Genomic DNA, 57,187 nt, shown 5'->3' with positions numbered 1-57,187 from the left:
CTGGCCGCCGGTGGCCGACGCGAAGTGCAGGGTGCACCGCGCGCAGTCGCCGAACGGCTTGAGCCAGGCGGGCCCGCCGTGGTGGCGCAGGAAGGCGTACACGTCGCGGCTCTCCTCGCGCAGGGCCCGGGCCGTCGGCCGGGCGCTCTCGGGCGCGGTCAGCCAGCGCGCCACGGCCGGCTCGAAGCGGATCAGGTCGCTCTTGCCCACGACGACCGCGGCCGCCGCGTTCACGTACGGCCGGCCGTCGCGCGGCACCCGGTCCAGTACAGTGCCGAACGAGCGGTCGCCGAGGTCGTCGGTGCGCTGTTTGGTGCGTTCGCGCACCGCGTCCAGGTACGGCAGCGGCAGCGCGCGCAGCGGGTCGACGACGAAGAGGAACGCGTTGACGGCGGCGAGGAACCGGGTCACCCGGCCGGTGCGTTCCAGGTCCTCGCCCGACAGGTCGAAGAAGACCACCGGCCGGGGCCGGGCCGCGCCGCCTCCGCTGACCAGCAGCCCGTCGGCGAACTCCGCGAAGTCCGTCTGCTCGGTGTGCGCCAGCGTCTCGCCGGCCCGCAGCTTGAGGACCCGTTCGTTGAGGTAGGCGCGGTGCGACTCGGTGTGCAGCGGGGTGACCTTGAGGCCGTGGGCGTCCAGCGCGCCGCGCTCCACCTCGCCGATCATCGAGGCGAGCAGGTGTGTCTTGCCGGCGCGGGAGCTGCCGACCAGGGCCACGGTCAGGGGCTCGCCGTTGGTGAGGTAGGGGGCGGGAAGGTAGTGCTCGCGCAGGTCCGCCGAGTTGTCGCACTTCTGGAACGCCTCGCGCAGGATGTCCTCGTAGCGCAGCTTGTTGTCGTCCTTCCTCGGGAGGACGACGGGGGTGAACTCAAAGTGGGTGTGCTCGTTGCGTTCGTACAGCTGGTCCGGCCTGAAGGGAATCCGGTCGAGGCAGTACGGGCACACCACTTCCCGGGCGTCGGACTGCGGGGATCGCGTGCTCACCGGCGCCCTCCCGTGCCCGTACGGCCGGTGCCGAACAGGGCGCGAAGCCCGCGGCCCGGGCCCCGGCCGCCTGTCTCCGGCTCCGTCTCGCGGTCGCCGCCCAACCCCAGCTCCGCTCTCTTGCGCGCCAGTTCCTCGTCGAAGACGCGGCGGCCCGGCTCCAGGGGGTCGGCCGGCAGCGGGCGGCCCTGGAGCGGGTCCTGCCGGTTGAGCATCCGCAGCACCTCCACGGGGTGACCGCGCTCCCTGGCCCGGGGCGCGAAGGCGCCGGCCAGCACGCCGAGCGAGGGCAGCCGCGCCAGGTCGCGCGGCGCTCCGTCCGGCTCCCCTTCGCGGCCGGTGACCAGGTGATACATCATCTGGGCCACGCTCCACAGGTCGTCACGCGGGTCCGCCGTGCCGTGCCCGGCGCGCTGCTCCGGTGAGGCCCAGGGGGCCTCGCCCAGCGCCTCGCGGGGGTGCCCGGCGCGGGTGGCCAGACAGGGCTCGGGCAGCCGGACATGGCGGCCGTCCCACCGTACGGAGTGCGGGGTCAGCCCGCGGTGCACGACGCCCACGGCTTCCAACAGCCGTACGGCCAGCACCAGTTCGCTGCGGATGCGCTCCTGCTCCTTGACCGTGGCCCGGCCCGCGAGCACCGCCAGGGGGCGGCCGCGCGCGGGTTCGTAGAAGACGAACGGCTCCCGTACGTCCAGGTGGTAGCCGCCGAGCCGGGCGAACAGCTGATGGTACGGGGCGTCGCCGAACGCCCGGCGCACGGCGAGGCCGACGCCCACCTCCGCCTCCAGCCGGTCGCGGGCCCGGTGGTCGCCGCGCACGGTGTGCGCGAGGCGGTACTGCATCACCCGCCAGTCCTCGCCCAGCGTCATCGGCCTGGTGCGCAGCCCGTGCCGCTGCTGTCCGGGCGGCAGGTCGCCCCAGTAGGCCGCCAGCAGCCGGGCGGGCACCCCCTCGTCCGTGAAGAAGGCCAGTTCCGCGCGGTCACGGGCCGGACGGCGGCCGCTCCGTGCGGCGGCCGGCCCGGGCACCTCGTCCGCGGGCGCGGTGCCGTCGTCCGGCCCGTGGCCAGAGGTCCGCACCGCGTCCTGCCGGTCCGTCCACTCGTCCATGACGTCCCCTCATTCGTTCGCGTTCGCGTTCGCGGGCAGGTCCGGCCCGGTGGTGTCGCCGCCGCGCAGCCGGACCGTGCGCACCGAGCCGGTACGCAGCGGCAGCAGCCGGAAGACGCCCGCGTACCGGCCGGCCGGGGTCCACACCATGTCGTCGGCGCCCGTGGGTTCCTCGGTCTGCCGGGTCACCTCGGGGGCGAAGCACACCCCGCGGCCCGCGTACCGGTCGCGGGAGAGCAGCCGGCGGTGCTCGGCCGCGCAGAGCGGCACCGTGCCGGTGCCGTCGCCGTGTTCGTGGAGTATCCGGGTGACCCGGTCGGGTGCCAGGCCGAGCAGGACGGCCGGGTCCGGCCGGGACGCGGGGTCCCGGGCGAACGCCGGGGCGGCGGCGACGCCGTCCCGGGCCAGCCGCGCGGTCTCGTCGTCGATCAGTGCCCGCACCTCCCGGTCGAGGGGCAGGGCGGCGGCCGCGCCGGGGTCCCGCTCGATGGCGCCCCAGTACGGGTCCAGGAGACCGGCGATGCCGTCGGCGAGGTCGCCGACGAGGGTGGCGACCAGTTCGGGTCCGCCGTCGCCCGCTTCACGTTCCAGCCAGGGCACGGGGACGTCGCCGGACGGCGGTGCGGCCGGGGCGGCGGGAGCGGCCACGGCGTCGCTCTCCGGCGGCCGGGGCGGCGGCACCGTGTCGGCGAGCGGGTCGCGCCAGGAGGTGTCACGGCCGGTGGCCGGGCCGCCGCCGGGCTCCGGTTCCCCGTCCCAGTCGTCCCAGTCGTCCCACCCCTGGGCCGTGGAGTCGTCGTACCGGGGGCCGGCGCTCTCGAAGGAGTCGTACGGGGCCGGCGCCGTGGCGCTCCGCTCGTACGGCGTGCCGAACCAGTCGTCGTCCAGCAGGTCGTCGGCCGGCGGGCTCGCGTCCCGTGTCCGGGCCGCCGGGCCGCCGTCGCGGTCCGGCACGCGTACGGGGTCCCGGCCCTCCGCCGCGGCGGCCGCGCGGCGGATCATCCCGGCCACCGCCCGCGCGCCGTCGGCGCAGTACAGGCGGGCGTCCGCGAGCAGCCAGTCGTGGGTGACGGCGTCGGCCAGCAGCCCGTCGAGGGAGTCCAGGACGTCCCGCCCCTCGGAGCCGCCGCCCGCCGCCCACCACGCGTCCAATGCCTCGGTCCAGCGGCGCACCGCCAGCAGCGGCAGCACGATCAGCGCCACCAGCAGGGTGCTCAGCCCGAGCCACGCGGGCACCGCGAGCACCTGGCCCAGGGTGATCCCGGCGGCCGCGCCGAGCATCCCGGCGCCCGCCTGCGCCAAGGCGCCCGACTGTCCGCCGCCGTCGAGGTGCCCGTCCCCGGTACGCCCGGGGCGGCGGGCCAGGGCGAGCGTGGTCAGCCCGGCGGCGGCCAGCGCAGCCAGCGGCCCCGACGCCCAGCCGGGGCCCGGCCACAGACCGGCCGCGGCGGCGACGGCGCAGGCGCCCGCCAGTTCCGTGACGGCCGCGCCGCGCACCTCGAACGGCCGGGGCCCGGCCATCCGTCCCGGCAGGTCCGGCGGGCACAGCTCGTCGAGCCGGCCGAGGCGGGCCGCGCTGCCGGTGGGGGTGGCCAGGTCGGCCACCGCGCCGAGCCGGGCCGCCGTCGAGCGCAGCGGCAGCCGCTGCGCCAGCAGGTCCTGCGTGAAGTCGCGCAGGCCCGGGCCGATCCGTTCGCGGTCGGCCTCCGGTACGCGGGGCAGGTCGATGCCGCGCTCGTACAGCCGTCGGCGCTGTTCCGGGGGAGGCCGACGCCGTCCCCGTCGCGGAGGGTCTCGGCGACGGTCTCGCGGTACGCGGTCAGTTCCGCGGCGGCCGCGTCGAGGCTCTCGGCGAGGTCCGCGTCCCCGGCCGCGCCGCGCAGCAGGCCGCCCGCGCCGCGCTGCCGCCCGTACGCGTCCTCGGCCCTCAGCAGCGCCGACTCGCAGGACCGGTGGCGCTCGTCGGCCTCGCCGCCCGGCCGCCGCCAGTCCTTGCCGCGCACGGGCTCGGTCGTCGCGGCGCCGACCAGCGGCGCCAGGACGGCGGGCACCCCGCCCGCCTCGGTGACCGCGATCCGGCCGCCGGGGTCGTCCTGCCCGACCAGGCCGGCCAGCGCCTGCCGCCAGACCCGGTCGCGGGCCGTGTGCGAAAGGTCGTGCTCCAGGACGCGCAGGGCGGGTACGGCCACGCCGTCGGGCAGGCCCGAGACCGCGTTCAGGACGGCGTCGAACACCGCGGGGGCGGCGAGGAGTTCGAGGAGCGGGCGCAGGGCGCCCTCGTCCTCGTCCGGGGCGGGGGCGGCCGCCGTGCCGCAGTGCGGGTCGAGGATCCACAGCACGCCGACGGCGGGCGGGCGCAGCGGGGAGGGCCGGTCCAGGGCCCAGGGCGTCGGCGCGGGTGGCACCGCGACGCCGTCACCCGGTTCCGCGGGCGGGGCGCCGACCGCGACGCACAGCGCGTGGCCGGTGCCGTAGGCGAGGACCTGTTCGTAGACGCGCTGGTGGCGGGCGAGTCCGGTGGCGGTGTCCACGAGCAGGAAGCGTTCGGCCTCCTGGGCGGGGGCACCGCCGCCCAGCGCGGTGCGGACGGCGCGGTGCAGGCCGTCCGCACCGTCCAGGCCGGCGTGGTCGCCCCGCAGGTCGAGGGTGACGACCGGGGTGGCGGTGCGGGCGCTCACAGCAGGTCCTCCTCCCTCGGCTCGTCGTCCCACGGGTCGGCCCACAGGTCGTGCCCGGCCGCGTCCTCCGGGCGGTACGCGCCGCCGGGCTTCGGTTGCGGCCCGTGCGGGTCCTTCGACCGCGGCTCGCGCAGATCCTTCGTACGCGGGTCGTGCGGGTCGTGCGGGTCGTGCGACTGCGACCCGTGCGGATCCTTCGCATGCGGCTCGTGCTGGTCCTCCGCCCGACGGGGCGGCGGCTCGTGCGGGTCCGGTTCGTACGGCCGGGTCCGCCGCGTACGCGTGTCGCCGGCCGGATCGCGGCCGTTGGCCTGGTGCAGGCGCGACGCGGCGGTGCCGGACTCCCGCAGCTGGTCCTGCGCCTGGGCCAGGGCGCGCAGCGAGGGCCGGTTGGCCCGCAGGCTCCTGGGGAAGCGCAGGTCCAGGGCGCCGTCCAGGGTCGTGGTCCAGAAGTGGAGCAGCGGCTCGATCCAGTCCTGCTCGTCCTCGCTCAGGTCGTGGGCGCGCTGCCGCAGCCGGGCCGCCTCCGCCGGGGCCACCCGGCGCAGGAAAGTCCAGAACAGCCGGTCCGGCTCCCGCGGTGTGGTGCTCAGCCCTTCCGGCAGGGACTCCATCAGCACCGAGCAGAAGTCCTTGACCGCCGATCCGGCGTCCAGCAGCGCCCACCGCTCGTACGCCCGCAGCAGGTCGGACCAGCTGGAGACGTCCCGGTCGTACGGCTGGAGGGCGAGGGTCATGGTGGCCGAGTCGCCGCCGCGCAGCCGGAAGCAGACGGACTCCGGGGAGAGCGGGTCGCCGGTCACCTCGACGCGCCCGTTCCACATGGCGCTCAGCATGCGTTGCAGCACCCGCTGCCGGTCGCTCTCCGTGCTGGCGAGCCAGGAGTCGCGGTAGCCGGTGCGCTGCCGCCACTGGAGGTGGTCCTCGCGGCCCTCGCGGTCCCTGGCCCGGCCCCACAGCCGCAGCACCTGCCGTACCTCGGAGATGTCGGTCAGGCTCATCTCGCTGCGGAACAGCACGACGGTGATCGACTCGGTGACCACGGCGCGGAATTCGGGCGGCAGCCGGTTCTCGTCGCGCGGCAGCAGCAGCGACTGCTCCAGGAAGCGGTCCACGCTGCCCTTGGCCTTGGTCTGCGGGCGGACGATGAGGGTCTTGAGCTTGCCGGTGCCGTCCGGGGTGAACCCGGCCGGCAGCAGCCCGGCCAGCTGGGAGCGGAACTGCTCCAGCCACTTCTCGTCGACCGCGTCGGCGGCCTCCTCGTCCCCGGAGGCCGCCGCGAGGAGGTCGCCGAGGGACGGCAGCAGCGGCCGCTCGTGGTGCACGCCGGCCTCGCCGAACAGCTTCTTGATCCGGCCCTCCAGGACCTGCTTGACCTCCTTGACGACGGCGCGCGGCGAGCGCTGGACGGCTTCCAGGGCGCGTTCCCAGTGCCGCGGTTCGACGATGCGGACGAGCAGGGTGGCCTCGTCCTGGCTGTCCGGGAGGCCCTCGCGCTGGAGGAGGCGGGTCAGGACGTCGTCGTAGAACGCGTCAAGGGAGTTCTGCGGCGGCAGGAGGTACGACACGCCCGTACGGTCCTCGCGGTACAGCTCCCGGCGCCGCTCGCGGAACAGGCCGTTCTCCCCTCCTCGTGGTCGCGGAAGGCCCGTACCAGCGCGGCGAGTTCCTTCATGGTCCGGTCGGCGATCGGCCGCCAGCGGGACTCCTGCGCCTTCCACCGCTCGTGCCACGTCCGGTTGGTCGCCCAGCGGTACCAGGCGTCCTGCTCCTGGATGGCGTTCTCCACCTCGGGGTCGCCCCAGCGCGCGGGCACCACGCCGCCCATCCGGCGGCCGATGCGCGGCACCTGCGGCGCGTCGGTGCCCACTCCTTCGGGGCGCTCGGGACGGTTGCGCCGGTTGTCGAGCATCCCCGAGAAGCCCTCCCGGGCCACCCGGTCGCGGTCGCCGGGGTTGCCGGTGAACACCCGCTCCAGCCGGAACGGGTCGTGCTCCTTGAGCAGGTGGAGCAATCCGCGGTGCGGGTTGAAGCGCTCCGCGCTCTCCACCGTGCGGCGGGCGAGGTCCTTGTCGAGCGCGCGCAGCTGGTGCTCCATGTTGGCGCGCCGGTCGTTCAGCTCCTGGCTGATCGCCCGCACGCCCTTGGGCACCTGCTCGGGCGCCCGCACCGGCCGCGGCTCCCGGATCCACACGTCCTCGATGCCGGACTCCTTGAACGCCTCGACGACGAGGGCGCGGTGGTCCTCGCCGCCCTGGCGGGCGCGCTCCAGCAGACCGCGGACGGCGCAGGCCAGCATCCGGGCGGCGACGATCTCGGCGAGTTCGTCGACGGGGACGGTCATGGAGGCCGCGAGGCTGGTGGACATGCCCTGGAGGCCGATACCGGTGGCGGCGGCCGCCGACCGGCTGGCCCCGCGGTTGACGAAGCTGGCGGCGAAGGACTGGTAGGCGTCGTCGGCGCGTCCGCGGCCGTTCTCCTCGCCCAGGTCGGTGCCGATCAGCGAGGTCACCATGGCGGTGATGGAGCGGCGCAGGTCGTCGGAGCGCATACCGGCGGTACGGCTGAAGAGGAACGCCGTCTGGACGGTGGAGGTGCGCAGGCTGACCGGCACCATGTCGGGGTACTTCACGCTCAGCGAGCCGCGCTGCTCCACGTCGCCGAGGTCGGCGGTGGCGTCCGCCGCGTTCTGGTCGTCGACCAGGTGCGAGAGGTCCACCAGGGCGCGCGCCGCGTTGAGTTCGGCCTCCCGGCCGCCGCCGGCCTCCGGCGGGAACGCGGACGGCATCACGACCAGCGGGTAGATCTTCGCGCCGGGCAGGTTCACCGAGTGGAAGGCGTGCCCGAGCAGGTGCAGGAAGTCGTAGAAGATGCCGGCGCCGGTGCCGCCCGCGACGGAGAACGCCACGAACACGTCGTAGCCGCGGATCTGACCGCCGCCCAGCTCCTGGAGGTCGCCCGCCGACTTGCTGAGCGCGTCGATCGCCGCGCGCAGCGGGCCGAGCACCTGATCGGGGCCGTTGCGCAGGGTGGCGAACAGCGCGGCCCGGCCGACGGTGGGCAGCTGGCCCGCGCCGGTGTGCAGCGGGGAGACCCGGGGCTCGTCGACCCGTGGCGGCAGCCAGCCCACGGTCTCCTCGTGCTGCGCGATGCGCAGCATCCGGGTCATCTCGGGTGAGTTGTCGTAGGTGGGCAGCAGGTTGTGCACGGCCCGGGAGGTACGGGCGAACGCCGCCGACTCCGGGCCGCGGGCGCTCAGGTGCGGCAGGCGGTCCAGTTCGGCCTCGCTGAAGTCCGCGTAGACGAACTGCAGGCAGTCCGGCAGCTGGAAGGGGACCCGTTGCTTGCCGCGGCCGACCAGGTCGGTACCGTCCGGGCCGCACAGTTCGCGGCGCAGGTTCCGCTCCAGTTCGGCGCCGATGCGGGCGCCGGTGCCGCCCAGCCCCACGAACAGCATGGGCTGGTAGATCTTCATGTCGTCGCTCCCCTCGTCCGCCCGTCGTGGGCGGCCTGTGCTGCGAGATGTGGTGCCGCCGGTGGTCCGGGCGGCCGGCCGCCCGGGCCTCGGCGCCGTGGCGCGGGCGCCTCAGAACGCGGAGTCATATCCGGACGATCCGCTCGCCCCGCCTGAACCACCTGAACCGCCCGAGCCGCCCGGACCGCCCGGACCGCTCGTCCCGGCCGGTCTGCCGGTGCCGTTGGCCGGGGCGCCGCGCCGGCCCCGCCCGTTCACTCCGCCGGATGCCGCGGCGCCGCCCCGGCCGACGCGCCCGCCGAACAGACCGGCCGTGCCGCGGGAGCCGGCCGCCGTGCCCGGACGGCGGCCCGGGCCCGTACGCGTCCGGCCCGCGGAGTCCCGGTCCGCCCGGCTTCCGCCGCGAACGGCCAGCTCCAGGTCGTGTTCGAGCCGGGCGGGTGCGCCGCGCGACACGGTCTGCTCCTTTCCGCCGGGCCCGCGCAGCCGCAGCCCGTCGCCCTTGCGCCGGAGCCGGTACACCCGCGCCGCGCGCTTGTTGCGGAGCTGGAGGCCGGGGCGGTCCGAGGAAGGGTCCTCCACCGCGAACCAGAACTTCTTCGTACGGGGAGTCCGCACCTCCAGTTCGTCCAGCGCCGCTCCTCCGCGGCACAGTTCGAGGACCAGGCCCTGCAACGAGCCACGGACACCGCCGTACCAGACACGGATCGCGACGACGGCGGCGAGGGCGAGCAGCAGCCCGGCGCCCCCGATGACCGCCCACCACCACCGGTCCCACCAGGTGGGCGCCGGGGTGACGGTGACGGTCAGGAAGGCGGCGCCGACCTCGCGGCCGCCGTCGGTCCGGTCGGTGACGGTGATCCGGCCGCCGGCGTCCCCCGCGGGCGCGCCCGCGCCGAAGGACACGGTGAACGGCACCGGCTCCTGCGCGCCGGGCGCGACGCTGACGGTGGCCGGGCTGATGCGCAGCGCCGCCGCCGTGGACTGGTCGGCCAGACCGAGGCGCAGGGTGTGCGGACGGCTGTCGTTGTTCCGCGCGACCAGCTTGCCGGCGACCGAACCGCCCGGGTGCACGCCGTGGCCCTCCAGCGTCACACCGGCCGTCACGAGCGCGGCGCCCGAGGACACCCGGGTGTCGTAGGGCCGCCGGTCCCCGACGACGCCGGGCGCCGCGATCGCGCCGGTCAGCCGCAGCGCGCCGGTGGCCGACTCCGGCACCTTCACCGACGCCCCGTACAGGACGTCGCCCGCCCGGTCGTCCGGACCCTCGCCGTCGTCGCGCAGCGGGACGTCCACCGGCTCGAAGCCGTCACCGGACAGCTGGGCGGCGGCCCGTACCCCGGCCAGCTGCCCCGGATCGGTGATCACCACGCCGCGCCGGGTCTGCAGGCGCATCCGTACGACGACGTCCTCGCCGGGTCTCGGCGCCGACGGCTCCAGGGTGACCGACGAGCGCAGCACGCCCTGCCAGATGGCCCGTACGGTGGCGGGCTGGTCCCGGTGGCCCGGCGGCGCTGACAGCCGGACGCGCCAGGTGCCCGGCAGCGGGTCCTTGACCCGCAGCGCCTCGACCGGCCCGTCCTGGCCGCTGACTTCGAAGCGGGAACCGTCGGACTCCCCTGGAGGGGCACCTTGCGGCCTTTGGGGTCGTAGTAGGTGGCCGTCACCCGCGGGTCGCGCTTGGTGACGGTGATCGATCCGTCGGTCGCGATGGGCGGGATGTCCACCGCCAGCTCGCCCGGCGGCTTGCTGCTGGTGCCCTCCTCCACGCGGGCGCAGCGGGCGGCGGCGAACGCGCCCTGGAGCGCCTTGTCCACGTCCGCGGCGCCGTCGACGACCTCCGGCCGCGGGCGGGAACCGGGCACGTCGGCGCAGCCGTTGCGGTAGCCGCCGTCGGCCATCTGCTGGAGGGCCTTCTCGTCGATGCCCTTGCCGAAGCCCAGCGGCCAGATCTGCACCTGCTCGCGGCGCGCCCGGTCGAGGACCTCGCGCAGCCGCTTCTCGCCCTCCTGCTTCCGGGCGGCGGGGTCGGCCCCGTAGGCGGGACTGTCCTCGACGTTCAGCCTGCCGTCGGTGAGCAGGAAGACGACCTTGGGCGTGCCCTCCTGGCTGGTCTCCTTCAGCCGGGTCAGGGCCTGGGTGAGGGCGGCCGGGAAGTCCGTCCCGGGCCCGAGGCCGGCGCCCTCGCGGTCGGTGAGCCGGCGGGCGCAGTCGCTGATGCGCTGCCGTCCGGCGGCGTCGACGACGGTGGGCGGGCACACTTCCCGTACGGGCTGCTGCCCTTCCTTCTCCGCGCTGCCGAAGCCGATGACGCTCGCCCGGGACCGGTCGGAGATCTCGCCCTGGCCGATCAGCGCGGCCGCTTCGGCCTCGCGGGCCAGCGCCTCCTCGCCGATGCTCGCCGAGGCGTCCACGACGACGGAGAAGTCGACGGGCATGGGGCCCACGGACGGTGCGGTGGGCGCGGCCCACGCGGGCGGCGGCCCGAGCGGCACGGTCGCGCAGAGCGCGGTGAGGGCGGCGACGATGGCGCGGCGCGCGCCGCGCCGTGTCCGCGCGGCCGCCGGTACGGTCCGGTGCGGCACGTTCACCACAGCCCTCCGGTCAGGGCGCAGCAGCCGCCGGCCGCCAGGCAGCCGACACCCCAGCGCAGCCAGCGGTACTTGGCGCCGAGGATGCGGCCGAGCGCGCAGGCCTGCTCGACGGCCCACTGCCCGGGGTCCCGGCCCGCGAGGGCCACCCGGGGCAGCAAGGCCTCGGCGGTGGCACCGCCGGTCAGCTGCGGGAAGAAGGTCAGATGCCCGTCCGCCGCGGTGCGGGTGCGGGGCAGCACCGCCACCACGAACATGGCTATGCCCAGCGCCCACAGCGCGGCTCCGGCGAGCAGCAGGGCGGCGCGGGCGGCGGGCAGCGCCGGGAGCTGCCCGTCGCGGCCGAAGAGCAGGACCAGTGCCGCGGTCGCGCCGGTCATCATGACGGACGCCTTGGTGTCGGCCCGGTTGATCTCTTCGCGCACGACCTTGAGCAGGCGTTCGGCGACGAAGTCGCTGCCGGTGCTGGTGCCGGAAGCCGGGTCGGTGGCTGGGGTGGTGCGGGGGCAGGGGCAGGTCCGGGGGCAGGGGCAGGGGCCGGTGCCACGGGCGGGCGTCGGTGGGGGTACGGGTGCGGGCGGAGCGCTGGTGGCCATCACTTTCCCCAATCCAGGCCTTCGCCGCGGCCGCGGCGCGGCGCTGGGCGTTCCCGGTCGTCGCGGTGGTCGTCGTACCGGTCGTCCCGGCGCGCGTCCCGGTGGTCGTCGTACCGGTCGTCGTACCGCTCTCCGTACCGGTCGTCGGGGAAGTCCCCGGGCCGGCCGGTGCGGTAGTCGTCGCGCTCGGCGGCCGACTGGACGCGGTCGGGCTCGTAGACGCGGCCGCGGTCGTCCTTCTCGTACAGCTCGTCGTCGTGCGGCTCGTCGCGGCGGCCGGCGTACCGGTCGTCGGCGTACCCGTCCCCGTCCGGACGGCCGCGCCGCCCCGGCTCGTGATCGTCGTACGCCGTCTCCCGGCCGGGTCCGGAAATACGGTCGCGCTCCGATGCGTCATCCAGCGCGGAACCCCGGCCCAAGTCCCGTCCTACGTCCCGACCGGAGTCCCGTCCCGAGTCCGCTGCGAAGTCCGGCTCGGCCTCCGGATCGGGCTCGTGCGCCCAGTCCATCCGCTGCCGTCCGCGGACCCGTTCCTGTTCGCCGCGAGGCTCTCCGCGGGCCTCGCCGCTCTCCAGCGCACGCCGCCGCGGCGGCTGCTCCAGGAAGGTGTCGGCCGCCCGCCCCACCACACCGCGCGTCGTCGACCGCAGGAGGTCGATGGCGGCCAGGGTCTGGTCGTTGAGGTCGTGGCGCTCGATCAGGCCGCCGTCGACGAAGCGGAACACCGTCTCGATCGACAGGGCCCGCTCCTCCCGGCGCTCCCGGCGGAACGCCTGCTGGATGTCCCACGCGTGCGCGGCGTCGCGTGCCATGAAGTACGCGAGCTGTCCCTCGTCGCCACCGCTGAGCATGTCCTGCAGCTCGGTGGCCCTCATCCGGATCAATTCCTGTTCCTGCCGTTCCTTCCTCAGTGCCTCCACGTGCTGCCGTCGCGCGAGGTCGCCCTCGTGGTCGATCTCGGTGCGCTGCCGCTCCGCGCTGATCCCGCGTTCACTCAGGTCGATCCGCACGAACACCTCGGTCTCCAGGCCGAGTTCGTGACCCAGGCGGAGGTCCGCCAGTTCGTTCTCCACCGCCCGGTCGGCCCGTTCCGCCTCGCTGATGCGGTAGCGCCTGGTCACTCCGCGCAGCCCCCGGAGGAGGACCGGCGAGAGGTACTGGGCGAGGTCCCAGACATTGGCGCGGACCGCCGCGTACGCGTCCACGACGCGCCAGCGCACCTGCACCTCCGCGCGGAAGGACTCCGCGTCACCGGCCGCGGGGAGTTCGGTGCGGAACTCGGTCAGATGCCGGCCGACCCGCACCTCCATCACCTTGAACGCCCCGCGGAACAGCGGCCGGTTGACGTCCTCGCGGTGGTCCGGCCACACCACGCTGTGGCCGCCGTTCTCGTACATGAGCACCGCGGCCACCTGCACACTGGGCCGCCGAAACCGGCCGGACGACTCGTACTCCTGCACCAGTGGCCCCGGCACCGCCCCTCCGGGCCCCTGGCCGTGTCCCCCGGGCGCGTCGGGGCCCGGGCCCTGCCCGTGGCCGTGCTGCGCGCCGTTCCGGCCGTCTTGCGTCATCGTCGTCCCTCTCCTTCCAGCACCGCCCGCATCCGCGCGGCCGCCCGGGGGCGAGCGGTTCGTCACCGTCCCGCTCCAGCCGGGCGACCAGCAGCAGCAACCGGTCCCGGTCGCGCCGCCCCTCCACCAGCCGCGGCAGGAACCCGCACAGCACGTCGAGTTGCCGCGGGTCCTTGGCCGCCCGCCGCATCCAGCCGCCCATCTCCTCCTGCGCCGCGGCACCCGCCCGTGCCGTGTTCAGCGTGTCGTGCACCAGGTCCGCCAGCCACGGCGCCCGGCCGGGGTGGGCCGCGACCAGGGCCGCCGCCAGCGGCCAGGAGCCGTACGCCTCCTGTACGGGGCTGTCGCCCTGGAGCCCCCACAGGTGGGAGGTCCGGGTGGACAGCGCGCGCAGCACCACCATCAGCGCGAGGTTCTGCCGGTTCTGGCGCGGGTCGCCGAGCCAGCGGGCCAGCCGCCGCAGCACCACGTCCGGCTCGGGCCCGGCCAGCAGCCGCGCCACGCTGTACGAGGCGGCGTCGGCCGGCTTGCCGCCGTCCTCCCGGCAGCCGATGCGGGCCAGTTCGTCCAGGGACTCGGCGACCGAGCCCGCCGCCATGCCGTAGCCGTGCGCGAACGCCGCGGTCTCGCGGGCGGACCGGTCGTCACCGCGCGCCCATACGCGCAGCAGGCCGCGTACGGCGGGCCGCACCTGCGGGTCGCGGGCCGTCTCGGCCAGTGCGGTGGCCGCGGCCATCTGCTGCACCGGGCTGTCGGCGCGGGCGAGCGGCAGCAGCACCTCGGAGAAGCCGTACAGGTAGTCCCGGGCGCACAGGATGCCCGCGGCGACGGCCGCGCGCACCCACACCTGGGGGCGCTGGTCGTCGCAGAGGGACCGCAGCCAGCGGGTCAGCGGGCCGCGGACGTTGTGGTAGCCGTCCCACGCCTCGTACAGGACGGCGACGGCCAGCTTGCGCCCCTGGAAGCGCATCGCCCGTACGGGAATGGTGGCGTCGCCCAGGTCCTCGACGGCCTGCTCGGGTACGGCGCGCGCGGCGGCCAGCCGGGCCTCGGTCTTCGCGGTGAACAGCGGGCGGCCCGGCGCGTACTGGGGGTCGAGGGTGACGGCCAGCTCCCAGGCGAGCAGTTCGGCCGCTTCGGTCACCAGGCTCTCGGCGGAGCCGTTGAAGGCCGCGAGCGAGAGCCGCAGGGCCGCGGCGCGCAGGGCGGGCAGTGCCTCGGGCAGCTTGCCGGGGCGGTCGGCCCCGGCGAGCCATTCCCGCGCCTGGCGCGGGGCGAACGTGGCGCACTGGGCGAGCAGTTGGGCGTCGTCGGCCTCGCCCCTGGCGTGCGCCGCGAGGTGGCCGGCGAACCGCGCCGCCTCGCCCGGCCGCAGGGCGTCCAGGCCCAGTGCCTGTTTGACGTCGGGGCGCTCGGCGACGTCCAGGGCCAGGCGGCACAGCCCCGGATCGACGTCGGAGAGCTGGTCCTTCACGTGCTGCTTCAGTACGTCGTCGGCGGGCGGGGGCGTGCACTGCGCGCCGTAGCGGCCGCGCACCAGGCGGTCGGCGAAGTCACCGGCGCCCACGACCAGGACGCCGTACGCCCCGCGCTCGCCGAGCAGCGCGCTGAGCCGGTCCAGGTGCAGGTCGGAAAGCCGCGGTCCGGCGCCGTTCCCCGGCCCGTCGGCGCCGTCCCGGCCGCTGCCCCCGGAGGCGGCCGGAACCACACCGGCGTCCTCGGCGGGCAGTTCGAGCAGGTAACCGCGGCCGGTCTCGAACTTCTCCCGGCCGACGCTGTCGAGCGCGGTGGCGGGGTCCAGGCGGGACACCCCGGTGGCGACGTCCCGGAGGAGGGCGAGCCCCGTGGAGGTACGGCCGGTGCCGGGCTCCCCGCAGAGCGCCAGCAGGTGGGTGCGCAGCAGCCGGGTCTCCATCGCGTCGTACCCGGGGGCGTGCGGTAGACCCGCTCCAGGCGCTCCAGTTCCTCGGCCGGCACCGGCCCGTCGACGAACGCGTCGTCGGTGCCGATCCGGACGTGCGTCTGGTAGAAGGTGTTGCCGTCAAAGACCTGGCTGTCGCCCTCGATGTGCAGGCTGGTGCGGGCCTCACGGGCGGTACGGGCACCGCCCGCCTCGCCCGCGCCGCCCAGCGGGCTGCCCTTGGGGGCGTCCAGGCGCAGCTTCTCCTCGGGCTGCCCGGACGGCCCGTCGCCGTCGGGCGCCTTGCCGTCCCTGGCCGTCCGCGCGTCGTCGTCCCGGCCGCCCGGCCTGCCGTCGGGCTGCGGCGGGGGCTGCTCGCCGGCGGGCGGGGCCCCCTCGTCCACATCGGTCACCTGTCGCCGCCTTCCGGTGCGGATCCGGTGCGCGGGGCGTCGGCGGCGGGCGGTTCGGGGGCGGGCGTACGGGCCGGGGCCTGGGCGGGGGCCTTGTTGATGCCGACGAAGTCCCCGTTGGGCCGGATGGTGTTGTTCCGGAAGGTCTGCTGGTCGCCGCCCACGTACTCGAAGTTGTACTTGTGCGCGTACGGGGCGGGTGCCGGGGCCGTACCGGCGGCTGCCCCCTCCCCCGCCGGGCCGGAAGCGGGCGGCGGGGCCGTACCCCCATGCCCCGCCCCGCCGCCCTGCTCCGGCGGCGGGTCCTGGACCGCGCGCACCCCCGTCGCGCGCGGCCGGTCCCGCGCCGGCACCGCCGGCACCGCCGGCACCGCCGGTGACGGCGGTGCCTCGTGCGACGTCTGCGCCGGAAGGGGCGGGAACGGCAGCCGGGGAACGTGGAACCACGCCTCGACGTCCGTCTCCTTCTCCGACACCCGCGCCCGGCGGTAGTGCTCGGGCTCGATACAGGTGCCGCCTTCCGCCACGACGTCGTGGTAGAGCGAGTCGGACACGACGAACAGCAGCGGCGACCGTTCGGCCAGCCGCATGACGTCGCGGGCGGTCTCGCTGTCGCACAGCCGGCAGGCGAGGTCCACGGCCCGCCCGGCCAGCCCCTTGGCGTCCTGGGCGACCGGGCCCGCGTGCATGGCCACGCGCATCCGCAGCGGCTCCAGCCGCCCCTCGTTGACCTGGCGCAGCTTCTGGTAGACGCCTTCGAGCCAGGGCCCCACCAGGTGCGCGGCCGGTACGTCGGGGGCGAGCGCGACCAGTACGCCGTCGCCGCGGTCCTCGATGTGGCAGGCCCCCTCGGTGACCCCGGCGGCGGTGAACCCGGCCTCGAAGACCTCGTACATCGCCTCGCGCATCCGCAGCTTCGCCCGCCAGCCGAGCAGTCCGGATCCGCAGACGTCTCCGTTGACGACGAGTCGGTGCAAGGCTTCCGTGCTCACTGGACCTCCTGGTTCGTGCCGACATGAAGCAGCATGGCCGGGGCGGTAAGGCGGGGCTGTAGCCGTTTACACAGCCGGCGGGGATTGCTCGGGACGTATGGGGACGGGGCCCGACGGCGTGCGACCGCCGACCGCGCGCCCCTCGGCGAGCAGCCGCAGCAGCGCGAGGTCGAGCACGGCCAGCCGCCGGGGGCCGGTCTCCACGACGCCCTGCTCACGCAGCAGGCGCAGTGCCTTGGCCACCGCTTCGCGGGTGGAACCGACGGCCGCCGCCAGGTCGTGCTGCGGCAGCGGCAGGTCGACGTCCACGCCGCCCGACCCGGGGGTTCCGGTGCGCTCGGCCAGTTCCGTCAGCCGCGCGGCGAGCCGTTGCAGCACCTTCTCCGAGGCCAGGGACCGCCGCTCGCCGTCCGAGCTGCGCAGCCGGGAACTGAACTGCCGCATGATCAGTACGGTCGCCACGGGCCGCGCCGCCAGATAGCCGCGGAACCGGTCGCCGGGGACGACGATCCCGTCCACCGGGCCGAGCGCGGTGACGGTGGCGCTGCGCGGGCGGTGGTCGACGGCGGCCTGATCGCCGACGACCTCGCCGCTGCCGCGCAGCGCGAGGATGAGCCGTACGCCGCGCTCCGTCTCCAGGGAGACGCTGGCCCAGCCGTTGACGATCGCCACCACGAAGGTGGTGGTGTCGTTCTCCCTGAGGACGACCTCGCCCGGCGCGTAGCTACGGCCCCGGCCGAGCGCGAGCAGCGCCCGCCGGTCCTGCGCCGGCAACGCCGTCAAGAAGGGCCTGCCGTCCTCGAAGAGACTCATCCGCCTCCTCCCCCGCTGGTCTCGCTCACCCCGGCCCCGGCGCCCGTCGGCACGGCGGACGCTCCGCCTCTGTGCACCTGGTCGCCCCAGGGCCCCGGCCCGGTTCCTCAGCCTGGCGGAGAAATGGGCTCGTCTCTGATCTCTTTCGTTACAGGCGGGGTTCTTGCGCACATTGATCGAGCTGCGCTCGGTTGAGTTACAGAAGGTTAGGGTCGTGATCGGGCCCCGTCAACGCTTTCTCATCCTCAACTGCCTTCCCGCACAGGGGATTTGACCTCCCCGAACACCTGTACCTCGCCCGGCCCGGATAAGATCATGGCCCGCCACCCCTTGCGAACCGTGACCGCCACTTGACGCGCCACACACCGGACCGTCACTCTCCGACTGCGCACGGCGCTCCGGGGAGAGCGCTCACCGCGGAGGGCGGCCACACGACGCACGGCCGACTCGGCGAGGTGGCGCCCGCACCGGTCCGGGACCAGGTCCGGGCAGCCGGATCCGCCTCGGGCCCATGACAGCCACGTGACCGGCCGCATGGCCGATCACGTGGTCAACCCCCTCTGGCCACAAGGAGCGAACCGGTACCGGCTCTGATTGCAAGGAGCGAACCGGTACCGGCTACAGCCGCGGATCCACCGGCTCCGACTCCAGCGCCAGGACCGCGAAGACCGCCTCGTGCACCCGCCACAGCGGCTCGCCGTCGGCCAGGCGGTCCAGCGCCTCCAGGCCGAGGGCGTACTCGCGCAGCGCGAGGGAGCGTTTGTGGCCCAGGTGGCGTACGCGCAGCCGGTCCAGGTTCTCCGGGCGGGTGTACTCCGGTCCGTAGATGATCCGCAGGTACTCCCGGCCGCGGCACTTGACGCCCGGCTGCACCAGCCGCCCGTCGCCCTTGCGCACCAGCGCGCCCAGCGGCTTGACCACCATGCCCTCACCGCCCGCGGCGGTCAGGTCGAGCCACCACCGGACTCCCGCCGCGACCGACGCCTCGTCCTCCGTGTCGACGACCAGACGGCCGGTACGACGCAACAGTCCCGTTCCGTCGTGCTCGACGAGCCGGTCCAGCCACGCCAGCTGCTCGACGTGCGGTACGGCGGCCAGGCTGCGGCCCGGCGCGGCCAGGATCTGGAACGGTGCCAGCCGTACGCCGTCCAGGCCGTCGACGGGCCAGCAGTAGCGCCGGTATGCCTCGGTGAACGCGGCCGCGTCCACCGCCCGTTCGCGCTGCCGTGCCAGCAGGTCCGGCACCTCCACGCCCCGCGCGGCGGCCGCCTCCAGCGCGTCCAGCGCCCCGGGGAACGCGGCGCCGGACGCCGCGCCGACCGCCGCGTACTGACCGCGCAGCAGCCCGGACGCCTTCAGCGACCACGGCAGCAACTCGGCGTCCAGCAGCAGCCAGTGCCCGGACCCGGCCGCGGCGGGGTCCGCCAGTTCCTCCCACAGGCCCGCGCTCTCCACGGCTTCCCGTACGGACTTCAGCACCTGTTCGGTGACGGCCGGGTCGTCGAAGAACGGCCGCCCGGTCCGCGTGCAGACCGCGCCGCTCACGCCCGCCGCCGCGCCGAACCGTTCCCGCGCCGCGGCCTCGTCCCGGCACACCAGGACCACGGCCCGCGAGCCCATGTGCTTCTCCTCGCACACGACCTCCCGTACGCCGTCCGCCCGGTACGACGCGAAGGCCTCGGCCGGGTGCTCCAGATAACCGTCCTTCTTGGATGTCGCGCAGGGCGCCATCGTCGGCGGCAGGTAGGGCAGCAGGCGCGGGTCGACCGCGAACCGGCTCATCACCTCCAGCGCCGCCGCCGCGTTCTCCTCCTTGACCGCGACCCGGCCCATGTGGCGGGTCTCCACGACCCGACGCCCGGCGACGTCCCCGAGGTCCAGCGGACGCCCGTCAGCGCCGCCCGGCGCCTCAGTGGCCAGCGGCTTGGCCGGCTCGTACCAGACCTGCTCGGCCGGTACGTCGACCAGTTCCCGCTCCGGCCAGCGCAGCGCCGTCATCCGGCCGCCGAAGACACAGCCGGTGTCCAGGCAGATGGTGTTGTTCAGCCAGCTCGCACGCGGCGCAGGGGTGTGCCCGTAGACCACGGCGGCACGGCCCCGGTACTCCTCGGCCCACGGGTAGCGCACCGGCAGCCCGAACTCGTCCGTCTCGCCGGTCGTGTCGCCGTACAGCGCGAAGGACCGCACCCGGCCGGACGTACGGCCGTGGTACTTCTCCGGCAGCCCGGCGTGGCAGACCACCAGCGCCCCGCCGTCGAGCACGTAGTGGCTGACCAGGCCCTCGATGAACGCGGCGACCTCGCCGCGGAACGCCTCGTCCTCCCCTCCAGCTGCGCGACGGTCTCGGCGAGCCCGTGACTGTGCTGCACCTTGCGGCCCTTGAGGTAGCGGCCGAGCTTGTTCTCGTGGTTGCCCGGTACGCACAGGGCGTGCCCGGCGGCGGTCATGCCCATCACCAGGCGCAGCACACCGGGGCTGTCCGGGCCGCGGTCCACCAGGTCGCCGACGAAGACCGCGGTACGGCCCTGCGGGTGCCGGGCGTCCACGGCGCGGCCGAGCGCGTCGTGCTCGACCTCGTACCCGAGCCGTGCGAGCAGCGTCTCCAGCTCGGAGCGGCAGCCGTGGATGTCACCGACGATGTCGAACGGGCCGGTCAGGTGCCGCAGGTCGTTGAAGCGCCGCTCGGTGACGATCTCCGCCGCCTCGACCTGCTCCACCCCCTTGAGCACATGCACCTTACGGAAGCCCTCGCGCTCCAAGTGCCGCAGCGAGCGGCGGAGTTCGCGCTGGTGCCGCTGGATGACGCGGCGCGGCGTCCCGGCCCGGTCGGCGCGTGCCGCGTTGCGCTCGGCACAGACCTCCTCGGGCAGGTCGAGGACGACGGCCACCGGCAGCACGTCGTGCTCCCGGGCCAGCTTCACCAGCTGGGCGCGCGCCTCCGGCTGCACGTTCGTGGCGTCCACGACGGTCCGCCGGCCGGCCGCGAGGCGCTTGGCCGCGATGTAGTGCAGGACCTCGAAGGCGTCACCGCTCGCGCTCTGGTCGTTCTCGTCGTCGCTGACCAGCCCGCGGCAGAAGTCCGAGGAGAGCACCTCGGTGGGCTTGAAGTGCCGTGCGGCGAAGGTGGACTTGCCGGAGCCGGTGGCGCCGACGAGCACCACCAGACACAGGTCGGGGACGCCCAGGGGGCGGCGGGCGGGGGTGGGGACGGGAGTGGCACCGGTCATGTCTGGGCCTCCTTCGCGGGGGGATCGGCAGGGGCGGAAGTGGCGGGCGCGGCCGATGTACGGGCCGAGGCCGGCTCCGCCTGGCGGAAGTACGCGAGCTGGGTGGGCGGTCCGACCTCGGGGTCGTCCGGGCCCACCGGCCGGAACTCCACCTCGTACCCGTGCCGCCCCGCGACCTCCCCGGCCCACGCCCGGAACTCAGCGCGCGTCCACTCGAAGCGGTGGTCGCCGTGCCGTACGTGCCCGGCGGGCAGCGACTCCCAGCGCACGTTGTACTCGACGTTCGGTGTGGTCACCACGACCGTGCGCGGCCGGGCCGCGCCGAACACCGCGTACTCCAGCGCGGACAGCCGCGGCGGGTCCACGTGCTCGACGACCTCGCTCAGCACGGCGGCGTCGTACCCCTTCAGGCGGGCATCGGTGTACGCCAGCGACCCCTGCACCAGCCGCAGCCGCTCGGACTGCCGCTCGGGCATCCGGTCCAGCCGCAGCCGGCGCCGCGCCTCCTGGAGCGCGCGCATCGACACGTCCATGCCGACGATGTCGGTGAACTGCCCCTCCTTGAGCAGCTCACCCAGCAACTGCCCCGGCCCGCAGCCGAGGTCCAGGACCCGCGCCGCCTTCGCCTCCCGCAGCACGCCGAGGGTCGCCTCCCGGCGCCGCACGGCGAGCGGCACCGGCCGCTCCTCGGTGTCGGCCGACTCCTCCACCGCGTTGTCGATCTCCTCGGCCGCGGTGTCGTCCGCCTCGGCGAGCCGGGCCAGCTCCAGCCGCTCCAGCGCGTCGCGCGTCAGCGTCCGGCGGCGGGCCAGGTAGCGGTCGGCGATCAGCTTCTGCTCGGGGTGGTCCTCCAGCCAGCCCTCACCGGCCCGCAGCAGCTTGTCGACCTCGTCGGGCGAGACCCAGTAGTGCTTGGCGTCGTCCAGCACCGGCAGCAGCACGTACAGGTGCCGCAGCGCGTCGGCGACCGTACGCTCGCCCTCCAGGCCGAGGCGTACGTACCGCGAGTCGCCCCACTCCGGGAACGTCTCGTCCAGCGGCACCGGCTCGGCCCGTACCGTCCACCCCAGCGGCTCGAACAGCCGGCGCACCAGGTCGGCGCCGCCGCGCGCGGGCACGGCGGGCAGCGCCACGTGCAGCGGCAGCGGCCGCGCGGGCAGCTCGGGGCGTGCCTTGCACTGCCCCTTCATCGCGCTCGCGAAGACCGTGCTCAGGGCCACGGCCAGCAGCGAGGACGCCGCGTAAGGGCGGTCGTTGACGTACTGCGCGAGCGCCGAGTCGGGGGCGCCGCCCCGGCCCTTGCCCCGGGCGCGCCGTACCAGCGCGACCGGGTCCACCTCCAGCAGCAGCGCGGCCGTGCACCTGCTGTCGTCCGCTTCGGGGTAGAACACATGGGCCGTGCCGTGCGCCGTCGAGAACGCCTGCGCCTTCCCGGGGTGCTTGTGCAGCAGGAATCCGAGGTCGGTCGCGGGGCGCTCAGCGCTTCCGGGGGTGGTCATCGTCAGGAACACGCGTACGAGTATCGCCCGGTACCGACCCGTTTGACGAACCGATTTTTGCAGGTGGGAACGGAGATGGACGCAGGGGCGGCGGCTGCCGCGCCCCCTCGTCACACCGGCCGCTCCTGTACCCTGCCGTGCCTGTTCCCGGCTCCCGGCACCCGCAGGGCAAGATGGGCGGCATGGAACTCCGGATCTTCACCGAGCCCCAGCAGGGGGCCACCTACGACACCCTTCTCCGCGTCGCGCGGGCCGCCGAGGACCTGAACTACGGCGCCTTCTTCCGTTCCGACCACTACCTCCACATGGGCAGCACCGACGGGCTGCCGGGCCCGACGGACGCCTGGATCACCCTGGCCGGCCTGGCCCGGGAGACCAGGAGCATCCGGCTCGGCACCCTGATGACCGCGGGGACCTTCCGGCTTCCCGGCGTGCTCGCCATCCAGGTCGCCCAGGTCGACCAGATGTCGGGCGGCCGGATCGACTTCGGCCTGGGCTCCGGCTGGTACGAGGACGAGCACAAGGCGTACGGCACCCCCTTCCCGAAGGCGAAGTTCGGCCGGCTGGAGGAGCAGCTGGCGATCATCACCGGGCTGTGGAGGACGCCCGTCGGCGAACGCTTCACCTTCGACGGGAAGTTCTACCAGCTGGCGGACTCGCCCGCGCTGCCCAAGCCGGCGCAGCCGAAGGTGCCGGTCCTCATCGGCGGGCACGGCGCCAAGCGCACCCCCGCGCTCGCCGCCGAGTACGCGGACGAGTTCAACATCCCCTTCGCCTCGGTGGACGACACCGAGCAGCAGTTCAAGCGGGTACGGGCGGCAGCCGAGCAGCGCGGCCGGGACGCCGACGAACTCGTGTACTCCAATGCCCTGGTCGCCTGCGTCGGCCGGAACGACGCGGAGGTCAAGCGCCGCGCCGACGCCATCGGCCGTGAGGTCGACGAGTTGAAGGCCAACGGTCTGGCGGGCTCCCCCGCCGAGGTCGTCGAGCGCCTCGGCCGTTTCGCGGCCGTCGGCTCGCAGCGCGTCTATCTCCAGATGCTCGACCTGAACGACCTCGACCAGATGGAACTGATCGCCTCGGAGGTCATGCCGCAGGTGGCGTGAGCAGGATGCGGGAGCGGGGTGCGTGAGTGGGGGCTTGGCGGTGGTGCGGGAGCAGGGGGCTTGGGCGGGGCCCGAGCGGAAAACGCCCGGCCTCACCCCGTCGGCGCGACCCCGCCCGGCCCCCACGGCCCCGGGCACCACTCCACGAGCAGCATCGTGGCGTCGTCCCGCAGCTCGTTGCCCTGGTCGTCGACGATGAAGTGGATCAGGCGGCGCAGCGTCTCGAAGGCCAGCTCGCCACCGGCCGTGGCCCGGATGATCGTGTCGGTGAACCGTTCCAGCCCGAACAGCGTGCCGTTGGAGTCCCGCGCCTCGGTCACACCGTCCGTGTAGAGCAGCACCCGGTCGCCCGGCTCCAGGTCCGCGATGTGGACGGTACGCGGTTCCGGAGTCAGCGCGGCGGGGAGCCCCAGCGGCAGCTGGCCGGGCCGCTCCAGCGCCCGGTCGAGGACGGCGTGCCGGCGGATGAGCAGCGGCGGCGGGTGGCCGGCGTTGACCCAGCGCAGCCGGCCGTCGGCGAGGTCCAGCTGGAGGAAGACGCCGGTGGCGAACCGGTCGGGCAGCCACTGGCAGAGCGCCTGGTCGACGGTGTCCACCGTCTCCCGCAGGTCCGCGCCGGCCCGGCGGCCGCTGCGGCAGCCGGCCAGGGCCACGGAGGTGGCCAGACCGGCGGCCAGGTCGTGGCCCATCGAGTCGATGATGGCGGCGTGCAGCGTCTCCTGCGTCATGGAGTGGTCGAACGCGTCGCCGCCCAGCTCGTAGGCGGGTTCCAGCACCGCCGTGGACACCGCCTGCTCGTTGCCGATCGTGCGCGGCGGCAGGAAGGCGCGCACCATTTCCGCGGGCAGCTGCATCGGCTGCGTACGCGCCTGGCGTACGAACGTGTCGCTGCAGGCCCGTTTCGAGGTGATGATGGGGGCCAGCAGGGCGGCCAGCGCGCGGCAGCGGCGCATCCGCTCGCCGTCCAGCAGGTCGGTGCGTACTTCCAGTACGCCCAGCCGCTCCACCCCGTCGACCAGCGGCAGCCAGACCCGGATGCCGCCCTCCGGATCGTCGGCGTCCTCCACCCGCATGGCCAGCGTGCGGTACGTCCATCCGGCGAGGGAGGAGTCGACGGAGAGCGCACGCTGCCCCGCGCCCAGCGGGCACAGCTGCCGCTGCTGGATGTCGACCAGGTAGAGGCCGACGTGCCGCAGGCCGAGGGCCGTGGCATGCCGGTTCACCAGGTCGGGCATGTCGGTGGGGGCCGCGCGCTGGGCCTGCTCCAGCAACGCTTCGAGCATCCCGTAGCCCTCGGCGCCCGGGTAGGCGTCCGCAAAGGCTTCGCCCGCCATCGTGATCACCTCCTACCGCAGTTTCGCACCGCGCCCGCACCCCCGCCGTCCGGGCGGCCCGGCGGCGCCCGTCATTCCCCCACTCGGGACGCGTACGTTCGCGGCCGCCCCGTACGCCTCAGCGCGTACGCCACTCGTGCCCCGGCAGGAAGCGCACGTCGTACTGCCCCGGAACCGTCTCGAACGTGCTGCCCTCCGGGACCACCGGTTCACGCGGCAGGCCGAGCTGCTCGGTGGGGACGCCGAGGTTCTCGAAGAACCGCTCGAACGTTCCGCCGGGGCCCGCGGCGACGCCCACGACCTGGCTGTGGTGCCGTTCCATGCGGTAGGCGTGCGGGCAGTTCATGGGGACGAAGCCGAAGTCGCCGGGGGTCAGCAGCTTCTCCTGCTGGACACCCTCGGTGTCCTCGACGAACAGCCGGACGGCGCCCTGGGTGACGTAGAAGACCTCGTACGTGTCGGTGTGCAGATGGGCCGGGATGAGGTCGCCCTTGGGGCCCTCGACGGTGAAGAAGTTGAAGGCGTTCCCGGTCTGCTCGCCCCCGGCGTAGACGGTGATCAGGTCGCCGAACAGGTGGGCGCGGTCCCCCTCGCCCTTCTCGATGAAGTACGGCCGGCCCGGTTCCGCCGGGATGCGTGAGGTCCGGCGGTAACGCGTGGCGAACTCGATGGTCATGGACCCTCCTGGGACGGACACCCGACGTCAGGCTGCCTGACGTTCAACGTGTCAGGTACCCTGACACTTCAACCGTCCAGGAAGCAACCCCGCCCGTCCCGCCTTCCGCACCCCCAAGGCCCGCCATGCCCACGCCTGCGACTCCGTCCACGCCTCCACCTCCGCCCTCCCCCGCCGCAACCTCCCTCAACTTCTCGGCGACGCCCGGCGCTGGTTCGAGGAAGCACTCCTGGCCGCCATGAACGCGGCCGGCGGCCCTCCAGTCACCTCGACCCAGGTCCAGCTCTTCGCGGTGCTGGACGCGGAGGGCACCACGGTCGCCGCACTCGCCCGGCGCATGGGCGTGACCCGGCAGACCGCACACCAAGCCGTACACGGCCTGGTGGCGGCCGGACTACTGGAGCAGGTGGCGGACCCCGCCTCCGCCCGGCAGCGGCTGATCCGCCGCACTCCGGCAGGCGAGCGCGCACACCACCAGGCCGAACGCCTCTTGCAGGACCTGGAACGCCAACTCGCCGCGCGCATCGGCCACGACACGGTCAAGGCCCTCCGTGCGGCCCTGGAGGCTCCCTGGGGGCCGGCCCCGACGACCTGACGGACAGCCGACCCACCACCGCCGGCTATTCACCGTCGCCCTTCAACCATTCCGCGCCGGGAATAGCCCATTCCCCGCCCCACAGCCCACGACCCACACAAAATGAAAATCCGATCGTGCGATAACAAGGTGGTGCGACGCCACCACCGAGGTCGATGCCACCCGGGTTCCCCGCCCTGCTTCCCGCATTCCCCCGCCTCACCCTTTCGGCTCAACAACTCGTACGCCCGCACCCCTCCCCTGTCGCGGAACGTTGATCAGTAAGTCGGAGATAGGACTTACTGAAAGAGGTATGACGTGCCCTGTCCCACCTCCCGCACAGCCGCGATCTCCACCACGGTGCTGACCCTGGCCAGCGCCCTCACCGTCACCGCGGCGTCCGCACTCGACCACGACGACCGGCCCGCTCCCCCGAGCGCCTCAACGCACAGGCCTTCTACGCCTCGTTCGACGTACTGGCCCGCCAGATCAGCGGCCTGCGGGCGAGGATCAGCGAAGCCGACGGCACACCGGTGGCGGGCCTGCCGGTCACGTTCACCGTGGCCGGGGAGAAAGCCCTCCTCTGCGAGGCCACCACGGACACCGACGGCTACGCCCAGTGCAAGAAATCCCGCCTCCCCTCGCTCCTCGCGTCCGCCGTCAAACTGCTGACCGGCGGTTACGACACCACTTTCGAAGGCGACTCCCGGTACGCCCCCGTCTCCACCCACAATTCCGTGGCCGTGGACATGCGCTGACCCGGCCGGTCACCGACCGACCCGGCTGGAAACCGCGGGATACTCCGGCAGAGCCACGGTGCTGCTGACTTTCTCGCCCAGCTTGAGCATTCCCTTCAGGAACAGGGGGCGGGTCAGCAGGGCGTTGCGGAAACGTATGCCGGTGGCGGTGCCGGGGGCGAGGAATTTCCCGGTACGGCCGCCGCCCGCCTGGCAGCCCCTGGCGTACTGCCGGAGCCGTTTCTCGTACCGGGTGAAGGCCGTCCGGTACTCGCCCTGCGCTCGCGCGAGTTCACCGGCCAGCACATATGCGGCGACCATCGCGGTGCCCGTGCCCATACCGCCGATGGTGGCTCCGCAGGCGGCGTCGCCGACGAGGCATACGCGACCCGTGGACCAGGTGTCCACGTCCGCCCGGCTGATCGAATCGAAGTACAGGTCGGGTGCCTGGTGGAGGGAGGCGAGCAGGCGGGGCACTTCCCAGCCGAGACCGGAGAAGGCGTTGCTGATCAACTCTCTCTGCTGTCCAAGGTCATGCCGGTCGTACGACAACGCGGGCGAGGCGAAGACAAAGAACGCCCCCGCCCGCGCCGAGTCCCGGTGGTCGACACCGATGGAGGCGAGCCGTCCCGGAACGTTGTAGCCGACCGAGCCCTTTTCCAGCCCCCGGTGACTGTTGTTGGGCAGTTGCCAGGTGGCGAAGTAGTAGCCGAGGTGGTTGACGTAGCGCTCTTCCGGGCCGAAGGCCAGACGGCGGACATGGGAGTGCAGCCCGTCCGCTCCGATTACGAGGCCGAAGTCGCGTGAGGCGCCGCTCCGGAAGTCGACCCGCACACCGGAGGAGGTCTCGTCGAGGCCGGTGATCGAGTCGCCGAAAAGGTACTCGGTGTACGGGGCGCTGTGCTCGTACAGCACGCGGGACAGGTCGCCGCGGAGCACCTCCATCTCACCGCCGGCGAACTCCGCCGGCAGTCGCAGCAGCGTACGGCCGTCATCGTCGACGAAACGCATCGGGCTGCCGCCGGTCTGGATGCGGCGCAGTTCAGGGAGCAGGCCCATGCGGTCCAGCACGGTCCGGTGCGTCTCGCCGCGGAAGTCGACGGCCTGACCGCCCTCGCGCAGCGCCGGGGCCAGTTCGACGACGGTGGGGTGGAAGCCGTGGCGCCCCAGCCAGTAGGCCAGCGCCGGACCGGCGACGCTCGCGCCGGAAATAAGGACGTTCCTGTTCACGTAGCCCTCTTCCCATAACTGTGTCCGGTGGACACTGATGCGTACTGTGTACCATAGACACAGTTGACTGGACAGTGCCGAGGGCGGGAGCGGGACATGGGCGACGAGCACGCCGGGACAGTGCGGCTGCTGTGGGGGCCGCGCCCCAGGCCCGCGCGGGGCCCCAGGCCGACACTCGACCTGGACCGCATCGCGCAGGCCGGCATCCAGATCGCCGACGCGGACGGGTTGTCCGATGTCTCCATGCAGCGGGTCGCCGCCCAACTCGGCGTCACCAAGATGGCGCTGTACCGGTACGTACCGGGCAAGGCCGAACTGGTCGCGCTGATGGTCGAGGCCGCGATCGGCCCCTGCCCGACGGCCGGAACGGCGCGTGGCGGCTGGCGAGAACAACTGGAGGACTGGGCCCGCCAACTGCTCACCGTCTTCCACCAACACCCCTGGGCACTGGAAGCCACCATCGGACCGCGGGTCATGGGACCCGGAGAGCTGTCCTGGATGGAGCGCGCCGTCTGCGCGCTGGACGGTACGGGGCTGAGCGGCGCCGAGCGGATGGACGCGGCCGTCCTGCTGGTCGGTCACGTACGCGGCATCACCCAGCAAGCCCGCGCAGCCGGCTCCGCAGGCAACCCCGAGGCTCAGCTCGGGGCCATCCTCGGTGACCTGATGAAGACACGCGGCGGCCAATTCCCCGCACTTACCGCGGCCCTCACCTCAGCGGCCCAATCCGACGGACAAGACCAGGCGTGGGAGTTCGGCCTACAGCGCATCCTGGACGGCTTGGCCACGCTCATGGACCAGCGCACTCAATAACCACGGCGCACCCCCACCGAAGCCAACCACCACCACGCCCCGACCGGACCCCGTACGCGCTGTCCCACCGAACCCGACCCCGCCCGCACACCGTCCCCCCGACCGGAGGTCATCTCAGTGTTTCCTGCACGGGTACGTGCCGGCGCCCCGTTACTTCTGCTGGTGCTCGCCCTGTCCGGCTGCTCTTCCCCCTGGGGCTGCACCGACACGGCGGCGAAGCGCGGTGAGGCCAGGGTGAAAGTGCAGGTCGAGGACACGGGCGGGCAGCACATCGGCGTCACCGCCGAGGTCGTCGGCTGGCGCCCGGAGCCCCACCCGCAGGAGCCCTCCAAAGGTGACCAGGTGCACTTCACCTACCGCTTCGACGGCACCCACAAGACAACCGGCTCCGCGGTGGATGCCTGCGCGGTCGACAAGAAGCGGGTGGCCTTGCTGTGCCAGACGATCTATTCGTCCGGGGCGCGGCCCGAGCCGGACGGCGCCCTCACGGGGGACGAATGGCTCGCCGTCGAACACCCTGAGCAGGTCGCCGGAGTGCTGTTGCTGCCCAATGACCAGTCCTACGACCCGCGAACCTGCGAACAGGACAGCAAGGACGGCGGCGGGACGCATCCTCCGGAAGAAGCCGCCAAGGGAGACCAGCTGTAGAAGGCCAAGGCGGTCGGCCTCGCGGCGCGGGCCTGCGGGCACCCCGGTGTGTGCGCAGCACTCGCCCGGACGTCACGGAACGATCCGCACGCGCACCAACCTGACAACAGACCCAAGCGCTCACCAGACGCAGGCTCGCGAACCGTCACTCCCACCCGGCACGAGACAACCACGCGATCAGGACACCAGGTACCAGCCCGCAGGCCGGCAGGCCCCTGAACAGCTCACGCCGCCCCCCGGAGTAGCTCGCGCCGGAGCGTGCGCCCGTCAGGAGGTGTCGGGGGAGCGTACGGCGAGGTGTTTCAGTATGCCGGTGACCCGGTCGCGCGACTCGTCGGCGACGTCCATCGCCTCCACGCAGGTCCAGTACATCCCCTCCTCGTCCGCCGCGCAGACCACGCCCACCAACGCCTCGCACACCTCGCCGAGCAGCCAGTTCAGCCCCTTCAGGGCCGCCAGGGTGTCCCGTACCTCGGAGAGCTGGGCTGCCCTTGGTCCACCGATCCTCGGCGCGGGGATCAGCAGTACCGCGCTCGTCCTCCCTCCCGCGTCGCCCAATCCCCGCGCCCGGGACCGCACTTCGTGCGGCCCGGATATCGCGAGATGACTGCCCACCGCCTCGGCCAGAGCCTGTGCCTGCCACGCCTCGACGACGATCTCCTGGACCGTCTGCGCCTGCGCCAGACCGCGCCGACTGGCCGCGATGATGCGCACCGCGTCCATCCGCGACCCCCTCCCTCAGACCACTGTCAGCTTCGCCGCACCTACCTGCCACTACCCAGCGTGAACTTGAAAGGCCGAAAAGGCCAGAGGAATTCGCAAATCTGTGGACAACCAAGACGATGTGGAAAGATCCTTCACTCCATAGAGTGACGATTGGCTCGTTCGGCCCCCTTCACGGGAAATCGTGTCTCATTACGTTCGATCTTCGCGGCCAGCGCCTGCAGCACATCGATCCCCAGGGCGTCGCAGAACTGCAGGAGGTACGCCAGCACGTCGGCGACCTCGTCCTCGACCCGTCCGGCGGCCGTCGCGTCACTCATGACCCGCGCCGACTCCTCCGGTGTCAACCACTGAAAGATCTCGACGAGTTCGGCGGCCTCGACGCTGAGCGCCGCGGCCAGGTTCTTGGGGGTGTGGTACTGCTGCCAGTCGCGGGCCGCCGCGAACTCGGCGAGCCGCTTCTGCAATGCATGGAGATCTTCACTCATGCCCCTAGGTGTAGCACCCGCACCCCGGGCAGCCCTTCGGCGGCCGACGCGTCCCGCACCGTACCGAGCAGCCGGACGTGCCCGCGCCCGACCATCCGTACGGCGAGTTCCAGCAGCGCCCGCACCTGCCGGTCGTCGAGGCTGCGGTCCAGCCCGTCCGCCATCAGCCCCAGCACCTGGCGAGCGGAGAGCACCTCGCCCGCCGGGTCCATGGCCAGCACCTCCGGGCCCGTCAGGAGCACCAACGCGAGCGCGACGTAACGCAGCTCACCGTCCCCGAGCTGCTCCAGCGGCGTCGCCGGCAGCCCGTCGCGCTCGACCAGCGCCCGTATGCCGACCGTGCCGCCGCGCTCCACCGGTTCGGCCCGCAGGCCCGCGACCGGCCCGACACAGCCGGCGCGCACCGCCTCGACCAGCACCGCGTGCCGCCGCGCGCACTCCCGGCTCGTCCGTCCCAGTACGGCGGGGAGGTTGTCGCAGGCGGTACGCAGCCGCCCGTCCCCGGCGGACCATCCCCAGCTTCCGCCGAACATGCCGCCGTCGTCCGCCGCCCCCTCACCGCCGGATCCGACCACGAAGCCTTCCGACGGGTCGGCCTCCGTACGCGCGTCGGCGCAGGAGGCGGCGCGGGAAGCAGCGCGGGAGGCACTACTGGAACCGGTGGTGCCATGGGGACCGGTGGTGCCATGGGGCCCGGTGGTGCTACGGGGGACAGTGGTGCCGCTCGGGTCGGCGGAACTGCCGGGCCCGCCCGGTCCGGGCCCCGGTCCGGGCCCCCACTCGGACCCGGACCCAGCGGACTCGACCGGACCAGGAGTCACGCCACGCAGACCGGGAGCACCCGCGGCGTTTTCCCGTCCTGCCCGGCCGGTGCCACGTGCCCCGGCCGCGCGGGCTCCGGGCACGGCGCCGGCCGCGCTCCCGTTCCCGAGTCCGCCCCCGGAGCTGCACCTGGTCGCGCCCCTCGGACCCGGGCCGCTCGCCTCCGTACTCGCCGTCGCACCCGCGCCGCACCCGCCCACAGGGCCTGCCCCGCGCATCACCTCCGGCCGCGGATCGCACGCGAACACCGACCGCAGCGCCACCACCACCTGCTCCGCCGCCGCGAGCACGAGCCGCTGCCCCGCCGTCTTGCCCGCGACCCGTAACGGCAGCAGCGCTGTACCCAGACGGTCGTCGGGCAGCGGCGCGCGCGTCACGGGTGTCGCTCCGGCCGTGTACCAGGCAGCCTGGACCGCGCGCCGGGCAGGATCCGTCAGGGCCGTCGACAGAAGGGTCTCGCCACCGCCCGTCAGCCGCTCGCCGACGATGCGCAGTTCCGGCTCGGCCTGTACGGCGACATCGAGCCGGACCGGGCCCACCGGTCCGTCGACCGTGCAGCCGATGCGGAACCCGCGTCTGCCCTGCCCGTCGGGTCGCGCCCAGACCGGTACGCACCCGGCCGCGCCTCCCGGCGCCGCCGCCACGGCCCGCGCGAGCCGGGCTCCGCTGCCGAGCCGCGCGAGGATCTCGTACGCCTGCAGCACGCTGGACTTCCCGCTGCCGCTCGCGCCGGTCAGGAGGGTCAACGGGCCCAGCGGGAAGGTCGCGCCGCGGTGCGTCTTGAAGGCGGACAGACGTAATTCGGTGACCGCCGGGCGCACACTTTCTGTGTCCATACGAGGACGCTAGGCAACCGGCGAAAGCAAAACCGTTACGGCTGCAACGCCTTCCTACGATCGGGGTACGAGACCCGCCGGCGGCTCCGCGACCTCGGTGCCGACCGGCGTGAGCAGGAAGACGTTGGTGTCGACCCGGTGCATCCCGCTGGCGAGTCCGAAGACGACGCCGCTGGAGAAGTCCAGGATGCGTTTGGCCACGTCGGCGTCGGCGCTGCTGAGGTCGAGCAGGACGGGGATCTGCGCCATCAGGTACTCGGCGACCTCGCGCGCGTCGGCGAAGGTCTGGACCCGGATGACGACGAACCGCCGCATCTCCTCGCCCGGTTCCTCGTCGGGCAGGGCACGGTGATCGGGCCACGAGGGCCATTCACTGCCGCTGCGAAGGGGAACGACCTCGGCGAGCCCTTCCCACTGTTCGTCGGTGGCGTCGGGCCCGTTCACCGAATCACCTCTCCCGGAGGGGCTGGACAACTTCGCTATCTGCATCGCGCAATTGTAGGGATAAACACTTATACGTCTTCGGGTGCGACACTCGGATGGCGTCACACGGCTCCTCCATCCTGCACCATGGCCACTGATCAGCGCCGACACCCCGGGCATATATCCTGCGACCAGATCCCTTGTTCCTGTTCACTCCCTCCGTCACGTAGGTCGGTTCCGTCATGAGCGTCGATCCTCCCGGCCGCGGGCTGCGCGGCCTGCGCGGGCTCCGCAAGCCGGCGAAGAAGCGGCCGGCCGCCGCGGCGGCGTCCGCCGACCGCACGGACGAGCCGTCGGCGCCGGACGCCGGCGCTCCGTCCGCCGGCAGTGTCATCAATGCCACTCTTTACCGCGACGGACATCGCCTCAGTACCCACGAAACCCTCGCCGACACCTTCCGGCACCTGCGCACCACCGCCGGGTCCATGGCCTGGATCGGTCTGCACCGGCCGTCGTCCTCCGAATTGGTCACCCTGGCATCGGAATTCGACCTTCACCCGCTGGCCGTGGAGGACGCGCTGGAGGCCCATCAGCGGCCGAAACTGGAGCGTTACGGCGAGACCCTCTTCGTCGTCCTGCGGGCCGCGCGCTACCTGGACGATCCCGAGGAGGTCGACTTCGGCGAACTGCACGTCTTCGTCGGCCCCGATTTCGTGATCACCGTCCGGCACGGCGGCGCCCCCGACCTGCCCGCCGTACGCCGCCGCATGGAAGCCGCCCCGGAACTGCTCGACCGCGGCCCCGAGGCGGTCCTGTACGCGATCCTCGACGCCGTCGTGGACGATTACGCTCCGGTGGTCGCCGGTGTCCAGAACGACATCGACGAGATCGAGACCGAGGTCTTCGGCGGCGACCCGCGCGTTTCCCGGCGTATCTACGAACTGTCCCGCGAGGTCGTGGAATTCCAGCGCGCGACCCGCCCCTTGAACAGCATGCTGGAAAGCCTGACCGCGGGCTTCGAGAAATACGGCATCGACGAGGAACTCCGCCGTTACCTGCGCGACGTCGCCGACCACGCCACCCACACCACCGAACGCGTCGACGGCTTCCGCCAGGCACTCCAGGACATCCTCACCGTCAACGCCACCCTCGTGAACCAGCAGCAGAACGCCGAGATGCGCGCTCTCGCGGAGGCCGGCTTCGAGCAGAACGAGGAGATCAAAAATCTCGTCGTGGGCGGCCATCCTGTTCGCCCCCACGCTGGTCGGCACCATCTACGGCATGAACTTCGACCACATGCCGGAATTGCACTGGGCGTTCGGCTACCCGTTCGCCATCGTCCTGATGGCGTTCGTGTGCACCGGTTTGTACGTCATCTTCAAACGGCGGGACTGGCTGTGAGCCACCACGGGGACCACCGGTCCGGCAGGGCAGCCTGACAAGACCGGACGCGGCGCGGCCACGCTGTCTCACGCTGTCTTCAGGAGTGTCCGGTCCCTTCGGATCGGATCGCGCGACGGGCGGGCGCGGTGGTCATCGCGCCCGCCCGTCGCGGGGACTGCCGTGGTACGCCGTTCCGATGGGCGGCGGCGTGGCCACGGAGTGGGTCAGTTGCCGCTCGGCGGCACCAGCTCGCCGTAGTCCTCGCGGTTGCCGCCGCGGTCCAGGTAGAGGTCCTCCGCCATCTTGCGCTGGACGGCCGGGACGTGGCGGGCGACCCAGAAGTAGCCGCGCATGGAGGCGAGGGTGGCCCGGCCGATGACCGGCTTGTGGATGGGCTGGTCGCCGCCGGTCTGCTTCAGGGACTCCTTGACCGCCTCGAAGCCGTACTGGACCATCTTGGCCTCGTAGGAGTCGACGGCCTTCAGGAGCGGGATGTCACCGCGGACGTACTCGATCAGCAGCTTGCACAGCCGGGCCGCGTCCCGCAGGGAGGTGTTGGCGCCGACGCCCTGGCCGGGGGTCATGGTGTGGATCGCGTCGCCGATGAGGGTGACGTTGCTGGCGCTCCACCGCGGGATCGGCACCGAGGTGCGGATGTTGATCGGGAAGGTGGTCTGCGGGTCGCCCATGCTGAAGAGCTTGCGCAGGTTGGGGCTCCAGTCGGACGTCATGTCCAGGACGAGCTTGATGAGCTCCTCCGGCGACTTCTTCAGGACGCCTTGCGGGAACTTGTCGGTGGAGGCCCAGAAGCCCCAGTTGATGTAGTCGCGGGTGTTGTCGAAGAGCAGCCCGGGCCACTGGTCGATGAGCGCCGCGTCGTTGCCGCCGATGCCGGACTTGACCCGGCCCTCCTGGTCCCAGCCGAACTCCATCGTGTGCAGGATGCAGCTGTATCCCTTGGGGGCGACGACCAGGCCGATGCCCTGGTGGACCTTGTAGGGCAGCAGCGCCCTGGTCTCCGGGGTGAGCGGGACCTTGGCGGTGATGGAGATGATGTTGGCGTCCTGCACCCGGGAGTGCGGCAGGTACTGCTGGCGCACGCGGGAGTTGGCGCCGTCGGCGGCGACGAGCAGGTCGCCGGTGGCGTTGGTGCCGTCGTCGAAGTACGCGGTGACGCGGCCGTCGGACTCCTTCTCGTAGTGCGTGAAGGTCTTGCCGAAGTAGACGTCGTCCTCGATACCGGTCAGCAGCACCTGCCGGAGGGTCATCCGGCTCACGGACCGCTCGTTGTTGACGGGGTCGTCGCTCTCGACGATGTCCAGGGTGACGCTGGGGGTGAGGTCCTCCTTGAGGAAGCTGAAGTACTTCGGCGCCCGGGCGCAGGTGGCGAGGAAGGTGTCGAACAGTGTGGGCGGCAGCAGGTACTTCAGCGCCCGGCTGCCGTCGGGGTTGATGCCCACGCGGTATCCGTGCAGGCCGGAGCTGCGGGTCTCCTCGCGCTCGTAGACCGCGAAGCTGATTCCGGCCCGCTTGAGGCCGTGTGCCAGGGCCATGCCACCGGTGCCGCCACCGATGATGAGGACGTGGAACGGTGAGTCGGTCATGTCGGGTTGTTCCCCTCAGGTGTCTTGCGGGTGTATTGCGTGGGCGTTTCTGGTCTCTGCGGTACCGCGGGTGGTAAGGGAAGGGGTACGGGGCAGTTCTCCCTGGCGGGTGCTGTGCTGTGCGGGCGGAGTACGGATCGGTTGCGGCGGCCTGGTGTCTGGAGGCCCCCGCGCAACGCATGCCCGATGGACGGCCGGTCACGTCCGTAACCCTGTGTTTTTAGAGGGACTTGAGCATCCCGGCGTCGATGAGCCAGTCGCCGCCCGTGGCGCCCGGGAGGCGTCGGGAGGCCAGGAGGACGACCATCGCGGCGACCTCCTCCGGGTCGATGAAGGCCCCCGTGGTCAGGCGCATCCGGCCGGGGACCGCGGCCAGCCGCTCCTCGGTGCCGGGGGCCGGACGTTCCAGGCGGTGCGGGTTGGTCCACGCATCGGTGAGGACCGGTCCCGGCGAGACGGTGTTCACGCGTACCCCCGCGGGCCGAACTCCTCGGAGAGCGCCTTGGCCAGGTTGGCCAGGGCGGCCTTCATCGCGCCGTACTCGGTGAGGGACGGCAGCGGCAGTTGTGCGTTGACCGAGCCGATGTTGACGATGGCGCCCCGGCTCTCCAGCAGGGCGGGCAGGGCCGTCCGCACGGCCCGTACGGTGCTCAGGAGGTTGAGGTCGAAGCTGGCCCGCCAGTCCTCGTCGGCCAGGTCCAGGAAGCCGGTGGCGGGTGTGGTGCGGCCGCCGACGTTGTTGACCAGGATGTCCAGGCCGCCGAAGGTGTCGACGGCGTGGCTGACCAGGCGGGCCGGTCCGTCCGGGGTGGCGAGGTCCACCTCCATGGTGTGCGGGGTGACGTCGCGCAGGGCGGCGCTCTCGCTGCGCGTGCCTCCCATGACGTGCGCTCCTTCTGCGGTGAGTGCCCGGGCGACGGCCAGGCCGATGCCGCGTCCGGCACCCGTGACGACGGCCCGCTTGCCCTGCAGCTTCAGATCCATGACGGCTCCTCGCGGTGCTCGTGGGGATGGGCGGTGCGGGGGTTCCCGCCGGTCGATCGTTGCCACGGGCTCTCGACCGTGGCTCGAACGGGAGCGGGTGTCGCGGGTGTACGGGGCCGGGCGGGCCGGGTGCGGCCCGTGCTCCGGGACCGTCGGTTCAGGCGATGGTGAGCCGGTTGGCGCCGGAGTCGAGCGTGATGTCGTAGCAGCCGGGCGTCGACGCGACCGGCTCCGCGCTGCGCCAGTCGGCCTCGGTGCGGGTGCCGGCCCATTCGCCGTCCAGCGAGAGGCCGGTGAAGCCGGTGTCGCCCCGCAGGGTGGCGCGCACGGAGGGCGGGCGCACGATCGTCGTCTTGCGGACACCGCTGCCGAAGTGCACGGCCACGGTGCGTTCGGTGTGCGGCAGGACGAAGCGCGCCTGGGTGAGCCCGCCGGTGACGGTCAGCGAGAGCAGCGGCAGGCCGGTCAGGTCGGCCTCGATGTGCGCGGCCGGGCCCTGGACCTCGATGTGCCAGGCGACGAGCGGGCTCAGGGTCACGTGTGCCGTGCGCCGGGCCAGGTCGAAGGGGTGGACGGGGCCGCGCCGGCGGATCGTGATCGTGCCCTTGCCGTCGTCCTCGACCAGCGAGTCCCGGCCGCCGAACTCGGTGCTGCACAGCTGCGGGGTGGCACCGGCCGAGACGTCGGCGACGTCCAGCATGAGGTGCTGGACCTGAGGGACGAAGACGAGCCGGCCGGTGGGGGTGGTGTCCATCGGAGCTCCTTTCACCGCACCAGACGTCCGTCTGGGCAAAAATCGTGTAAGTCGGAGTTCTAGTAGCTAGATTCTCTAGCCACTTAGAACTCTACGGAGCGGATCGCTAGAATGTCAAGAGACCCGGGGAGAGGATCGGACGTGACAGTGGAGAAGGTTCCGGAGCATCGGCCCGAGCGGGCCCCCGCCGACGACGGGCGGGAACGGCTCATAGAGGAGTTCGGCCTGGTCATGCAGGAGTTCCAGCGTTCGGCCGACACCCTCGACCAGCAGGTCGCCGACCGGCTCGGGCTCAACCGGACCGACCTGCGCTGCCTCGACCTGCTCTTCGGGCCCACCCCCATGAGCCCCAGCGAACTCGCCACCGCCGCCGGCCTGACCACCGGCGGCGTCACCACCGCCATCGACCGCCTCGAACGGTCCGGCTACGCCACCCGCACCCGGGACACGGCCGACCGCCGCCGGGTCATCGTGACGCCCACCGAGAAGGGTTACGCGATGGTCGCCGACATCTTCACGCCCATCGCGCGCGAAGGAGCGGAGTACCTGCGCGGACTCGGCCCGGACACCCTGAGCGAGATGGTCGCCTTCCTCCGCTTCGCCACCCGCCAGCAACGGGACCACGCGGCACGCCTGGCCGAGGGGGACTGAGCCACCAGCGCGCGGCACGGGCTGCCGGTGGCGGACGACACGCCCGGCTCCGTGCCCCGTACCGGAGCTCCAGCCCGTACGGACGCCCCGCGCACATACGCCGGCCCCGGCTCCGTTCGTACCGTCGCCGCCCCCGTGGGGGTGGCGACGGCGCGAGCGGAGCCGGGGCCGGCCGTGCGTCGCGGATCAGTCCTCTGCCAGGCCCTCCACCCGGATGGAACGCGTCGGGCAGCTCCTCCTGGCGCGGAGGAGTTCGCGGGCCAGCTCGGCGGACGGGTGCGGATCGAGGACGACGACACAGCCGTCCTCGTCCTGGCCGAAGACCTCCGGGAGCCGGTTGACGCACAGATTGCTGGTCACACAGGTCTCGTTGTCCGCGACGACGGTCAGCCGGATCTCGGGGCCGTCCGGAGTGCCGGTGCCGGGCATGCCGGCCTCACCACTTCACGGGGATCGCGGCGTACCCGGCGAGGAACCCGCCCACGGGGCGGACCAGGTCCTCCCCCGGCACCGCGAGGGCCAGGCGCGGGAAGCGGCGCAGCAGGCCCGCGGTGGCCTCCTGGAGTTCCATACGGGCCAGAGCCGCGCCGGCGCAGAAGTGGATGCCGGCGCCGAAGGTCAGGTGGTGGTTGTCCTCGCGCCGGATGTCGAGGGTGGTGGGGTCGGTGAAGACCTCCTCGTCCATGTTGCTCTCGACGGAGAGCAGGACGGTGCTGCCCTCGGGGACCACCGTGCCGTCCTGGAGGGTGATGTCCTCCAGGGCGTAGCGCAGCGAGCCGAGTGAGGTGCCCATGATCTGGTAGCGCAGCAGCTCCTCGACGGCCGAGGGGACGAGCGAGAGGTCGGCCTTCAGCTCGGCGGCGGCCGCGGGCCGGTGCAGCAGGACGGCCATGCCGGTGCCGATCTGGGAGGCCGTGGTGACGTATCCGGCGATGAGCAGGGTCTTGACCCAGTGCTGGAGCTGGTGGTCGGTGAGCTTGTCCGGGTCCTCGGCGTTGACCTTGATCAGGTCGCTGATCAGGTCGTCACCGGGGTCGGCCCGCTTGGCGGCGATCAGCTCGGAGAGGTAGTCCCAGTACTGCACGCGGCAGCGCTCGACCTCCTCGTCCGACAGTTTGCTCACGGACAGGTAACCGTCGATCAGGGTGCGGAACTTGTCCCGGTCCTGCGGCGGCACGCCCAGCATGTGGCAGATGACGAGGATGGGCAGCGGGAAGGCGAACGCCTCCATGAGTTCGGCCTCGTTGCTCCCGTCCGCCTCCATGGCGTCCAGCAGGTCACCGGTGATCTGCCGGACCACGGGGCGCAGCGCCTCCAGCCGGCGGTGGCTGAAGGCGCGCATGACGATGCCGCGCTCGACGAGGTAGCGCGGCGGGTCGTTGTCGATCTCGGGGTCGGCGAAGAGGTCGTTGCTGGCGGAGATCCGGGAGACCGGGTGGCGGGCCCAGTTGCGGCTGAGCCGTTCGTCGGCGTACAGCCTGCGGACGTCCTTGTAACGGGTGACCAGGACCGCGGGGTCACCGCTGGGCAGCGTGATATCCAGCAGCGGGCCCTCCCGCACGGAGCGCCAGTCCGCCGGGACATCAGGCGCGGGGGCCCACGGGAAGGGGTAGCTGACCGGGCACTTGGAGCTCACCTGACACCTCTCTCGGCTGCGGGGGCTGTCGTGCGCAGTCTTGGAAAGCGCACTGGTGCCGGGCTCGACGTCCGGTGGAGCCGGGCCGGCCGGGGCCCGGCACGGGACGACCGCGGATCGAGCGGTTCTCCATCCGGCGGTGCGAGATTCCGTTGCGGACAGGTCCAGGGACAGGGCGGCGAAAGGGAGTACCGGTCATGACGGGCAGCGCTTCGGACCTCGGTACGGCGGCGGGCATCCTGCGTCTCGGCAATCGGTTCTGCGACGCGAAGGCGCTGCTCACCGCCGTACGGCTGGATCTGTTCACCGTCCTGGACGACGGGCCGGCCACGGTCGGCGAGCTGCGCTTACGGCTCGGTCTGCACGGGCGGGGTCTGGCCGGCTTCCTCGCGCTGCTCGCCGCCCTGGGCCTGCTGCGGCGGGACGCCGACGGGCGCTACCGCAATTCCGACGCCGCCGCCCGCCATCTCGTCACCGGCCGCCCGGAAGCGGTCGGCGGCTTCCTGCACGGCGCCGACCTCAACCTCTACCCCGTCTACGGCAAGCTCGCGGAAGCGCTGCGCACGGGCCGGCCGCAGGCCGAGGGCGACTATCTGGGCATGCTGCGGGACCCGGTCGCCACCGGCCACTTCGTCCGCATGATGGACGGTGTCACCGCCGGGCTGGGCGAACCGGTGCTCGCCGCGCTGGACGGCGTGGAGTTCGGTTCGGTGCTCGACGTGGGCGGCTGCCGCGGGCATCTGCTCGGCCAGGTGCTGACCGCCCGCCCGGACCTGCGGGGGCACCTCTTCGACCTGCCGCAACTGGAGCCGTTCTTCGACGCGTACATGGCCGAGACCGGCCTCACGGGGCGGACCGTCTTCCACGGCGGCGACTTCTTCCGTGACCCGCTGCCCCCGGCGGACGTGCTGATCTACGGCCATGTCCTGCACGACTGGGACGCGGCCCAGCGGCAGCGACTGCTGGAGGCGGCGTACGAGGCGATCCGCCCGGGCGGCGCGCTGGTGGTCTACGACCGGATGCTCGGCGAGCGGCCGGACGACACCGAGAACCTGGTCGCCTCGCTCAACATGCTGCTGCTGACCGAGGGCGGCGGGGAGTACACCCTCGCCGAACTGACCGAGCAGGCCCGCGCCGCGGGCTTCACCGCACCGGAGCACCGGCCGCTCGCCGACTTCGACACGCTCGCCGTCTGCCGCAGACCCTGACCCGGACCGCACCCCCGCGCCCTCCTTCCGGCGCCCCGGACCACCGCACCGACACCTCAAGGAGACGTACGTATGAGCCGTTCCCTCTCGGACCAGCCGACCTCGGCCGAGTACCTGCCCGTCATGTTCGGTTTCGCCCTCTTCCAGATCGGCGGGGCCGTCTCCCGGCTCGGCATCCCCGACGCGCTCGGCGACTCCGCGAAGACCGCCGCCGAGCTGACCGCGCACACGGGCGCCGACCCCGACTTCCTGCACCGGCTGCTGCGGGCCGCCGTCCCGGCCGGGCTGCTGTCCCAGGACGGGCAGGGCCGCTTCGCGCTGACCCCGCTCGGCGGCATGTACCGCAGCGACTCGCCGCTGCACGGCGGCCCGCTGGACGCCATGCACGGCGCGCCCGAGGTCTGGCAGGCGTGGGGCGCGCTCGAACAGTGCGTACGGACCGGCAGGCCCGCCTTCGACCTGGTCCACGGGCACGGCCTCTTCGAGCACATGGTCCGGGCGCCCGAGCACGCGGAGGTCTTCCACGCCGCGATGGCCGCCGGCAGCGCGGTGCAGGTGCCCGCCATCGTCGAGGGGGTCGATTTCACGCGCTTCCGCCGGGTGACGGACGTCGGCGGCGGGAACGGCACCCACCTCGCCGGTGTCCTGCGCGCCAACCCGGAGGTGCGCGGCACCGTGTTCGACACCCCCGACGGGGTCCTCGACGCGCCCCGCGTGCTCAAGGAAGCGGCGCTGGAGGACCGTTGCGACGTCGTCTCCGGGTCGTTCTTCGACTCGGTGCCGGCCAGGGCGGACGCGTACCTGCTCAAGAACATCCTGCACGACTGGGACGACGCCTCCTGCCGCCGCATCCTCGGCAACTGCCGGGAGGGCCTGGCGCCGGGCGGCCGGATCATCGTCTTCTCCTCGGTGCTCGCCGAGGGCCGGCACGACGAGGACCCGGGCGACGCGCTGGGTGCCGCGCTGATGGACATCGAGATGATGACGGTCACCACCGGGCGCGAGCGCACCCGCAGGGAGTTCGAGGAGCTCTTCGCGAGCGCCGGGCTGAAGCTGGCCGGGCTCACACCGCTGAAGTGCCCGTTCCTGTACTACGCGCTGGAGGCCGTGCCGGTCTGACGTACGGCGGCGTAGGCGGCCGGGCGGCCCGGGGTCCTCCCCGGGCCCCCGGCCGGGTACGGCGGACGGTGCCGGGCCCCGGGTCCCGGCCGCCTCACAGCGGTACGTTGCCGTGCTTGCGCTCCGGGAGGTCGGCGTGCTTCCCGCGCAGCGCGGCCAGCGCCTCCACCAGCACCCGGCGGGTCTCGCCGGGGTCGATGACATCGTCGACCAGGCCCCGCTCCGCCGCGTAGTAGGGGTGCATCAGTTCCGCCCGGTACTCCCCGACCAGGCGGGCCCGGGTCGCGTCCGGGTCGGCGGCGGCCGCGATCTCGCGGCGGAAGATGACGTTCGCCGCGCCCTCCGCGCCCATCACCGCGATCTCGTTCGTCGGCCAGGCGAAGGACAGGTCGGCACCGATGGAGCGGGAGTCCATCACGATGTACGCGCCGCCGTACGCCTTGCGCAGGACGACGGAGACCCGCGGGACGGTCGCGTTGCAGTACGCGTACAGCAGCTTCGCGCCGTGCCGGATGACACCGCCGTGCTCCTGGTCGAGGCCGGGCAGGAAGCCGGGGACGTCCACCAGGGTCACCAGGGGGATGTTGAACGCGTCGCAGGTGGAGACGAAGCGGGCCGCCTTCTCGGACGCTTCGATGTCCAGCACCCCCGCCAGCACGGCGGGCTGGTTGGCGACGAAGCCCACGGTCCGGCCGTCCAGCTTCGCGAGCGCGCAGACCACGTTGCGTGCCCAGCCCTCGTGCACCTCGAAGAACTCGCCGTCGTCGACGATCTCCTCGACGACCGCGCGCATGTCGTAGGACCGGGCCGGGTCGGCCGGGACGAGGGCGGTCAGCGCGTCGGTGCGGCGCTCGGGCGGGTCGGTGACCGGGACCTCCGGCGGCAGTTCGCGATTGTTCGCGGGCAGCAGCGACAGCAGGTAGCGGACGTCCTCGATGCAGTCCGCCTCGTCGTCGTAGGCGAAGCCGGCGACCCCGGAGACGCCCGCGTGCACCCCGGCGCCGCCCAGCCCGTCCTGGCTGATCTCCTCACCGGTCACCGCCTTGACCACGTCCGGCCCGGTGAGGAACATCTGGGACGTGCCGCGGACCATGAACACGAAGTCGGTCAGCGCGGGGCTGTAGGCCGCGCCGCCCGCGCACGGGCCGAGCACCACACTGATCTGCGGGATGACGCCGGAGGCACGGGCGTTGCGCCGGAAGATGCCCCCGTAGCCGGCCAGGGCGGTGACGCCTTCCTGGATACGGGCCCCGGCCCCGTCGTTGAGGCCGACGAGCGGGGCCCCGGCGGACAGCGCGAGGTCCATGATCTTGTGGATCTTCGCGGCGTGCGCCTCGCCCAGCGCGCCCCCGAAAACACGGAAGTCGTGCGCGTAGGCGAAGACGGTCCGGCCGTGCACCCGGCCCCAGCCGGTCACCACGCCGTCCCCGTGCGGCCTGCGGTCCGCCATGCCGAAGCCGGTGCTGCGGTGCCGCCGCAGCGGCTCGGTCTCCGTGAACGACTCCGGGTCGAAGAGCAGGTCCAGCCGCTCCCGCACGGTGAGTTTGCCCTTGGCGTGCTGGCGCTCGGTGGCGCCGGGGTCGGGCCCCCGGCGCACCTCCGTCTTCAGGCGGCGCAGTTCCTCGGTGGACCGGCGCAGGTCGGGCCGGGGCGCGGCGGCGAGGAGTTCGTCGAAGGTCGTCATTGCGCGACCGTAGGAGCGGTGCCTCAAAGGGTGCTGAAGACGGGCTGGAAGGTTCCTCGCCCGCCGGTCGACGCCTGTGCCGTGCCCCGGCCAGGCGGTGGGCGCCCGGCCGGGGGCGTGGCACGGGCCCTCAGTCCGCGCCCGCGGCCGCCAGGTCCGGCACCGTGCCGCCGGAGAGCACCGCCTGGTGGAGTTGCTGGAGGAACGGGGAGGGCTCCAGGCCCAGCTCCGTGACCAGGGTGCCGCGCAGCCGTTGGTACGCCTCCAGGGCGCGCCACGAACCGCTCGAACGGTGCAGGGCCAGCATGAGCTGGGCGCAGAACCGCTCGTGCATGGGGTGACGCGCCGTCAGCACGAGGAGTTCGGGGACGAGTTCGGCGTGGCGTCCGAGGTGCAGGTCCGCGCCGATGCGGCATTCCAGGGCGGCCATCCGGCTCTCCTCCAGGCGCAGGGCCTCCAGTTCCAGGACGCTGCCGGCCCGTACGTCGACCAGCGCGGGCCCCTGCCACAGGGCAAGGGCCCGGGAGAGCAGCCGGGAGGCGGTGCGGTGGTCCGCGGCGTGGCAGGCCGCCCGTCCGCCGGCGACCAGTTGCTCGAACTCCTGGACGTCGATCCGCCCGGGACGCACTCGCAGCAGATAGCCGCCGAACCGGGTGACGAGCACGTCCTTGGCGTCGACGGCGGGGTTTCCGGCGAGCGCTGCGCCGATCTTGCGGCGGAGCTGGAGGATGTACGTCTGCAGCGTGGTGGAGGCACTGCGCGGTATGCGCTCGCCCCAGATCTCCGCCATCAGGGCCGGTACCGTGACGACATGGTCGGCCTGCAGCGCCAGCATGGCCAGGATCTGCCGGGGCTTGGCCGCGCTGGGTACCACCGGGACGCCGTCCTCGTGTGCGGTCAGCGGGCCCAGTAACGTGATGTCCATTGCGCGCTCTCCCCTCCAGGTTCACCTCGCACGGTCCGGGCCCCGGGGCGTGACACCCGGTGCCTGTCGATCAGAGTGGCATCAAGGTCACGGGGCGCCCAGTGACCGAGGCACGAACCCGGACATGAGATTTTCACACTCCGCCGATGACGGCGGCAGGCACCCGCCGCTCCGGGCCGGACCCGCCGGCCGTACCGCGCCTACGGAGCGGGGCACGGCCACGCCCCGGTGAACGGACGGCGGCTCACGGATGACCTCTGGGATCCCCGCCTTTTATCCGGCTGACCGACTTTGCACAACCAAAGCGCCATTACTGCCCATTCTTTCGGTCAAGTTCTCACCATCCGGGTAACGTATGCGCGGGACTTCGCGTCCCGCCGCGCCAACTTACGAGGAGGCACCGCATGGTTGACCCTTTTCGGCGAACGGCTGCCGGAGCCGCCCCCTCGATACGGGGACCAGCGGAAGCAGACACCGTGCCTCGTTAGGACAGGGGGTGGACGACCAGCCGTTCCGCGTCGTCCCGGGGGTGAGATTCCAGCCCTCCACGTGGCCAGAATCATTACCGTCATTGTGCTGTGCGGCTATACAGCCGTCCCTCTCCTCGATGTTCTCCGGGATGATCCGCCCCTAAACCTTCTGCTAATGTGTTGCGGTTCGGCATTCGTACTCTTCTTCTTGCAATTGCTGCACAGTACGCCACGGGCCCGCCACTGGCCGTTGCCGCTGAAAACCCTGACCCTCACCGCCCAGTCCGTCCTGACATTCCTCCCGTTCCTGTGTCTGGGCATCACGTGGGCCGGTATGAGCGGCATTCTCGGCGCCTCGCTGCTGCTCATGCTGCCCGCGCCGCTGTCCTGGTTCCTGTTCGCCCTGGTGACCGCGGTGGTCGACGGCTGGGCGTTCGCCCTCGGGGTGCCGGCCGTCGCCGAGCTGTACACCCCGCTCACCACGCTGCTCACCGGACTCGTGCTGTACGGGCTGACCCGGCTGACCGACCTCGTGTACGAGGTCCACTCGGCGCGTACGGCGCTGGCCCGCATGGCCGTCGCGCAGGAACGTATGCGCTTCTCCCGGGACGTGCACGACCTGCTGGGCTACAGCCTGTCCGCGATCACGCTCAAGTGCGAGCTCATCCACCGTCTGGTGGTGACCAACCCGGCCCGCGCCCAGGAAGAGGTGACCACCGTCCTCGGAGTGTCCCGGCAGGCCCTCGCGGACGCCCGGCTGGTGGCGCGGAGTTACCGCGAGATGTCCCTGGCGGACGAGGCCGAGTCGGCCGCGACGGTACTGGCCGCGGCGGACATCCGGGTCACCCTCGACCTCTCCTGCGGCCGGCTCCACCCGGCCGTGGACACGGCGCTGGCGACCACCCTGCGCGAGGGGGTCACCAACATCCTCCGGCACAGCAAGGCCCAGTCGTGCAGCGTCACGGCGGTCCGCAAGGACGACACCGTCTGGCTCACGCTCGTCAACGACGGGGTGGTGGACAAGGGCCGGCCCGCCGGCTCCGACGGCAGCGGCCTGAACAACCTGGGCACCCGGCTCGCCGCCATCGGGGGACGTGTCACCTCGGGGGTACGCCGCGACGGGCGTTTCCACCTGGAAGCACATAGTCCGGTCCGACCCGGCGCGATATGCCCGGAGCATAGATAATCTTCACCGCACGGCCGGAAGAACCGCACGTTCGATCGGGGGACACCCATGCTGTCGGTGAGGATCCTGCTTGCCGAGGACGTGCACATGATCAGAGGGGCTCTCGTAGCCCTGCTGGAGCTGGAACCGGACCTCGAAGTGGTCGCCTCTCTGGACCGCGGCGACACCATCGTGGAGACCGCGCTGCGCACCCGCCCCGACGTGGCCGTCATCGACATCGACCTGCCGGGTGCCGACGGCATCACCGCCGCGGCGGAACTGCACCAGCGGCTGCCGAGCTGCCGGGCGCTCATCCTCACCAGCCTCGGCCGCCCCGGCACGGTCCGCCGGGCGCTCAGCGCGCACGTCGCCGGCTTCCTGCTGAAGGACGCTCCCCCAGCGACCTCGCCAGGTCCGTCCGGTCGGTGGCGGCGGGCGAGCGCGTCGTCGACCCCCAACTGGCCCTGTCCGCCTGGGAGGCGCGGGACTCACCGCTGTCGCCGCGGGAGACCGAGGTGCTCCGGCTCGCGGCCCGCGGCGCCGACGCGGCCGACATCGCGCGTTCCCTCTTCCTGACCAGGGGGACCGTCAGCAACTACCTCACCGCGATCGTCACGAAGCTCAACGCCCGCAACCGGATCGACGCCATCCGCGCCGCCGAGGAGGCGGGCTGGATACCGTGACGGCGGCGGTGCCGGGACCGGGCGGTCACCACCTGGCCGCTCCCTCGGCGAGCGGCCGGACGTCCAGCGCGGAGAGCACTCCCGCCAGGTCCGCCACACCGCTCCCCGGCCCGTCGCACACCGGGAAGCAGCTCGGCCCCGCCGCCCCGCCGATCCGGCGCACGTACGGGGTGAGGACGGCCCTCGGCGCGATCTCCACCACGTGGGTCGGCGCCTCCTGGCACAGCATCCGCCGTACGGCCTCGGCGAACCGTACGGGCGAGGTGAGCTGAGCGGCCCAGTAGTCGGCACCCAGCGGCTCCGCCCACCGGCAGCCGTACACCGTCGAGTAGTAGCCCGTCCGGGGCCGCTCCGAGACGATCCCGGCCGCCCGTGCGCGCAGCCGCGGGACCGCCGGTGCCATCAGCGGCGAATGGTAGGCATGCCCGGTGGGCAGCAGCCGGCTGGCGACGCCCTCCGCCGAGAGGGCGTCGCGCGCCCGGGCCAGGGCGTCGAGCCGGCCGGAGAGCACGGTGGCCCGGGCCGCGTTGACCGCTCCGACGTGCACCCCGGGCTCCGCGGCGGCCGCCAGGGCCTCGTCCGGGCCCGCGCAGACGGCCAGCATGCCGCCCCCGCCCGGCAGCCGCTGGACACACCCGCCGGACAGTGCGGCCAGCGCCGCCGCCTCGGCCAGCGGCAGGGCCCCGGCGATCACGGCCGCCGCCAGCTCCCCCACTCCGTGGCCGACCACCGCGACCGGCCGCACCCCGGCGTCCAGCAGCGTCCGGGCCAGGGCGTAGCCGACGGCGAACGCCACCGGTGGCGACAGCACGGCACGCTGCGGGCCCGGACCGCCGTCCCGGACCAGAGCGGCGACCGAGCAGCCGACGTGCGGCCGCAGCGCCTCGTCCGCCCGGTCCAGGCAGGCGCGGTACGCGGCGGATCCGCGCAGGAGGCCGGCCGCCACGGCGGGGTGCGGACCGCCCGGCCCGCCGAGCACGAACGCCGGGCGGATCCGGTGGCCCGCGTCCCGGCGGACCCGGCGCGCGGTGAGCTGGTGCGCCAGGGCGCCCACGGAGGGGTAGACCCAGAAGTCCTCGGGGTCGAGCAACGGGCCGAAGCCCTCCTCGATCTCGCCGAACAGGACCAGCATCGCCACCGAGTCCAGTCCGCACTCCGCGAGGGGCGTCTGGGGGCCGATCTCCCGGGACGCGTAGCCGGAGATGCGCCGGATGAGCCAGTGCAGCGGGTCCGGCTCGTACGGCCCGCCGCGCGGTGGTGCCTCCACGTAATCCCCCTTCGCTTCCCGCCCCCGCGGGTCTCACCCGGCCAGGGCGGCGGATCCGGTGCTGAGGTCGCCGTCGAGCCGCTGGTGCAACGGGCGGATCCGGCCGCGCAGGAACAGGTCGCGCATCGCCGAGCGCTCCACCTTGCCGCTGGTGGTGCGGCGCACCGTGCCCGGGCGGACCAGCAGCACCCCGCCGACCCGGACGTCGAACTCCTCGGTGAGGCAGCGCTCGACCTGGGTGGCGAGGGATTCGAGGTTCACGTCGAAGCCGGTGCGGGTGCGCAGCTCCTGGACGACCACGACCCGCTCCCGCTCCCCCGGTACGCCGAACGCCGTGCCGGGCCCGAACAGCGCGCTGACGCGCTGCACCGTGCGCTCGACGTCCTGCGGGTAGAGGTTGCGTCCGGCCACGACGATGACGTCCTTGAGCCGCCCGGTGACGAAGAGCCGGCCGTCGCGCAGCGCCCCGAGGTCCCCGGTGCGCAGGTAGCCGCCCTCGCCGTCCGCCGTGACGGCCTGGAAGGTGCGGGTGGTCTGGCCGGGGTCGCGCCAGTAGCCGCGCGCCACGCCCCCGCCGCGCACCCAGATCTCGCCGATCCGGCCTTCCGGCAGTACGGACCGGGTGTCCGGGGCGACGATGCGGACGTCGCAGCCGGCGGCGGTCCCGCAGGACGCCAGGCGGCGCGTCGGCCGGCCCGGTACGGGGGCGCGCCACAGGTTGCGCTCCAGGGCTTCGGCGTCCACCGCGCACCCGTCGTCCGGGTCCTTGTCCCGGCCGCCGGTGACCAGCAGGGTGGCCTCGGCCAGTCCGTAGCACGCCGAGAAGGCCTCGGGGCGGAATCCGGCGGGGGCGAAGCGCTCGGTGAAGTCCCGCAGCGTCGCGGGCCGTACGGGCTCGCCGCCGGAGACGGCGGTCCGCCAGCGGCTCAGGTCGAGTTCGGCCACCTGCTCGTCGGTGACCCGGCTCACGCACAGCCCGTACGCGAAGTCGGGGGCGCCGCTGACGGTGATCCCGTACCGGTCGACGGCCTGCAGCCAGCGCACCGGGTGGCGGACGAACGTCTCGGCGGGCAGCATCACCGAGGTGCTGCCCAGCCACAGCGGGTGCAGCAACTGGCCGACCAGGCCCAGGTCGTGGTGGAGCGGGAGCCAGCCGCCCAGCCTGGTGCCCGGTTCGGTCCCCAGTGCCTCGTGCATCGCCCGCTGGTTGGCCAGCAGGTTGGCGTGGGTGACGACCACCCCGCGCGGGCGGCCGGTGGAGCCCGAGGTGTACTGGAGGTAGGCGACCGTGTCGGGAGTCAGCGCCGGGGGCCGCCAGGGGTCGGCGGCGGGCACCACGTCGGCGGGCAGACAGAGCGTGCCGCCGTGTCCGCACTCCGCCAGCATCCGCGACATCTCGGGGGCGAGCGCGGCGTCGGTGAGCGCCACGCACGGCGCGGTGTCGCGGACGATCCCGGCGATGCGCTCCGTGTGGTGGGCCCGTCCGCCGCCCGGCGGGGCCGGTACGGCGACGGCGCCCGCGTACAGGCAGGCCAGGAAACTGACGGCGAACCGGTGGCGGGAGCGGTGCAGGAGCAGCACCCGTTCGCCCGCGGCGCCGTGGCTCTGCAGCCAGCCGGCGAGCCGGCGCGCCGAGGTGTCCAGGCTCCGGTAGGTGACCGTCTCCGGCTGCGGCCACTGCGCGCCGTCCGGCAGCAGGAGCAGGGCTTCCCGGTCCGGGTCCGTTTCGGACCGGGCCAGCATGACGTCGGTGAAGGTGCGGTGCGCGGTCAATGCGTCCCCCTCGCGAGAAATGCCTCGGTGCTGTTCTCGAACGCGGGCCGGCGGTCCGGCGGCGCGCACGCCCGGGCCGCGGCGCACAGCGGTCCGCGCCGGCCGGCGGTGGCACGACGACGGCTCATGGCGCGGACCAGGACACCGCGGAGCGGCGCCGGGAGGGCGTGCTGCCCCAGGAGGCGCGGCGCGGAGCACCGGTGGTCCCCGGGCGGCCGGGCGCCGCTGGGGAGGGCGGCGCCGCGGCGCTCAGCAACGTCGTCAGCACGGCGGTCAGGGCGGCGAGTTCGGCGTCGTCCGGGTGACCGCGGAGCACGGTGAAGAGGGCGTGATCCGGCATGGCGCCAGTCTGTGCCGATCAGCTCGAACGCCGGTGGAACTCCGCCTGCGGAACGCTTGAGCCGGTCCACGGGGTCAGCTCCGTCCGCCGACGGTCCGTACCCGCTCGAAGGCGAGTCCGGATGTCAGGTGGCGCAGGTGCCGCTCGCCTACGTGGAAGCGGTCACCACGCGTCGCGGCGTCGCACGACGCGGCGCTGTCCCACCAGATGAGGCCGAGGTAGGCACGCGGTTCGACGGTGTACCGCAGCAGCAGGCAGCCTCCGCACCCGGGGTCGTTCAGGAACTGGCCCGCCAGGGCGCCGAATTGCGCTTCGAAGGCGGCCGCCGGTCCGGACAGCTTCATCCTGACCAGCAGCGCGTGTGCGGCTCCGGCCACGGCGGGGCCGTCGCCCAGGAGTCCGACCGCCACCGCCTGCCCGGGTTCGACGGCCGCCAGCTCGCCGAGCCGGTCCAGCCGTGCGCAGGCCGCGTCCGAGTGGACCGCGCCGAAAAGGTGCTCGGGCGACTGCCAGAAGGCCAGGTGGACGTAGGCGCCCGGGCGGTCCAGGGACCGCAGGACCACCTGGTTCGCCAGGCCCTTCGCGAGGTTCCAGGCCCGTACCTGGCGGGCGAGTTCGCCCTCGAACTCCTCCGCGCCGCGCTCGTCGCCGAGTACGCACCGCACGACGGAGGCGACCTGCCGGCCCCGCTCCCCGCCTAAGACGGCGGGAGACGGCTCGCGTCCCTCCCCGCCTGGGACGTTCCACATCACTGCGCATCTCCCTCTCGGAACCCGGTGATCGCCAAGGACCGGAGGACTCGCCTCCGGCATCCGGAACGGGCAGGTGCGGGGCCGGACGGCACCGGCGGCGCGGCAGCTCACACGCGGGTGCCGCCGGGCCCCGCCGCGAGGGTTCTTCGAGGTCCGGTCGAGCACCGCTTGCCAGGCTGCCGCGCCCGAGCCGTAGCCGAAGGGACCGACACCATGCCACGTACCGACCGTTCCGCCGGACCGCGACCGGCCGGCGTGCTGCGCAGCCTGCTGCGGCCGGTGGCCCGCGCCCTCGTCATGTACGGCTGGCTGTGGCTGCCGGGCGTACCGCCCCAGGATTGTTACGGCGCCACCTGGCCGTACGGGCGCGAGGACCCGGCACGGCCGGTGCGCGCCGGTAAGTCCAGCACGGCCGACTTGAGCGGCCCTTGACCGCAGCGCGAGGCCGCGGGCACCGCGTGGGGGCGGCAGCCGGGTGACGGAAGCGGCGGACAGCGAGGGGGAGGCGGAGACGATGACCGTGGCCACGAGCGCCGCCGGGCCGGGCCCGGCGGAGGGGCCGGGGCGGCCCGGGCCGCCGAGGCCGCCGTGCGGGAGCGCGTCGCCCGGCTGGAGCGCGGCTTCGGGGACCCGGACGACCCGGGCAACCCGCTGGGCGCCGCGCAGTTCGTGCGGGCGGACGCCGGGCGGCGGCTGCTGCCGGCGGCCGAGGCGCTGCTGGACGGCTTCCGGTTGCAGGCCGAGATCGTGCCGGAGGAACTGGGCGGCCGACTGGGGCGGCTCGACGTACTGGCGCGGGTGCTGCGGGCGGTGTTCCGGCGGGACGCGGCGCTGGGGCTGGCCTGCGGGACGGGTCCGTACCTGGCCGCGGCGGCCGTGTGGGCCGGGGGCTCGGCGCGGCAACGCCACCGCACCGCTGACCTGCTGCTCTCCGGCGGCCGGATGGCCTGCGCCTATCCGCAGCCGGCCGAGGGCAACGCCTTCCTGCACAACGGTTTCACCGCTTCCCCGGACGGTGCCGGGTACCTGCTCGACGGCCGCAAGGAAGCACTCAACAACGCTGCCCGAGCGGCGTCCCTGCTGCTGTTCGCGCGCGTGGACGAGCCCGGCGGGAGCGGTCACCGCGCCTTCCTGATCGACGCGCCGCAGGCGGACGCGCCCGGATTCCGGCTGCTGCCCCGGCGGTCCACCACCGGCGTCCGCGGCTGCCTCGTGCACGGCCTGGAGTTCACCCGGTACCCCGTGACGGCGGACCGGCAGCTCGGCCCCGGTACCGGTACCGGTACCGGTACCGGGGCGGAACTGGCCGCCCGCGCCTTCCCCGTCATCCGCAGCACCGGCCCCTCGATGGCGTTGGGGTGCGCGGACACCACACTGCGCACGGCGGTCGCCTTCGCTCGCGCGCGCGGCCGGGCGTCGGTGCGCGCGCCCCGCACCCGTCAGGCGCTCCAGGACGCGTTCAGCGACCTGCTGCTGTGTGACGCGCTCGCGCTGGTGGCCACCCGGGCGGCGCATCTGCTGCCGCGCGAGAGCGCCACCCTGAGCGCGGTGGTGAAGTACCTCCTGCCCATGTTCCTGACCGAGACCGCATACGACCTGTCGGCGGTGCTCGGAGCGGAGTCGTACGCGCGGCAGGGCGCGTACGCGGCCTTCCAGAAGGCGCTGCGGGACCTGCCGATGATCGGTCTCGGCCCCGCGGGCAGCGCGGCGAGCCGGGCGGCCGTCGCGGATCTGTTGTCGCGGCTGCCCGGGCTGCGGCCGCCCCCGAAGGGGCGGCCGGTGCGGCGCTGTTCCAGTGCCACGAGCCGGGGCTGCCCGCGCTGCGACCGCGGGAGTTCGTCCTGCCCGCGGAAGGCGACTCCCTGGTGGGCGGTCTGGAGGAGACCGTCGAGCGGGCCCGCGCGGCGGGCGGCGGCGAGCTGGACCGGGCGCTCGCCGGGTACGCCACCGCGCTCGGCCGTGAGCTGGACCGGCTCCGGCGCGACTGCGCTCTGCCCGGCCGGTCCGGCGGCCCCGCGCGGACCCGGGTGTACGGGCTGGTGGACCGGTACGCGCTGATCGCCGCGGGCGCCGCCTGCCTGGGCGTGTGGCGGTACCGCACCGGCACGGACGACGGTCTGCCGGCCGGACCGGCCTGGGCGGTCATGGCGCTGGCGCGGGTCCTGCGCAGGCTCGACCCGGCGGCGCCCCGGCCTCCCGCGTCGGCCGCGGAACCGCTGCTCACCGAACTGCTGAACCGTTTCGACGACGCCCGCAGCTTCGACCTGTACGCGACCCCGATCGGACGATGACCCCGCTCGGACGGTGCCCCGCCCGGACGACGACCCCGCTCGGACGATGACGAGGAGACGGCGATGCCCCGCCCGCCCCGTACCCCTCCGCCGCGCCCCGTACGCCCCCTGGAAGGGCCGCTCCCCGCCACCGACGCCTCCTGGCAGCCGGTGCGCCGGGAGCTCCGCTCCACCGGCGCCTCGGTGGTCTACGGAGCCGTCGCCGACTGGCTCCCCGCCGACCTCGGTGACCCCCGGCTCGCGGCGGCGCTCGGCCAGGACCACGCGCGGCTCCGCCACCTGACCAGACCCCAGGTCCGGCGCCGGTTCGTGGCGTCCAGACTGCTGCTGAAGACGGCGGCCGGCGCGGTCCTCGGCGCCGCCCCCGAGGAGCTGGACCTGGCGTACAAGCCCGGCGGACGCCCGTACCTGCGCGGCATCGACCAGCTCGACGTGAGCCTGAGCCACACCGAGGAACTCCTCGTGGTGGGGCTGACCCGGCACAGCCGCATCGGGGTGGACGTGGAACACGCCGAGCGCCGGATGCTCGGCCTGGGCACCGAGCGCCAGGTGTGCACCCCGTACGAACTGGAGGCGCTGCGCCGTGTCGCGGAGGACCGGCGCAACGGCGAACTGGTGCGGCTGTGGACGCTGAAGGAGGCCTACAGCAAGGCGATCGGCCAGGGGCTGCGCTTCCGGTTCACCGAGTTCGGGTTCGGTGCCCGGGGCGGACGGATCCGGCTGCTGCGGCCGGACGGCTCGCCCGGCGTCGGCGCGGAGTGGGACTTCGGCAGTTGGCGGGTGGCCGGCCGGTTCACGGTGAGCGCGGCCGTGCACGACCCCGGGTTCGGCGGCCGGCCGGGGCCCGGTGGGCGGTCGCCCTTCGACGCCGCGTCGACCGGGCCGCTGCCGCTTCCCGACCGCGGTTCCACCGCTTGTTGAGCGCCGTTCCAGCAGATGCGGTGACGCTCGTTCCGTCTCGCCTGCCGACATCGTACGGAAAGGAGATACGGTGCGTCGTTTTCTCGCTGCGCGATGGCCCGCCGACGGCTCGGCCCGCAGACTGCTGTGCTTCCACCACGCCGGCGCGGGGGCCATGTCCTTCGCCGGATGGCAGCGGCGGGTCGGCCCGGGCGTGACGGTCCTGCCGGTCCGGCTGCCCGGCCGGGAGTCGCTGCGGGGCGAGGCCCCGGTCACCGAGGCGGCGACGCTGGTCGAGGCGCTCACCCAGGAGCTGGGGCCGCTGCTGGACGCGCCGTACGCCTTCTACGGGCACAGCCTGGGGGCCCTGGTGGCCTACCGGTTCGCCCACCACCTGATCGAGTCCGGGCACCGGGGGCCGGAGTTGCTGGCGGTCGGCGCGTGTCCGGCCCCGCGGTCGCCCTCCCGGCTGCTGACGGGCGCGGCGGGGTCCGGCCTCACCGACGCGGAACTGGTGGGTCTGCTGGTCGACGGCGCGAGCGTGCCCGAGGCGATGCTCGCCCGGGGCGGGTGGCTGCGTGCGACGCTCCGCACCCTCCGGGCCGACCTGCGGCTGGCCGCCGGTCTGCGCGAGACGGCGCCGGCCACCGTGCCCTGCCCGTTGTGGGCGTTCGCGGGGACGGAGGACCCGCTGGTCGACGTCGCGCAGGTCGGTGCCTGGCGGCACTGCACGACCGAGCGGTTCCGCCTGCGGACCGTGTCCGGCGGCCACTTCTTCGTCCGCGGCCGGGAGGCGCCGCGGGCCGTGGGAGAAGCGCTGCACACGGTCATGCCCGTGCCCCGTACCGCCTGAAAGGTTCGTATACAGATAGGGGATCCGCGGATGGACATCAGCGTACTGGGGCCGTTCAGAGCGGTTCAGTCGGGAGCGTCGGTGACACCCACCGCCGTCAAGCCCCGCAAGGTGCTCGCCCTGCTCGCCCTGCAAGCCGACCAACTGGTCTCGACCTCCTCACTGGTGGAGGAGGTCTGGGGAAGTCGCCGCCGCGCAGCGTGCAGACCACCCTGCAGACCTACATCCTCCAACTGCGCACCCTCATCTCCGCCGCTCTCGGCGAGGACCGCGCGGGGTTTCCGAACGGCGCGAAGAGTGTCCTGGTGACCGAACCCGGCGGTTACCTCCTCGACACCATGGGCGGGCTGGTCGACGTCCAGGAGTACGAGGCGCTGGCCACGGCCGGCCACCGGGCGCTGGAACAGGGGGACTGGGGCGGCGCGGCGAGCTGCCTGGGCCGGGCGCTGGCGCTGTGGCACGGCCGGGCCCTGGTCGACGTGCAGTGCGGCCCCCTGCTGGAGGTGGAGGTGACGCGCCTGGAGGAGTCGCGGATGAGCGTCCTTCACGCGCGGATCGAGGCGGACCTGAGGCTGGGCCGCCACCATGAGGTCATCGGTGAACTGTCCGGGCTCGCCGCCCGCCACCCCCTGCACGAGGGCGTCCACGGACAGCTCATGGTGGCGCTGTACCGGGCGGGGCGCCGCGGTGACGCCCTCAACACCTACCGGCAGTTGCGTGCCGCGCTGGGCCAGCACCTCGGCCTCGACCCGTCGCCGGGCATCGAGGACCTCCAGCAGGCGGTGCTCGACTCCTCGCCCCTGCTCGGCCTGGACGGCTCCCTGCCGCTCGGGCACCTGGTGCGGGCCGGCTGACGCCCGGCCCGTGCCCGGGGCTCCGCCCCCGCCCGCTCTTCGCGTCACCGCGCACCGGGCCCTGCCCGCCATCCGGGACCGGGCCCTGACCGCTACCCGAGAAAGGAACACGGACGATGAGCGACATCTCGCTGGCCGAACTCAACGAACTGCTGCTGGAGTGCGTCGGGGCACCGGAGGAGGGCATGAGCCTCGACGGTGACGACGCCCTCGACACACCGTTCCTGGAGTTCGGCTACGACTCCCTGGCCCTGCTCCAGGTCACGGGCGTCATCGAGCGCCGCCACGGCATCGCGCTGAACGACGACGCGGTGGCCGAGGCCGTGACGCCGCGCCTGCTGCTGGACCTCGTCAAGGAAGCGCCGCGCGCCGGGGCGGCCCGGTGACCTCCCCGGCCCCCGCTCCCCCGGCCCGCCCGCCCCGGGAGCCGGCTTCGACGGCCGCCGGGTGGTGGTCACCGGCGGCACCCGCGGCATCGGCCGGGCCGTCGCGCTGGCCTTCGCCCGGGCCGGCGCCCGCCTCGCCGTCGTGCACCGCAGCGGCGGCGAGGCGCCCCGGCAGGTCGCCGAGGAACTGACCGCCCTGGCGGGCACACCGCCGGTCCTGGTGCGCGCGGACGTCACGCAGGCGGCCGGTGCCCGCACGGTGGCGGACGCGGTGGGTGAACACCTCGGCGGCGTGGACGTGCTGGTCAACAACGTCGGGGTGGACGGCCACGCGAAGTTCGAGGACCTCACCGAGGCGGAGTGGCACCGGGTGCTGAACCACAACGCCACCTCCGTCTACCAGGTCACCCACGCGCTGGCGGGGCAGCTCGCGGAGGGCGCCTCGGTCGTCAGCATCGGCGCCTCGGCGGGGCTGCGCGGGCGGCCCCTGGGCGTGCACTACAGCGCCTCCAAGGCGGCCCTGGTCGGTTTCACCCGGGCGCTCGCCAAGGAGCTGGGCGGCCGGGGCATCCGGGTCAACACCGTGGCCCCCGGCGTGACCGCGGCCGGTCCCGGCACCGGCCCGCCGCCCCCGGTCGCCGAGCGGATCGCCGCGATGACGGCGCTCGGCAGGCTGGGCCGTCCCGAGGACGTGGCCGGCGCGGTCCTGTTTCTCGCCGGTGACGCGGCCGCGTACGTCACCGGTGTCACTCTCGACGTAGACGGAGGAATCTGATGCCTTACGCCGCCATCACCTATCGCGTCATACCGGGCCACGAGGAGGAGATCGCGGAGATCTTCGCGGGCTTCCAGCGGGTCGACCGGCCGGAGTTCGCCGGGGAGTCCGGCGAGCAGGCGGGCCGGCTGCTGGGTACGGCCGTGTTCCTCAAGGACGACGTGCTGGTGCGGGTCATCCACTACGAGGGGGACTTCGCCGCCGTCGGCCGCCACATGGCCGCGCAGAAGGGCGTGCACGTCCTGGAGGAGAAGCTCGCCCCGTACCTGGCCGAGCGCCGGGACACCCGTTCCGCACCGGACTTCGCCGCCTACTTCCGCGACGCGACGATGCGCTCGATCGCGCAGCTCACCGTCGACACCCACCCCACCGCCACCCGGGCGTCATGACCGGTGCGCTCGGAGTCGCGGCGCTGCTGGGCAGCGGCATCACCGCGGGGGTGCTGTTCGCCGTGGCGTTGAGCGTGCTGCCC

The 57,187-nt window shown here is 73.5% G+C and carries 46 protein-coding genes and 6 pseudogenes (2 of these 52 only partly in view); 21 read left to right on the top strand and 31 right to left on the bottom strand.

The genetic code is table 11. From position 1 onward, the window contains the following. The 13 genes and pseudogenes from ACEXOX_RS36265 to ACEXOX_RS36205 all read right to left on the bottom strand — a co-directional run. On the bottom strand, positions 1–984 hold the 5' portion of the coding sequence (locus tag ACEXOX_RS36265) for a hypothetical protein (RefSeq protein ID WP_406525077.1). The gene continues 120 nt to the left of window position 1, outside the view; the window shows 984 of its 1,104 coding nt (coding positions 1–984); the start codon lies at positions 982–984; its stop codon lies off the left edge, out of view. Beyond that, on the bottom strand, positions 981–2,093 hold the full coding sequence (locus ACEXOX_RS36260; protein WP_406525076.1) for a hypothetical protein: 1,113 nt from the start codon (positions 2,091–2,093) through the stop codon (positions 981–983). The genes ACEXOX_RS36265 and ACEXOX_RS36260 overlap by 4 nt, the downstream gene beginning before the upstream one ends. Positions 2,094–2,102: 9 nt before the next feature. Further along, complete coding sequence (locus ACEXOX_RS36255; protein ID WP_406525075.1) at positions 2,103–3,698, bottom strand: hypothetical protein; 1,596 nt, start codon at positions 3,696–3,698, stop codon at positions 2,103–2,105. A gap of 1,069 nt (positions 3,699–4,767) precedes the next feature. Beyond that, on the bottom strand, positions 4,768–6,339 hold the full coding sequence (locus tag ACEXOX_RS36250) for a hypothetical protein (protein WP_406525074.1): 1,572 nt from the start codon (positions 6,337–6,339) through the stop codon (positions 4,768–4,770). Then, a complete protein-coding gene (locus tag ACEXOX_RS36245; RefSeq protein ID WP_406525073.1) occupies positions 6,282–8,246 on the bottom strand; it encodes a tubulin-like doman-containing protein in 1,965 nt (654 codons plus the stop codon). The genes ACEXOX_RS36250 and ACEXOX_RS36245 overlap by 58 nt, the downstream gene beginning before the upstream one ends. 111 nt (positions 8,247–8,357) lie before the next feature. Further along, positions 8,358–9,707, bottom strand: a complete 1,350-nt coding sequence (locus tag ACEXOX_RS36240; protein WP_406525072.1) for a hypothetical protein — start codon at positions 9,705–9,707, stop codon at positions 8,358–8,360. After that, positions 9,611–10,837 carry a vWA domain-containing protein gene (locus ACEXOX_RS36235; protein ID WP_406525071.1) on the bottom strand — a complete coding sequence of 409 codons (1,227 nt, stop codon included), beginning with the start codon at positions 10,835–10,837 and terminating at the stop codon, positions 9,611–9,613. The genes ACEXOX_RS36240 and ACEXOX_RS36235 overlap by 97 nt, the downstream gene beginning before the upstream one ends. Continuing rightward, a complete protein-coding gene (locus ACEXOX_RS36230; protein ID WP_406525070.1) occupies positions 10,834–11,433 on the bottom strand; it encodes a Pycsar system effector family protein in 600 nt (199 codons plus the stop codon). The genes ACEXOX_RS36235 and ACEXOX_RS36230 overlap by 4 nt, the downstream gene beginning before the upstream one ends. Before the next feature lie 1,248 nt (positions 11,434–12,681). Beyond that, entirely contained in the window at positions 12,682–14,919 is a 2,238-nt protein-coding gene (locus ACEXOX_RS36225) for a hypothetical protein (RefSeq protein ID WP_406525069.1), read from the bottom strand. A 394-nt stretch (positions 14,920–15,313) separates the two neighbouring features. After that, positions 15,314–16,309 (bottom strand): hypothetical protein, encoded by a 996-nt coding sequence (locus ACEXOX_RS36220; RefSeq protein WP_406525068.1) that lies wholly within the window; start codon positions 16,307–16,309, stop codon positions 15,314–15,316. Between the two features lie 66 nt (positions 16,310–16,375). Beyond that, positions 16,376–17,122 carry a Crp/Fnr family transcriptional regulator gene (locus tag ACEXOX_RS36215; protein ID WP_406525067.1) on the bottom strand — a complete coding sequence of 249 codons (747 nt, stop codon included), beginning with the start codon at positions 17,120–17,122 and terminating at the stop codon, positions 16,376–16,378. A gap of 618 nt (positions 17,123–17,740) precedes the next feature. Continuing rightward, positions 17,741–20,349, bottom strand: a pseudogene (locus ACEXOX_RS36210) (polynucleotide kinase-phosphatase). Beyond that, positions 20,346–21,860: a 3' terminal RNA ribose 2'-O-methyltransferase Hen1 gene (locus ACEXOX_RS36205; RefSeq protein ID WP_406525066.1), complete on the bottom strand. Its 1,515-nt coding sequence runs from the start codon at positions 21,858–21,860 to the stop codon at positions 20,346–20,348. Before ACEXOX_RS36205 ends, ACEXOX_RS36210 begins: the two are co-directional and overlap by 4 nt. A 170-nt stretch (positions 21,861–22,030) precedes the next feature. Between ACEXOX_RS36205 and ACEXOX_RS36200 the strand changes: the two genes are divergently transcribed. Beyond that, positions 22,031–22,954: an LLM class F420-dependent oxidoreductase gene (locus ACEXOX_RS36200; protein ID WP_406526573.1), complete on the top strand. Its 924-nt coding sequence runs from the start codon at positions 22,031–22,033 to the stop codon at positions 22,952–22,954. A 92-nt stretch (positions 22,955–23,046) separates the two neighbouring features. Here the strand turns inward: ACEXOX_RS36200 and ACEXOX_RS36195 are convergent, their stop codons facing one another. Further along, on the bottom strand, positions 23,047–24,288 hold the full coding sequence (locus tag ACEXOX_RS36195; RefSeq protein WP_406525065.1) for a PP2C family protein-serine/threonine phosphatase: 1,242 nt from the start codon (positions 24,286–24,288) through the stop codon (positions 23,047–23,049). Positions 24,289–24,406: 118 nt separating this feature from the next. Next, complete coding sequence (locus ACEXOX_RS36190; protein WP_406525064.1) at positions 24,407–24,964, bottom strand: quercetin 2,3-dioxygenase; 558 nt, start codon at positions 24,962–24,964, stop codon at positions 24,407–24,409. Between the two features lie 238 nt (positions 24,965–25,202). On the opposite strand from ACEXOX_RS36190, the gene ACEXOX_RS36185 reads away from it, so the two are divergent. Both ACEXOX_RS36185 and ACEXOX_RS36180 read left to right on the top strand, forming a co-directional pair. Further along, entirely contained in the window at positions 25,203–25,559 is a 357-nt protein-coding gene (locus ACEXOX_RS36185; protein ID WP_406525063.1) for a MarR family winged helix-turn-helix transcriptional regulator, read from the top strand. 512 nt (positions 25,560–26,071) lie between these two features. Beyond that, the gene (locus tag ACEXOX_RS36180) at positions 26,072–26,296 is read left to right on the top strand and encodes a hypothetical protein (protein ID WP_406525062.1); all 225 of its coding nucleotides are present in this window, start codon (positions 26,072–26,074) and stop codon (positions 26,294–26,296) included. A gap of 9 nt (positions 26,297–26,305) precedes the next feature. On the opposite strand, the gene ACEXOX_RS36175 is transcribed toward ACEXOX_RS36180, so the two are convergent. Then, a complete protein-coding gene (locus ACEXOX_RS36175) occupies positions 26,306–27,505 on the bottom strand; it encodes an FAD-dependent monooxygenase (protein WP_406525061.1) in 1,200 nt (399 codons plus the stop codon). 96 nt (positions 27,506–27,601) lie between these two features. Here ACEXOX_RS36175 and ACEXOX_RS36170 point away from each other — a divergent pair, with 96 nt between their 5' ends. Together ACEXOX_RS36170 and ACEXOX_RS36165 are read left to right on the top strand one after the other, a co-directional pair. Then, positions 27,602–28,318: a TetR/AcrR family transcriptional regulator gene (locus ACEXOX_RS36170; protein WP_406525060.1), complete on the top strand. Its 717-nt coding sequence runs from the start codon at positions 27,602–27,604 to the stop codon at positions 28,316–28,318. 159 nt (positions 28,319–28,477) lie between these two features. Next, on the top strand, positions 28,478–28,966 hold the full coding sequence (locus ACEXOX_RS36165) for a hypothetical protein (RefSeq protein ID WP_406526572.1): 489 nt from the start codon (positions 28,478–28,480) through the stop codon (positions 28,964–28,966). 267 nt (positions 28,967–29,233) lie between these two features. Here ACEXOX_RS36165 and ACEXOX_RS36160 read toward each other — a convergent pair whose 3' ends face one another. The 4 genes and pseudogenes from ACEXOX_RS36160 to ACEXOX_RS36145 form a co-directional block, all read right to left on the bottom strand. Then, the gene (locus tag ACEXOX_RS36160) at positions 29,234–29,689 is read right to left on the bottom strand and encodes a DUF6099 family protein (protein ID WP_406525059.1); all 456 of its coding nucleotides are present in this window, start codon (positions 29,687–29,689) and stop codon (positions 29,234–29,236) included. 134 nt (positions 29,690–29,823) lie between these two features. After that, complete coding sequence (locus ACEXOX_RS36155; protein ID WP_406525058.1) at positions 29,824–30,177, bottom strand: nucleotide pyrophosphohydrolase; 354 nt, start codon at positions 30,175–30,177, stop codon at positions 29,824–29,826. Positions 30,178–31,190: 1,013 nt separating this feature from the next. Further along, positions 31,191–31,835: pseudogene (locus tag ACEXOX_RS36150) on the bottom strand (biotin transporter BioY); the annotation flags it as partial. A gap of 54 nt (positions 31,836–31,889) precedes the next feature. Further along, entirely contained in the window at positions 31,890–32,324 is a 435-nt protein-coding gene (locus tag ACEXOX_RS36145; RefSeq protein ID WP_167745447.1) for a cell division protein SepF, read from the bottom strand. A 176-nt stretch (positions 32,325–32,500) separates the two neighbouring features. On the opposite strand from ACEXOX_RS36145, the pseudogene ACEXOX_RS36140 reads away from it, so the two are divergent. After that, a pseudogene (locus tag ACEXOX_RS36140) lies at positions 32,501–33,659 on the top strand (magnesium and cobalt transport protein CorA). Positions 33,660–33,865: 206 nt separating this feature from the next. On the opposite strand, the gene ACEXOX_RS36135 reads toward ACEXOX_RS36140, so the two are convergent. The 3 genes and pseudogenes from ACEXOX_RS36135 to ACEXOX_RS36125 all read right to left on the bottom strand — a co-directional run bounded on the left by ACEXOX_RS36135 (position 33,866) and on the right by ACEXOX_RS36125 (position 36,983). Beyond that, complete coding sequence (locus tag ACEXOX_RS36135) at positions 33,866–35,245, bottom strand: FAD-dependent oxidoreductase (protein ID WP_406525057.1); 1,380 nt, start codon at positions 35,243–35,245, stop codon at positions 33,866–33,868. Between the two features lie 220 nt (positions 35,246–35,465). Then, a pseudogene (locus tag ACEXOX_RS36130) lies at positions 35,466–36,229 on the bottom strand (SDR family NAD(P)-dependent oxidoreductase). Positions 36,230–36,386: 157 nt separating this feature from the next. Continuing rightward, positions 36,387–36,983: a hypothetical protein gene (locus tag ACEXOX_RS36125; protein WP_406525056.1), complete on the bottom strand. Its 597-nt coding sequence runs from the start codon at positions 36,981–36,983 to the stop codon at positions 36,387–36,389. 141 nt (positions 36,984–37,124) lie between these two features. On the opposite strand from ACEXOX_RS36125, the gene ACEXOX_RS36120 reads away from it, so the two are divergent. Next, positions 37,125–37,634 (top strand): MarR family winged helix-turn-helix transcriptional regulator, encoded by a 510-nt coding sequence (locus ACEXOX_RS36120; protein ID WP_406525055.1) that lies wholly within the window; start codon positions 37,125–37,127, stop codon positions 37,632–37,634. A gap of 186 nt (positions 37,635–37,820) precedes the next feature. On the opposite strand, the gene ACEXOX_RS36115 is transcribed toward ACEXOX_RS36120, so the two are convergent. After that, positions 37,821–38,063 carry a ferredoxin gene (locus ACEXOX_RS36115; protein ID WP_406525054.1) on the bottom strand — a complete coding sequence of 81 codons (243 nt, stop codon included), beginning with the start codon at positions 38,061–38,063 and terminating at the stop codon, positions 37,821–37,823. A 7-nt stretch (positions 38,064–38,070) separates the two neighbouring features. Next, entirely contained in the window at positions 38,071–39,270 is a 1,200-nt protein-coding gene (locus ACEXOX_RS36110; RefSeq protein ID WP_406525053.1) for a cytochrome P450, read from the bottom strand. Positions 39,271–39,467: 197 nt separating this feature from the next. Between ACEXOX_RS36110 and ACEXOX_RS36105 the strand changes: the two genes are divergently transcribed. After that, the gene (locus tag ACEXOX_RS36105) at positions 39,468–40,478 is read left to right on the top strand and encodes a methyltransferase (RefSeq protein ID WP_406525052.1); all 1,011 of its coding nucleotides are present in this window, start codon (positions 39,468–39,470) and stop codon (positions 40,476–40,478) included. 72 nt (positions 40,479–40,550) lie between these two features. Next, a complete protein-coding gene (locus ACEXOX_RS36100) occupies positions 40,551–41,597 on the top strand; it encodes a methyltransferase (RefSeq protein ID WP_406525051.1) in 1,047 nt (348 codons plus the stop codon). A gap of 94 nt (positions 41,598–41,691) precedes the next feature. On the opposite strand, the gene ACEXOX_RS36095 is transcribed toward ACEXOX_RS36100, so the two are convergent. Together ACEXOX_RS36095 and ACEXOX_RS36090 are read right to left on the bottom strand one after the other, a co-directional pair. Then, positions 41,692–43,281 (bottom strand): acyl-CoA carboxylase subunit beta, encoded by a 1,590-nt coding sequence (locus ACEXOX_RS36095; RefSeq protein ID WP_406525050.1) that lies wholly within the window; start codon positions 43,279–43,281, stop codon positions 41,692–41,694. 130 nt (positions 43,282–43,411) lie between these two features. After that, positions 43,412–44,206 carry a BTAD domain-containing putative transcriptional regulator gene (locus tag ACEXOX_RS36090; protein ID WP_406525049.1) on the bottom strand — a complete coding sequence of 265 codons (795 nt, stop codon included), beginning with the start codon at positions 44,204–44,206 and terminating at the stop codon, positions 43,412–43,414. A gap of 720 nt (positions 44,207–44,926) precedes the next feature. Between ACEXOX_RS36090 and ACEXOX_RS36085 the strand changes: the two genes are divergently transcribed. Both ACEXOX_RS36085 and ACEXOX_RS36080 read left to right on the top strand, forming a co-directional pair. Further along, positions 44,927–45,862, top strand: a complete 936-nt coding sequence (locus tag ACEXOX_RS36085; protein ID WP_406525048.1) for a sensor histidine kinase — start codon at positions 44,927–44,929, stop codon at positions 45,860–45,862. A gap of 48 nt (positions 45,863–45,910) precedes the next feature. Then, positions 45,911–46,524: pseudogene (locus tag ACEXOX_RS36080) on the top strand (DNA-binding response regulator). Between the two features lie 25 nt (positions 46,525–46,549). On the opposite strand, the gene ACEXOX_RS36075 reads toward ACEXOX_RS36080, so the two are convergent. The 4 genes from ACEXOX_RS36075 to ACEXOX_RS36060 all read right to left on the bottom strand — a co-directional run bounded on the left by ACEXOX_RS36075 (position 46,550) and on the right by ACEXOX_RS36060 (position 50,653). Beyond that, positions 46,550–47,791, bottom strand: coding sequence for an acyltransferase domain-containing protein (locus ACEXOX_RS36075; RefSeq protein WP_406525047.1), 1,242 nt, complete (start codon positions 47,789–47,791; stop codon positions 46,550–46,552). Positions 47,792–47,824: 33 nt separating this feature from the next. Next, positions 47,825–49,564: a fatty acyl-AMP ligase gene (locus tag ACEXOX_RS36070; RefSeq protein ID WP_406525046.1), complete on the bottom strand. Its 1,740-nt coding sequence runs from the start codon at positions 49,562–49,564 to the stop codon at positions 47,825–47,827. Positions 49,565–49,688: 124 nt separating this feature from the next. Further along, positions 49,689–49,904: an acyl-CoA carboxylase subunit epsilon gene (locus ACEXOX_RS36065; protein ID WP_406525045.1), complete on the bottom strand. Its 216-nt coding sequence runs from the start codon at positions 49,902–49,904 to the stop codon at positions 49,689–49,691. Positions 49,905–49,978: 74 nt separating this feature from the next. Then, positions 49,979–50,653 (bottom strand): antibiotic biosynthesis monooxygenase, encoded by a 675-nt coding sequence (locus ACEXOX_RS36060; RefSeq protein ID WP_406525044.1) that lies wholly within the window; start codon positions 50,651–50,653, stop codon positions 49,979–49,981. 216 nt (positions 50,654–50,869) lie between these two features. Between ACEXOX_RS36060 and ACEXOX_RS36055 the strand changes: the two genes are divergently transcribed. From ACEXOX_RS36055 to ACEXOX_RS36010, 10 genes and pseudogenes are all read left to right on the top strand, one after another. Continuing rightward, positions 50,870–51,088: a hypothetical protein gene (locus ACEXOX_RS36055; RefSeq protein ID WP_406525043.1), complete on the top strand. Its 219-nt coding sequence runs from the start codon at positions 50,870–50,872 to the stop codon at positions 51,086–51,088. Between the two features lie 156 nt (positions 51,089–51,244). Further along, on the top strand, positions 51,245–52,714 hold the full coding sequence (locus ACEXOX_RS36050; RefSeq protein ID WP_406525042.1) for an acyl-CoA dehydrogenase family protein: 1,470 nt from the start codon (positions 51,245–51,247) through the stop codon (positions 52,712–52,714). Further along, positions 52,696–52,947: a hypothetical protein gene (locus tag ACEXOX_RS36045; protein ID WP_406525041.1), complete on the top strand. Its 252-nt coding sequence runs from the start codon at positions 52,696–52,698 to the stop codon at positions 52,945–52,947. Before ACEXOX_RS36050 ends, ACEXOX_RS36045 begins: the two co-directional genes overlap by 19 nt. A gap of 63 nt (positions 52,948–53,010) precedes the next feature. After that, positions 53,011–53,868 carry a 4'-phosphopantetheinyl transferase family protein gene (locus ACEXOX_RS36040; RefSeq protein ID WP_406525040.1) on the top strand — a complete coding sequence of 286 codons (858 nt, stop codon included), beginning with the start codon at positions 53,011–53,013 and terminating at the stop codon, positions 53,866–53,868. Positions 53,869–53,938: 70 nt separating this feature from the next. Continuing rightward, positions 53,939–54,700: a thioesterase II family protein gene (locus ACEXOX_RS36035; RefSeq protein WP_406525039.1), complete on the top strand. Its 762-nt coding sequence runs from the start codon at positions 53,939–53,941 to the stop codon at positions 54,698–54,700. 30 nt (positions 54,701–54,730) lie between these two features. Continuing rightward, positions 54,731–55,554, top strand: a pseudogene (locus ACEXOX_RS36030) (BTAD domain-containing putative transcriptional regulator). Between the two features lie 116 nt (positions 55,555–55,670). Continuing rightward, positions 55,671–55,940, top strand: coding sequence for an acyl carrier protein (locus tag ACEXOX_RS36025; RefSeq protein ID WP_030019036.1), 270 nt, complete (start codon positions 55,671–55,673; stop codon positions 55,938–55,940). A gap of 61 nt (positions 55,941–56,001) precedes the next feature. Beyond that, positions 56,002–56,715, top strand: coding sequence for an SDR family NAD(P)-dependent oxidoreductase (locus ACEXOX_RS36020; protein WP_406525038.1), 714 nt, complete (start codon positions 56,002–56,004; stop codon positions 56,713–56,715). Further along, on the top strand, positions 56,715–57,104 hold the full coding sequence (locus tag ACEXOX_RS36015; protein WP_406525037.1) for a SchA/CurD-like domain-containing protein: 390 nt from the start codon (positions 56,715–56,717) through the stop codon (positions 57,102–57,104). Before ACEXOX_RS36020 ends, ACEXOX_RS36015 begins: the two co-directional genes overlap by 1 nt. Next, positions 57,101–57,187, top strand: the beginning of a protein-coding gene (locus ACEXOX_RS36010; protein WP_406525036.1) for a DUF1772 domain-containing protein. It continues 378 nt past the right edge of the window; only the first 87 of its 465 coding nucleotides appear in the window; it begins with the start codon at positions 57,101–57,103; the stop codon falls past the right edge of the window. The genes ACEXOX_RS36015 and ACEXOX_RS36010 overlap by 4 nt, the downstream gene beginning before the upstream one ends.

The sequence above is a fragment of the Streptomyces sp. Ac-502 genome (genome assembly GCF_045222935.1).
Lineage (GTDB): Bacteria > Actinomycetota > Actinomycetes > Streptomycetales > Streptomycetaceae > Streptomyces > Streptomyces monomycini.
Note: the sequence above shows the minus strand (reverse complement) of the source record. Positions and strands in the feature narration are given on the sequence as shown.

What these genes read in the sequence shown, in the direction of transcription:
- ACEXOX_RS36185 (WP_406525063.1), top strand. Translation starts at nt 25,203, where the DNA reads ATGAACGCGGCCGGCGGCCCTCCAGTCACCTCGACCCAGGTCCAGCTC.
- ACEXOX_RS36190 (WP_406525064.1), bottom strand. Translation starts at nt 24,964, where the DNA reads ATGACCATCGAGTTCGCCACGCGTTACCGCCGGACCTCACGCATCCCG.
- ACEXOX_RS36135 (WP_406525057.1), bottom strand. Translation starts at nt 35,245, where the DNA reads ATGACCGACTCACCGTTCCACGTCCTCATCATCGGTGGCGGCACCGGT.
- ACEXOX_RS36015 (WP_406525037.1), top strand. Translation starts at nt 56,715, where the DNA reads ATGCCTTACGCCGCCATCACCTATCGCGTCATACCGGGCCACGAGGAG.
- ACEXOX_RS36040 (WP_406525040.1), top strand. Translation starts at nt 53,011, where the DNA reads ATGCCCCGCCCGCCCCGTACCCCTCCGCCGCGCCCCGTACGCCCCCTG.
- ACEXOX_RS36060 (WP_406525044.1), bottom strand. Translation starts at nt 50,653, where the DNA reads ATGTGGAACGTCCCAGGCGGGGAGGGACGCGAGCCGTCTCCCGCCGTC.
- ACEXOX_RS36170 (WP_406525060.1), top strand. Translation starts at nt 27,602, where the DNA reads ATGGGCGACGAGCACGCCGGGACAGTGCGGCTGCTGTGGGGGCCGCGC.
- ACEXOX_RS36200 (WP_406526573.1), top strand. Translation starts at nt 22,031, where the DNA reads ATGGAACTCCGGATCTTCACCGAGCCCCAGCAGGGGGCCACCTACGAC.
- ACEXOX_RS36115 (WP_406525054.1), bottom strand. Translation starts at nt 38,063, where the DNA reads ATGCCCGGCACCGGCACTCCGGACGGCCCCGAGATCCGGCTGACCGTC.
- ACEXOX_RS36245 (WP_406525073.1), bottom strand. Translation starts at nt 8,246, where the DNA reads ATGAAGATCTACCAGCCCATGCTGTTCGTGGGGCTGGGCGGCACCGGC.
- ACEXOX_RS36260 (WP_406525076.1), bottom strand. Translation starts at nt 2,093, where the DNA reads ATGGACGAGTGGACGGACCGGCAGGACGCGGTGCGGACCTCTGGCCAC.
- ACEXOX_RS36195 (WP_406525065.1), bottom strand. Translation starts at nt 24,288, where the DNA reads ATGGCGGGCGAAGCCTTTGCGGACGCCTACCCGGGCGCCGAGGGCTAC.
- ACEXOX_RS36055 (WP_406525043.1), top strand. Translation starts at nt 50,870, where the DNA reads ATGCCACGTACCGACCGTTCCGCCGGACCGCGACCGGCCGGCGTGCTG.
- ACEXOX_RS36145 (WP_167745447.1), bottom strand. Translation starts at nt 32,324, where the DNA reads ATGCAGATAGCGAAGTTGTCCAGCCCCTCCGGGAGAGGTGATTCGGTG.
- ACEXOX_RS36160 (WP_406525059.1), bottom strand. Translation starts at nt 29,689, where the DNA reads ATGGACGCGGTGCGCATCATCGCGGCCAGTCGGCGCGGTCTGGCGCAG.
- ACEXOX_RS36105 (WP_406525052.1), top strand. Translation starts at nt 39,468, where the DNA reads ATGACGGGCAGCGCTTCGGACCTCGGTACGGCGGCGGGCATCCTGCGT.
- ACEXOX_RS36155 (WP_406525058.1), bottom strand. Translation starts at nt 30,177, where the DNA reads ATGAGTGAAGATCTCCATGCATTGCAGAAGCGGCTCGCCGAGTTCGCG.
- ACEXOX_RS36065 (WP_406525045.1), bottom strand. Translation starts at nt 49,904, where the DNA reads ATGCCGGATCACGCCCTCTTCACCGTGCTCCGCGGTCACCCGGACGAC.
- ACEXOX_RS36230 (WP_406525070.1), bottom strand. Translation starts at nt 11,433, where the DNA reads ATGGCCACCAGCGCTCCGCCCGCACCCGTACCCCCACCGACGCCCGCC.
- ACEXOX_RS36100 (WP_406525051.1), top strand. Translation starts at nt 40,551, where the DNA reads ATGAGCCGTTCCCTCTCGGACCAGCCGACCTCGGCCGAGTACCTGCCC.
- ACEXOX_RS36225 (WP_406525069.1), bottom strand. Translation starts at nt 14,919, where the DNA reads ATGGAGACCCGGCTGCTGCGCACCCACCTGCTGGCGCTCTGCGGGGAG.
- ACEXOX_RS36125 (WP_406525056.1), bottom strand. Translation starts at nt 36,983, where the DNA reads ATGGACACCACCCCCACCGGCCGGCTCGTCTTCGTCCCTCAGGTCCAG.
- ACEXOX_RS36095 (WP_406525050.1), bottom strand. Translation starts at nt 43,281, where the DNA reads ATGACGACCTTCGACGAACTCCTCGCCGCCGCGCCCCGGCCCGACCTG.
- ACEXOX_RS36090 (WP_406525049.1), bottom strand. Translation starts at nt 44,206, where the DNA reads ATGGACATCACGTTACTGGGCCCGCTGACCGCACACGAGGACGGCGTC.
- ACEXOX_RS36025 (WP_030019036.1), top strand. Translation starts at nt 55,671, where the DNA reads ATGAGCGACATCTCGCTGGCCGAACTCAACGAACTGCTGCTGGAGTGC.
- ACEXOX_RS36215 (WP_406525067.1), bottom strand. Translation starts at nt 17,122, where the DNA reads ATGAGTCTCTTCGAGGACGGCAGGCCCTTCTTGACGGCGTTGCCGGCG.